General features: G+C 69.7%; 42 protein-coding genes (1 of these 42 running past the window's edge). 18 read left to right on the forward strand and 24 right to left on the reverse strand.

Features of this window, described 5'->3' with window-relative positions:
• Nucleotides 1–76 precede the first annotated feature (76 nt).
• From LCL61_RS04935 to LCL61_RS04960, 6 genes are all read right to left on the reverse strand, one after another.
• Nucleotides 77–865 (reverse strand): hypothetical protein, encoded by a 789-nt coding sequence (locus LCL61_RS04935; protein ID WP_340685738.1) that lies wholly within the window; start codon nt 863–865, stop codon nt 77–79.
• Nucleotides 862–1,521, reverse strand: coding sequence for an RNA polymerase sigma factor SigM (gene sigM / locus LCL61_RS04940; RefSeq protein ID WP_037333997.1), 660 nt, complete (start codon nt 1,519–1,521; stop codon nt 862–864). The genes LCL61_RS04935 and sigM overlap by 4 nt, the downstream gene beginning before the upstream one ends.
• 31 nt (nt 1,522–1,552) lie before the next feature.
• A complete protein-coding gene (locus tag LCL61_RS04945) occupies nt 1,553–3,112 on the reverse strand; it encodes a protein kinase family protein (protein WP_340688492.1) in 1,560 nt (519 codons plus the stop codon).
• A gap of 120 nt (nt 3,113–3,232) precedes the next feature.
• Entirely contained in the window at nt 3,233–5,338 is a 2,106-nt protein-coding gene (gene murJ / locus LCL61_RS04950; RefSeq protein ID WP_340688493.1) for a murein biosynthesis integral membrane protein MurJ, read from the reverse strand.
• 272 nt (nt 5,339–5,610) lie between these two features.
• On the reverse strand, nt 5,611–7,758 hold the full coding sequence (locus LCL61_RS04955; RefSeq protein ID WP_340685739.1) for a DUF6049 family protein: 2,148 nt from the start codon (nt 7,756–7,758) through the stop codon (nt 5,611–5,613).
• Nucleotides 7,755–8,279, reverse strand: a complete 525-nt coding sequence (locus tag LCL61_RS04960) for an NUDIX hydrolase (protein ID WP_126734742.1) — start codon at nt 8,277–8,279, stop codon at nt 7,755–7,757. Before LCL61_RS04960 ends, LCL61_RS04955 begins: the two co-directional genes overlap by 4 nt.
• Nucleotides 8,280–8,427: 148 nt before the next feature.
• Here LCL61_RS04960 and LCL61_RS04965 point away from each other — a divergent pair, with 148 nt between their 5' ends.
• The 3 genes from LCL61_RS04965 to LCL61_RS04975 all read left to right on the forward strand — a co-directional run bounded on the left by LCL61_RS04965 (nt 8,428) and on the right by LCL61_RS04975 (nt 12,101).
• Nucleotides 8,428–9,846 (forward strand): CCA tRNA nucleotidyltransferase, encoded by a 1,419-nt coding sequence (locus LCL61_RS04965; protein ID WP_340688494.1) that lies wholly within the window; start codon nt 8,428–8,430, stop codon nt 9,844–9,846.
• Between the two features lie 79 nt (nt 9,847–9,925).
• Entirely contained in the window at nt 9,926–11,233 is a 1,308-nt protein-coding gene (locus LCL61_RS04970) for a sensor histidine kinase (protein WP_340685740.1), read from the forward strand.
• 16 nt (nt 11,234–11,249) lie between these two features.
• On the forward strand, nt 11,250–12,101 hold the full coding sequence (locus LCL61_RS04975; protein WP_340685741.1) for a class I SAM-dependent methyltransferase: 852 nt from the start codon (nt 11,250–11,252) through the stop codon (nt 12,099–12,101).
• A gap of 47 nt (nt 12,102–12,148) precedes the next feature.
• Here LCL61_RS04975 and LCL61_RS04980 read toward each other — a convergent pair whose 3' ends face one another.
• Genes LCL61_RS04980 through LCL61_RS05025 form a run of 10 tightly spaced genes read right to left on the reverse strand, consistent with a single transcriptional unit; the run spans nt 12,149 to nt 30,909 of the window.
• Complete coding sequence (locus LCL61_RS04980; RefSeq protein WP_340685742.1) at nt 12,149–14,077, reverse strand: TNT domain-containing protein; 1,929 nt, start codon at nt 14,075–14,077, stop codon at nt 12,149–12,151.
• Between the two features lie 39 nt (nt 14,078–14,116).
• The gene (locus LCL61_RS04985) at nt 14,117–15,292 is read right to left on the reverse strand and encodes an ADP-ribosylglycohydrolase family protein (RefSeq protein ID WP_340685743.1); all 1,176 of its coding nucleotides are present in this window, start codon (nt 15,290–15,292) and stop codon (nt 14,117–14,119) included.
• A gap of 4 nt (nt 15,293–15,296) precedes the next feature.
• Nucleotides 15,297–17,312, reverse strand: a complete 2,016-nt coding sequence (locus tag LCL61_RS04990) for a YrhB domain-containing protein (protein WP_340685744.1) — start codon at nt 17,310–17,312, stop codon at nt 15,297–15,299.
• 14 nt (nt 17,313–17,326) lie between these two features.
• Nucleotides 17,327–19,573, reverse strand: coding sequence for an ADP-ribosylglycohydrolase family protein (locus tag LCL61_RS04995; RefSeq protein WP_340685745.1), 2,247 nt, complete (start codon nt 19,571–19,573; stop codon nt 17,327–17,329).
• Nucleotides 19,574–21,043 (reverse strand): TNT domain-containing protein, encoded by a 1,470-nt coding sequence (locus LCL61_RS05000; RefSeq protein WP_340685746.1) that lies wholly within the window; start codon nt 21,041–21,043, stop codon nt 19,574–19,576. It lies immediately after the preceding gene.
• 5 nt (nt 21,044–21,048) lie between these two features.
• Nucleotides 21,049–21,495, reverse strand: coding sequence for a hypothetical protein (locus LCL61_RS05005; RefSeq protein WP_340685747.1), 447 nt, complete (start codon nt 21,493–21,495; stop codon nt 21,049–21,051).
• Nucleotides 21,492–28,607 carry a toxin glutamine deamidase domain-containing protein gene (locus LCL61_RS05010; protein WP_340688495.1) on the reverse strand — a complete coding sequence of 2,372 codons (7,116 nt, stop codon included), beginning with the start codon at nt 28,605–28,607 and terminating at the stop codon, nt 21,492–21,494. The genes LCL61_RS05005 and LCL61_RS05010 overlap by 4 nt, the downstream gene beginning before the upstream one ends.
• A 10-nt stretch (nt 28,608–28,617) precedes the next feature.
• Complete coding sequence (locus tag LCL61_RS05015) at nt 28,618–28,947, reverse strand: WXG100 family type VII secretion target (RefSeq protein WP_340685748.1); 330 nt, start codon at nt 28,945–28,947, stop codon at nt 28,618–28,620.
• The gene (locus LCL61_RS05020; protein ID WP_340685749.1) at nt 28,947–29,564 is read right to left on the reverse strand and encodes a YbaB/EbfC family nucleoid-associated protein; all 618 of its coding nucleotides are present in this window, start codon (nt 29,562–29,564) and stop codon (nt 28,947–28,949) included. The genes LCL61_RS05015 and LCL61_RS05020 overlap by 1 nt, the downstream gene beginning before the upstream one ends.
• A 55-nt stretch (nt 29,565–29,619) precedes the next feature.
• The gene (locus LCL61_RS05025) at nt 29,620–30,909 is read right to left on the reverse strand and encodes an MFS transporter (RefSeq protein WP_340685750.1); all 1,290 of its coding nucleotides are present in this window, start codon (nt 30,907–30,909) and stop codon (nt 29,620–29,622) included.
• A 208-nt stretch (nt 30,910–31,117) separates the two neighbouring features.
• Here LCL61_RS05025 and LCL61_RS05030 point away from each other — a divergent pair, with 208 nt between their 5' ends.
• Complete coding sequence (locus tag LCL61_RS05030) at nt 31,118–31,699, forward strand: YqgE/AlgH family protein (RefSeq protein WP_340685751.1); 582 nt, start codon at nt 31,118–31,120, stop codon at nt 31,697–31,699.
• Here LCL61_RS05030 and LCL61_RS05035 read toward each other — a convergent pair.
• Nucleotides 31,696–32,118: an SdpI family protein gene (locus tag LCL61_RS05035; RefSeq protein ID WP_340685752.1), complete on the reverse strand. Its 423-nt coding sequence runs from the start codon at nt 32,116–32,118 to the stop codon at nt 31,696–31,698. The two genes, LCL61_RS05030 and LCL61_RS05035, sit on opposite strands and share 4 nt — an antisense overlap.
• Nucleotides 32,119–32,183: 65 nt before the next feature.
• Here LCL61_RS05035 and LCL61_RS05040 point away from each other — a divergent pair, with 65 nt between their 5' ends.
• From LCL61_RS05040 to LCL61_RS05050, 3 genes are all read left to right on the forward strand, one after another.
• Nucleotides 32,184–33,350 (forward strand): esterase-like activity of phytase family protein, encoded by a 1,167-nt coding sequence (locus tag LCL61_RS05040; protein WP_340685753.1) that lies wholly within the window; start codon nt 32,184–32,186, stop codon nt 33,348–33,350.
• Nucleotides 33,351–33,520: 170 nt separating this feature from the next.
• Nucleotides 33,521–36,367, forward strand: coding sequence for a leucine--tRNA ligase (gene leuS / locus LCL61_RS05045; RefSeq protein ID WP_340685754.1), 2,847 nt, complete (start codon nt 33,521–33,523; stop codon nt 36,365–36,367).
• A gap of 89 nt (nt 36,368–36,456) precedes the next feature.
• Complete coding sequence (locus LCL61_RS05050) at nt 36,457–37,194, forward strand: 3-oxoacyl-ACP reductase family protein (RefSeq protein ID WP_340685755.1); 738 nt, start codon at nt 36,457–36,459, stop codon at nt 37,192–37,194.
• A gap of 1 nt (nt 37,195) precedes the next feature.
• Here the strand turns inward: LCL61_RS05050 and LCL61_RS05055 are convergent, their stop codons facing one another.
• Nucleotides 37,196–37,915 carry a TetR/AcrR family transcriptional regulator gene (locus tag LCL61_RS05055; protein WP_340685756.1) on the reverse strand — a complete coding sequence of 240 codons (720 nt, stop codon included), beginning with the start codon at nt 37,913–37,915 and terminating at the stop codon, nt 37,196–37,198.
• Nucleotides 37,916–37,953: 38 nt separating this feature from the next.
• On the reverse strand, nt 37,954–38,325 hold the full coding sequence (locus tag LCL61_RS05060; RefSeq protein WP_340685757.1) for a hypothetical protein: 372 nt from the start codon (nt 38,323–38,325) through the stop codon (nt 37,954–37,956).
• Between the two features lie 190 nt (nt 38,326–38,515).
• Between LCL61_RS05060 and LCL61_RS05065 the strand changes: the two genes are divergently transcribed.
• From LCL61_RS05065 to LCL61_RS05095, 7 genes are all read left to right on the forward strand, one after another.
• Entirely contained in the window at nt 38,516–39,064 is a 549-nt protein-coding gene (locus tag LCL61_RS05065) for a YbaB/EbfC family nucleoid-associated protein (RefSeq protein ID WP_340685758.1), read from the forward strand.
• 22 nt (nt 39,065–39,086) lie between these two features.
• Entirely contained in the window at nt 39,087–39,404 is a 318-nt protein-coding gene (locus tag LCL61_RS05070; RefSeq protein WP_340685759.1) for a hypothetical protein, read from the forward strand.
• A gap of 3 nt (nt 39,405–39,407) precedes the next feature.
• Nucleotides 39,408–40,640 carry a hypothetical protein gene (locus LCL61_RS05075; protein ID WP_340685760.1) on the forward strand — a complete coding sequence of 411 codons (1,233 nt, stop codon included), beginning with the start codon at nt 39,408–39,410 and terminating at the stop codon, nt 40,638–40,640.
• A 28-nt stretch (nt 40,641–40,668) separates the two neighbouring features.
• On the forward strand, nt 40,669–41,814 hold the full coding sequence (locus tag LCL61_RS05080) for a hypothetical protein (RefSeq protein ID WP_340685761.1): 1,146 nt from the start codon (nt 40,669–40,671) through the stop codon (nt 41,812–41,814).
• A gap of 312 nt (nt 41,815–42,126) precedes the next feature.
• The gene (locus LCL61_RS05085; protein ID WP_340685762.1) at nt 42,127–42,987 is read left to right on the forward strand and encodes a ribokinase; all 861 of its coding nucleotides are present in this window, start codon (nt 42,127–42,129) and stop codon (nt 42,985–42,987) included.
• Nucleotides 42,988–43,055: 68 nt separating this feature from the next.
• Complete coding sequence (gene ptsP / locus LCL61_RS05090) at nt 43,056–44,690, forward strand: phosphoenolpyruvate--protein phosphotransferase (protein WP_340685763.1); 1,635 nt, start codon at nt 43,056–43,058, stop codon at nt 44,688–44,690.
• Nucleotides 44,691–44,799: 109 nt separating this feature from the next.
• Nucleotides 44,800–46,218, forward strand: a complete 1,419-nt coding sequence (locus LCL61_RS05095) for an MFS transporter (protein ID WP_340685764.1) — start codon at nt 44,800–44,802, stop codon at nt 46,216–46,218.
• On the opposite strand, the gene LCL61_RS05100 is transcribed toward LCL61_RS05095, so the two are convergent.
• Nucleotides 46,215–46,877 (reverse strand): DUF1707 domain-containing protein, encoded by a 663-nt coding sequence (locus LCL61_RS05100; RefSeq protein ID WP_340685765.1) that lies wholly within the window; start codon nt 46,875–46,877, stop codon nt 46,215–46,217. The two genes, LCL61_RS05095 and LCL61_RS05100, sit on opposite strands and share 4 nt — an antisense overlap.
• A 147-nt stretch (nt 46,878–47,024) precedes the next feature.
• Here LCL61_RS05100 and LCL61_RS05105 point away from each other — a divergent pair, with 147 nt between their 5' ends.
• Nucleotides 47,025–47,993 (forward strand): hypothetical protein, encoded by a 969-nt coding sequence (locus LCL61_RS05105; RefSeq protein ID WP_340685766.1) that lies wholly within the window; start codon nt 47,025–47,027, stop codon nt 47,991–47,993.
• Nucleotides 47,994–48,004: 11 nt separating this feature from the next.
• On the opposite strand, the gene LCL61_RS05110 is transcribed toward LCL61_RS05105, so the two are convergent.
• The 3 genes from LCL61_RS05110 to LCL61_RS05120 are packed head-to-tail and all read right to left on the reverse strand — an operon-like array spanning nt 48,005 to nt 51,020.
• Entirely contained in the window at nt 48,005–48,664 is a 660-nt protein-coding gene (locus LCL61_RS05110; RefSeq protein ID WP_340685767.1) for a response regulator transcription factor, read from the reverse strand.
• Nucleotides 48,661–49,827 carry a MacS family sensor histidine kinase gene (macS, locus tag LCL61_RS05115; protein ID WP_340685768.1) on the reverse strand — a complete coding sequence of 389 codons (1,167 nt, stop codon included), beginning with the start codon at nt 49,825–49,827 and terminating at the stop codon, nt 48,661–48,663. The genes LCL61_RS05110 and macS overlap by 4 nt, the downstream gene beginning before the upstream one ends.
• Entirely contained in the window at nt 49,824–51,020 is a 1,197-nt protein-coding gene (locus LCL61_RS05120) for an AI-2E family transporter (RefSeq protein ID WP_340685769.1), read from the reverse strand. Before LCL61_RS05120 ends, macS begins: the two co-directional genes overlap by 4 nt.
• Before the next feature lie 278 nt (nt 51,021–51,298).
• Here LCL61_RS05120 and LCL61_RS05125 point away from each other — a divergent pair, with 278 nt between their 5' ends.
• Together LCL61_RS05125 and LCL61_RS05130 are read left to right on the forward strand one after the other, a co-directional pair.
• Nucleotides 51,299–52,306: a hypothetical protein gene (locus LCL61_RS05125; RefSeq protein ID WP_340685770.1), complete on the forward strand. Its 1,008-nt coding sequence runs from the start codon at nt 51,299–51,301 to the stop codon at nt 52,304–52,306.
• Nucleotides 52,307–52,497: 191 nt separating this feature from the next.
• Nucleotides 52,498–55,695: a PE-PGRS family protein gene (locus LCL61_RS05130; protein WP_340685771.1), complete on the forward strand. Its 3,198-nt coding sequence runs from the start codon at nt 52,498–52,500 to the stop codon at nt 55,693–55,695.
• Between the two features lie 168 nt (nt 55,696–55,863).
• On the opposite strand, the gene LCL61_RS05135 is transcribed toward LCL61_RS05130, so the two are convergent.
• Nucleotides 55,864–57,078, reverse strand: a complete 1,215-nt coding sequence (locus tag LCL61_RS05135; protein ID WP_340685772.1) for an ROK family transcriptional regulator — start codon at nt 57,076–57,078, stop codon at nt 55,864–55,866.
• Nucleotides 57,079–57,169: 91 nt separating this feature from the next.
• On the opposite strand from LCL61_RS05135, the gene LCL61_RS05140 reads away from it, so the two are divergent.
• Nucleotides 57,170–57,671, forward strand: the start of a protein-coding gene (locus LCL61_RS05140) for an MFS transporter (protein WP_340685773.1). It continues 665 nt past the right edge of the window; 502 of the gene's 1,167 nt are visible here — the first part of the coding sequence; its start codon is at nt 57,170–57,172; its stop codon lies beyond the right edge, outside the window.

Genomic DNA, 57,671 nt, shown 5'->3' on the forward strand with positions numbered 1-57,671 from the left:
CCGCAGGGAAAGACCCTGCCTTGCTCCCCATCGGGAGAGCAAGGGACCTTTGCTACCACTTACCACGTCTCGTCTGCTACTTCGCTCCGATGATCTTGTCGAAGAGGACGGCCGGGTTGCCCGGGCCGCAGTCGGCACCGAAGGCGACGATGCGGAACTGGGCGAGTTTGCCTGTGGTGTAGATCACCATCACGCCGTCCTTGCCCGCGACGTTCACCGGACGGATGCCCTCCGGCCGCACGTCGGCGTCCATTCCGGCCGCGGCGACGCAGGCGTCGAGGCGTTCTTCGGTCTTCAGCGAGCCGAAGTCGCGGACGCCGATCGCCTTGCCGACGAGGGCTTCGGCACCTCCGCCGTCTCCGCCGACCGAAGGTCCGGAAGGAGCCGACGGCGCGGGCTGGGCGATACCGCCCGAATCCGGCTCCCGAGTGGTCGGGACGACGATCGCCACGGCGGCGATGGCCGCCGCCGCCACGGTCGCTATTCCGGCGCCCCAGCCGATCCGCTTGTTCCGCCGCCGCCGTGCGGCCGCGAGGTCCACCACCGGGGCGACCTGCTCCTGCGGCCGTTCAGATACGCCTTGAAACGCAGGCGACACTCGCATTTCGGCGGCCAGCGCGGCGTCGATCCGTGCCGCGTACTCCGCCGGCATCGGCGCGACCGGCTCGTTCGCGAGTTCCGCGAGGTCGGCCGTGGTCGCTTCGAGTGCTTCGATGATCGCCAGTGCTTCGGGGTCGGCGTTCACCAGCGGCCACAGCTTGGCCGCTTCTCGCTCGTCCAGCACACCTGCGTGCAGGTCGGCGAGCACATCGACAGACCACGGCGGACCGACGGTCCCACCGATCCCCCTGCTCTCGTCTGTCATCGTCCCTCCCCGTCACCCGGCGTGCCCTGAGGACGCCTGGCACCCCGTTGCGGGGTAGCGCGCTCTCGTTTGCTTTCGTGAGTTGGGACGTTCGCAATCGCATCGGGGTTCCGTAGATGTCCGAGAACCTTCGCGAGCTTTCCGCGACCTCGGGCACACCGGCTCTTGACCGTGCCCTCGGCGATGCCGAGCATCTTCGCCGTCTCGGCGACGGAGTATCCCTCGACGTCGACCAACACGATCGGGGCACGCTGCTCTTCGGGGAGCTGGTCGAGAGCTTCCTTGACGACCAGGCTCGTCTCGCGTTCCGACATCGAGTCACGCGGTGAAGCGGGCTCGTTGAACTGCCCGGTCTCGGGCAACGGAACGGTCGGCCTGGCCTTGCCCCGCCGGATGCGGTCGAGGCACGCGTTCACGACGATGCGGTGCAACCACGTCGTGACCTGCGATTCGGCTCTGAAGTTGCCCGCTGCTCGGAACGCGGAGATGAAGGCGTCCTGCAGGGCGTCCGCGGCTTCTTCCGGATCCCGCAAGGTGCGCAGGGCTACCGCCCACATGCGGTCTCGATGTCGCTGGACCAGTTCACTGAACGCGTGCGGGTCTCCAGCGGCATGCGCCGCTATGAGATCCGCGTCCGTGGGAGCTGCAGCTGTCACCCGGGAGAGCCTACTGACCCGGTGTCCGCCGTCACCCCGCAGGCAGGAAGGTCAGCTCTTTGAGTTCGGTGACGAACTTTCCTTCGTCATCTTCACCCAGCTGAGTGATCCAGAGGATGAAGTACTGACCCTGCTGTGGCTGCTGCAACGCGATGGTCGATTCGCCCGCCGCAAGGTCTCCGGTCCCGACGACCTTCGTCTCTTCGAGCTTCGGGTTCTTCTTGTCGGCGGAGCGGATCTCGACCTTCGAACCGGGGCTCGCCGCGTCGATCTTGACCTGGGTGAGGTTGATCGGGTCCTTGAAGGTCACGACCAGCCCGACGCCGTCCTTGAGCACCGGGAACTGCTTGTCGTACTGGTCGGTCTTCCAGGAGGTGACCGTGTCACCGTCGGTGGCGTTCCTGGCCTTGCCGGGGCTGTCGCCCTTGCTGCCCGGGTTGTAGACGGCCACTGCCGACGGCTTCACCGCGGCACCCACGGCGGGGGACGGCTTCTGCTGGGCGGGCGGCGGCTGCTCGCCCGAGGGCGGCGGCGCGACCTGCGAAGAGGACGCGGCGACGTTGATCTTCGGACCGCTGGACTTCGACTCGCCCTGGAACAGGTTGATCAACATCATCCCGCCCCAGGCGAGGATGACCACGGTCGCGACGACCAGCACGGTCACGCCGAACGCCAGCTTCTTGCGCCGCGCGACGTCCTTGACCGGCTTCTTCGTCGTCCAGACCGTGCCGTCCGATTCGGCCACGGCCTCTTCCTCGCCGACGGCCTTGATCAGCTGGGTGCGCTCTTCGGCTTCGGCGACCTGGTCCAGGACACGCAGGATGGCCGCGCTGGTGCGGATACCGCCGTGGCCGCCGTCCTCGATGGTGCGGACGGCGAGCGAGGACAGCTCGACCGGCACCGTCGGGACCAGTGAACGCGGCGGGATGACACGGCCGGTCGGCGCGTGCGGCGCCGCCGGGATCGCGGCCGGGCCGCCGGGAAGGGCCCACCGGCCGGTCAGCAGCAGATACAGGACGGCGCCGAGTGCTTTGACGTCGTCGCGAAGGGTCGCTTCGGGCAAGGGGCCCGGGAAGGCGAGCTTCAGCGCGCCGTCCGGGGTGAGCCGGAGACGCTGCGGGTGGTCGAGGCCGAGGACGAGACCGTTCTGATGGGCGTGGTCGACGGCTTCCGCCAGCGCCTGCACCATCCTGGCCGCCGCGGCGGGCGCCACCGGGCGCTGGGCCACCAGGTCGACCAGATCGCTGCCCTTGGTCCATTCCGCGACGACGACACCGAGCAGACCTTCGCTCGAAGTGACGCCGCTGCCGAGGCTGAGCACGTCGAGAACGCGCGCGACCCCGCCATGACCGAACTTGGAGGCGTGCGCGGCACGTTCCAGCGTCCGGCGCGCGAGCCGGGCGGCTTCCGCGTCCGCGGGGTCGCCGACCAGCAGGGTCAGCGCCACGTCCCGCTTCAGCTGCCCGTCGCGGGCACGCCAAAGATGCGCGGCGGCCCGCTCGTCCACCCCGAACTGTGCGAGCAGGCGATACCGGCCGTCACCGACGACCCGGCCAGGGGCCAGCGACCCGCCTTGGGCCCGGATGCCCATCTGGCCGACCTCCCCTGCCTGTTCGCTCCGTCTCGTATCCACCGCACTCTCCCGCGTAGCTCCCGCCCCGAGAGTACCCAGAATACGACCCGTGAACGCGCGCCATCCGTACGTGAATCGTTATCCGCGCTTGATCAACCGGGTGATCCTCGCCGTGGCGGGCTTCAATTCCTCGACCTTCAAGGCCATGAGCACGCCGAACGACACCACGATCCCGACCACCGTCTGGAGCAGAAGTTTCACCCAGGCATGGAAAGTAGGCCCGAACGAGTCGGGGACGATCTGCCCGGCGAGCCACGCCGCGCCGACCCCGAGCACACTCGCGACGACCGTGAAGAGGATCACCCCGAGAACCCGCTTGCTCCGGAGATTTCCGAGGGTCACCCACAGCCAGACCTGACCGAGGATCGCGCCGACGACGAACGTGAGGCCGTTGACCATCATCACGCCGAGCACGATGTTGTCCGGTGAGAGCAGCACGGGGCACAGGTACAGCAGCGGCACCTTCACCACGGTCATCACGATCATGATCAGCACCGGCGTCCGCGCGTCCTTCATCGAGTAGAACACCCGCATCTGAAGCATGACCAGCGCGTACGGCAGCAGCGCGAACGCCGAGATGGCCAGCGCCTCGCCCATCCGTGACGCGTCCTCGACCGTGCCCTTGCCCAAGGTGAACAGGGCGATACCGACCGAACCGCCCACGACGGTCATCACCGCGGAGATCGGCACGAGCATCACCGTCGAGATCCGCGACGCGTAGGAGAGATCGCCGATCAGCTTCTTGTGGTCGCCGTCCGCGGCCGCGCGGCTCATCCGCGGCATGATCGCGGTCAGCAGTGACACCCCGATGACGCCGTACGGCAGCTGGAAGAGCAGCCACGCGTTGCTGTACGCGGTCACACCGCCCTGCGAACCGCTGGTCAGCACCCTGGTGGTGATCGTGTAGCCGACCTGGCTGACCGCGACGTAGCCGACGGTCCACAGCGCCAGCCCGCCGAACTCCTTCATGCGCTTGTCGATGCCCCAGCGCCATTTGAACTTGAACCCCGACCGCAGCAGCGGCGGAATCAGCAGGATCGACTGCGCCACGATGCCCGAAGTCACGCCGATGCCCAGGGTCAGCACCTTCGGGTCGGTGATCGACACCGGATCTGTGGAGATGTTCCCCGGCATGATCCACACCACGAGGATGGTGAAGATGACGACGAGGTTGTTGATCACCGGCGCCCACGCTGTCGGGCCGAAGATGTGCTTCGCGTTCAGCACCGCCGAGAGCAGCGCGAACACGCCGTAGAAGAAGATCTGCGGCAGCAGCAGGTACGCGAACGCGGTGACCAGCTCGGGATTCGCCTGGCCCTTGTCGTCGACGTAGAGCTTGGTGATCAACGGCGCCGCGAAGACGGCGATCGTCGTCCCGACCACGAGCAGCGTGCCCGCCACCGTGACCAGCCGCTGGGTGTAGGCCTCGCCGCCGTCCTTGTCGTCCTGCGACCGCACGAGCAGCGGGACCACGAGGCTGGACAGCACCCCGCCCATCAGCAGCTCGAAGATGATGTTCGGCATCGTGTTGGCGACGTTGAACGAGTCGTTCTCCACCTGGGCGCCGATGGCCGCGACCAGCAGCAGCTTCCACGCGAAGCCGGTGATGCGGCTGATCAGCGAGGCGATCGCCATCCGGCCGCTCGACTTCGCGATCGACGGCGCCTTCGCCGGAGCGGCGACATCCTGCTCGCCCGTCTCCCCCGGACGCGGTTTGACCAGCGGCGCGTCCTTGATCGCCGGCATGACCTGCGTGGCGAGCTGGTCGTACGGGCGGAGGACGTCGGGGTCGGCGACCGGCCAGCGCGAGCCCATCGGGACGCCGGGGGTGCGCGGGATGAACCGCGTCGCGTCGGGTTCGTCGCGCCGGTCCACCTGCCACGGGCGGACCGGTGGCGGCTGGCGGCGCCCGCGATGCGGCGGAGGCGGGGTCTGATGGAGCGCCTGCGGAGGCGGCTGTGACACGGCCGGACGCCGCGGCGGCGGGTTCTGGGACGGCTGCGGCAGCGGCGGGCCCTGCGGCGGCGGAACCGGCTGACGACGGGTCGGCGGCGGAGGCGTCCCCTGAGCAGGGGGCACCTTCCGCGGCGGTGCCTGGGTCGGCGGCGGCGGGGTCTGCGGTGGCCTCAGCCGCCGTGTCTCGTCGTCGGGGCGGCCCGCCACCCGCTGGCGGCGGCCGTCCACCGGCTGCGGAGGAGGCGGCGGCGCGGCCCGCCGCGGGCGCTCACCGCGTTCGGGCGGGGGCTGCTGCGGGGGCGGCTGACGACGCTCCGGACGGCGTGCGGGTCCCTCGGTACGGCGGGGCGGTGGCGGAGTGCCTTCGCGCCGGGGACGGCCTGCACGCTCGGGCGGTACACCCGGCTCTCTTTCCAACGCGTGCCCAATCCTCGGTGCTCGGCTACGTGATGCCCGGCGGCATCGTTCGACCCAGGGTAATCGGCGACGCCCGGAAACACTTAAACCTGTGCGTCCTCGGTCACACGCGGGGCGGTTTCGTTCGCCCGATCGGCTCGTGAGTCCTTGATCCTCCGGTAGATCCGGCGGGACGACAGGAGCAGCAGCGCACCCGCCGCGGTGACGGTGATGATGATGGTGATCGCGCCGTACTCCGTGGACGTCAGCTCGAACCGCGCGGCCGAACCGAGCGGGGTCCCGTCGGGCGTGGTCAGCGACACGTCGACGCTGAACCGGCCGGCCCGCAGGGCCTCGACCGGGAGCAGCCGGTTACGGGCGCTGTTGGCCGGGACCATCTGAGCCTGCAACTGGGTGTCGTCGGTCGGCCGCAGACCCACGTTGTTCTTCAAGGCGACCTGGACGGCGACGCCGACCGGCAGGTTGTTGGTGATGAACACCGGCAGCGGCGCCGCGCCGGAAGCCAGCGCGATCGTCTGCTTCGGCCGCTCGACGGTGACCTGGCTGCGGATCGCCTCCAGATCGCCGCGGGCGTTGCCGGTGACGGTCGCGGCGTCCGCGCCGCGCCACGACGTCGACGCGGCCCGGATGAGGGCGAGCCGGACCGGGGCGATCACGTCGGCCGGCCGCACCCGTTTGGTGGCGTCCATCGTCATCGCGGACGACAGGCCCAGCGTCTCGTTGTCGAGCTGGGACATCTTCGCGGTGACGTCGCCGCTGGTCGCGGCCGTCAGATCCTGCGGGTCGTAGTTGACCGAGGCCGTCCCGGACGGGCCTTCGCCGAGCAGCTCGGGCAGCGGCGCCGACTTGAGGAGACCGGCGGCGTAGAAGTCGCCCATCCGCTCCAGGAACGTGGTGAGTTCGGTGCCGGTCGCGGCCCAGTGCCGCGGCGGCGCGATCAGCAGGCGCGAGCGCTCCGGCCCCTCGTTCTGCCCGCCGAGCCCGGCACGGAAGGCGATGGCGCCGAGCCCGTTCTGGGTCGACCCAGGGCCGTTCAGCGCGGACGAGATCAGCGCGTCGATCGGCTGCGCGCGCAGGTCCGTCCCTTCGATCGACACCCCGCTCGAAAGCGGTGTGCGGGACTGGAGCTTGCCCGAATCGGTCAGCACGGTCTTGACGCCCGCCTTGCCGATCGCTTCGACGGTCTGCGAGTCGAGGGCGCCGCCGGGCCAGAGCACGCCGTCCTGCGGCTGGATGCCGAGCAGGTTCTTGATCGTCCCCGCGCCGCCGAGCGCGGTGGTCATGAGCGCGGTGTCGGTGGCGTCACCGGCGCGGACCTTCGTCAGCGCGGTGAGGTCGGCGTCGGCGAACGGGAGGGTGACCACGCACCGGCCCGCGACCAGCGCCTTCAGCCTGCCGAGCCAGTTCTTCGCGGTCTCGACGCCCTTGCCGGGAGCGCCGCCCGCGACCTGATAGCCACGGGTCATCGCGTCGACGGTCGCGACCAGGTCGGGGTCGATGGCCAGGCACAACGACGACGAGACCTTCGTGTCGGCCTCGGCCGCGCGCGCCGCCTCGACCAGCGAGTCCAGCCGTCCGCCGGCGGCCAGTTCGTCCGCCAGCCGCTCGTCCGCGAGGGTCAGCGGCCCGCCGAGTGGGGCGGAGACGACGTGCACGACGCTGTTCGCGATCGGCCACAGCAGGCTCGTCGACGGCGCCGACGGCGGACGCGACGCGGGTGCCTTGCCGGGGACACCGAGCACCGGCATCAGCAGGGTGACCGCCGCCAGCCGTTCCGGACCGCCGAAATCCGGGGTCCCGTTGACGTTGACCAGCAGCGGGTACACGCCGGGCCTCGGGAACTGCAGCTTGGCGGACTGACCGAGCGGGACGGCCAGGTTCAGCGCGGCGCTCTGGCCGGGCTCCAGCTCGTCCGGTTCGAGATCGACGAACTCCGTCGCCGCGAGATCCTTGAACTTGTCGCCGGCGAGGACGTCACCGATCTGCTGCTCGCTCTGCAGCCGCGTGCCCAGTTGCAGCCGGACACCCAGCTTGCTGATCCGCCGGTCGCCGATGTTGGTGACGCGGCCGGTCACGGTGAGCGAAGCCGAGGCCGAGGTGATCACGCGGGGGTTGAGCTGGTCGAGGTCCACGCGCAGCCGGGGCTGTTCCTGGGCCTGCGCGACCGCGACGGGCAACGCGGTGAAGGCCAGGAACAGGATCGACAGGACAGTGGCGGCAAGCCGCTTCACTCAGGTGCTCCCTCGGCGGTGTGCTGTTGCTGCGCGAAGAGTTCTTTGGCCTTCCGGACCAGCTTGCGCTCGTCGGAGTAGGCGAGTTTGGTCTCCAGGTCGGCGAGCGGCACCCAGGCGACCTCGGTCACCTCGACATCCTCGTCCGAAAGTTCGCCGCCGGTGGATTCCAGGATGAAATGGTGCACCGTCTTGTGCACGCGCCGTCGCTCGGCCACGAACCAGTAGTCGATGGTGCCGAGGGGCTGCAGGACCTGCGCGGAGATGCCGGTCTCCTCCTTCACCTCGCGCACAGCTGTCTGCTCCACCGTCTCACCGTCCTCGATGTGGCCCTTCGGCAGCGACCACAGCAGTCTGCCGTGCCGGTCGAGCCGCCCGATCAGCGCGGCGTTCGCCCGTTCGGCGTCGACGACGAGTCCGCCGGCCGAGGTTTCGTCGACCGTGGTCAGCCGCCTTCCCCGCCTGCGCCTCCGCCGGCGGCCCGGCTTCGAGGCGCCGGAGCGCCCGGCTGATCCAGACATGCTGCGATGCTAGAGCAAACGGCGGTACAGGTACGCTGGCTCTCCGTGCCCATGGTGGGCCGGGCCGTAGTAAGTACATCCAAATCGTGGTGGGATTGTCGTGAACAAGGTGGTCGCCGGGCAGGCGATTGCGGGGAAGAGCACTGCGATGCAGAACGCCGTGACCGAGCTGATGCGCATCTCCCCGCTGGCGGACGAGCTCGCGAAGCTCTTCGCGAAGGCGGGGCACAGCCTGTACCTGGTCGGCGGCAGCGTCCGCGACATGATGCTCCGCCGGCTGTCGAACGACCTCGACTTCACCACCGACGCCCGCCCGGACCAGGTGCTCAAGATCGTCAGCGCCTGGGGCGACGCGGTGTGGGACGTCGGTATCGCGTTCGGCACCGTCGGCGTGACCAAACAGGGCATGACCCTGGAGATCACGACGTTCCGCGCCGACAGCTACGACCGTGTCGGCCGCAACCCCGAGGTCACCTTCGGTGACAGCATCGAGGGAGATCTGCTCCGCCGCGACTTCACGGTCAACGCGATGGCGATCGACCTCGCGAACAAGACCTTCGTCGACCCGCACGACGGGCTCCAGGCACTGCAGGACAAGGTGCTCGACACGCCCGCGACCCCGCAGGAGTCCTTCGCCGACGACCCGCTGCGCATGCTGCGGGCCGCTCGGTTCTCCGCGCAGCTCGGGTTCACCGCGGCGCCGCGGGTGGTCGACGCGATGTCGTCGATGGCCGAGGAGATCGACCGGATCACCGCCGAGCGCGTGCAGGCCGAGCTGTCGAAGCTGCTGCTGGCGGACGACCCCCGGCCCGGTATCGAGCTGCTGGTCGACACCCGCCTCGCCGATCGCGTGCTGCCCGAGGTGCCGGGGATGCGGCTGGCGATCGACGAGCACCACCAGCACAAGGACGTCTACCAGCACTCGCTGACCGTGCTCGCGCAGGCGATCGACCTGGAGAAGACGCACGAACCGACCTCCGAGCCGGATCTGATCCTGCGGCTCGCGGCGCTCCTGCACGACGTCGGCAAGCCCGCGACGCGCGAGTTCCAGCCCGGTGGCGGCGTGAGCTTCCACCACCACGAGGTCGTCGGCGCGAAGATGGCGCGCAAGCGTTTGCGCGCGCTGAAGTTCTCGAAGGAGATCGTCCAGGACGTCAGCCAGCTCGTGTTCCTCCACCTGCGGTTCCACGGCTACGGCAAGGGCGAGTGGACGGATTCGGCGGTGCGGCGCTACGTCACCGACGCCGGCGACCTGCTGCCCCGGCTGCACAAGCTGGTGCGCGCCGACTGCACCACGCGCAACCGCAAGAAGGCGGCCGCGCTGCAGGCGACCTACGACGATCTCGAGCGGAGGATCGAAGCGATCCAGGCGCAGGAGGATCTCGACAAGGTCCGGCCGGACCTCAACGGCGACGAGATCATGCGGATCCTCGGCCTCAAGCCAGGGCCGGACGTCGGCAAGGCGTGGAAGCACCTGAAGGAACTGCGGCTCGACCGCGGTCCGCTGGAGCACGACGAGGCGGTCGCCGAGCTGAAGAAGTGGGCCGCCGAGAACGGCATAGGCTGAGATAAACCCCCTTGGTCTCTGGATCCACGTGGCGTAACCGGAGATACTCCTGCCGGTGCTCCGGGCAGGGGGAAAATCCATGGCGAAGCGGCCGCCCAGTTTTCTGGTGACGTTGCTGCGTCGTGGCGCGCCGGCGCTGGCGACGGCGACGAGCGAGCTGTCGGACGAGGTCGGCGACCCGACACCGATGCGCGCGCTCCGGCGGATCCAGCACATGTCGGGGCCCATCGACACGGCCCATCGCGACAATCTGCTGCTCAGAGCAGCCCGCTACGTCGCCCTCGTCCCGCTGGTCTACCGGCTCTTCGCGGTGCCCGGCGCGTTCGGCGTCTACGTCTCCACGCACGGCATGATCGGGATCGGACCGGTCGGGCTGGTGGCCCTCGGCTCGGTCGGGCTCTCCCTGTACGGCATCCGGTGGATGCTGCGCTCGGCGCCGTTCCGCCCGCAGTACGCGGCCCGGCTGCTGGCGATCGACCTCGTGTTCACGCTGCTCGCGCCGCTCGCGGTCGGGGCGCTGGTGCCGGCTTCCGTCTTCACCGAGGCGATGGCGATCCCCGGCAAGCACCTGCTCGGCGAGGTCGCTCTGCTGGCGCTCGCGCTGGGTATGCCCGCGGCGGCGGCGCTTGCCGTCGGCAGCTTCCCGGTGCGGATGCTCGCGTCCCTGCTCGGCACCGGCCAAGCGGCGCCCGGCGACGCCATGGCCACTTTCCCGTCGATCCTCGGCGTCCTCTTCACCGCGAGCGGCGCCCTCGTCCTGATCGGGCTCGGCACGCGGCTCGCCCTCGCGTACGGCATCCGCAACGGCCGCATCGCCGAACGCGCCCGCCAGCACCGGATGCTGCACGACTCCGTGCTGCAGACCCTCGAAGCGATCGCGCTGGCCAACAAGGGCGACCCGGTCGCGCGGCTCGCCGAGGTGCAGCGGCTGGCGCGGGCGCAGTCGATGGAACTGCGCCGGACGATCGAGAGTGAGGCTTCGGAACGGTCGGAAGCCGGTTCACGGCCGCTGGGCGAGAAGCTCGCTTCGCTGGCGGCGGAGATGGCGCGGGACGGGCTGCGCGCCCAGCTCGTGATCGCCGAGCTCGACGACGACACGCTTTCGGAGGTGCGGCAGATCGCCATCCGCGACGCCGTCCGAGAGTCCCTGCGCAACACCCTCAAACACGCCGGGACGGACAAGGTCGTCGTCCGGGTCGAGGAGCAGGAGGGCGGCGTCGCGGTGATCACCCGCGATCACGGTGCCGGGTTCAGTACCGACTCCCGGCCCGCCGGTTTCGGGATCAGCGAGTCCATCACCGCCCGGCTGAACGAGGTCGGCGGGACCGCCAGGGTGGAGTCGGCTCCGGGCAATGGCACCAGAGTCACCCTTTGGGTGCCTTTCTGACGGTAAACAGGAGAACATGAAGAAATCGGACCTCCTGGCCGAAGCGCTCACCGCGTACCGCGACGGTGACCGGGCCACGGCAGCGGACCTCGCCGAGCGTGCCGGATCCACGCTCGGCCGCGAGCTGCACCGGTACCTGACCGAAGGCGGGGGCGGAGATGTGTACGACCAGCCCGCCGCGTTCACGGCGTTCATCCGCGGTGGCGGGAACGTCAACCTCTATCGGCGGCTCAGCGCCATGCTCGCCCGGCGCTACGGCAGTGTCGGTTCGCTGCTCGACCTCGGCTGCGGCGACGGGCTCGCCGTCGTTCCCGCCCTCGAACAGGCGGACCGGCAGCCGGGCCGGATCGACCTGGTCGAGCCGTCGAGCGCGTTGCTCGCGGAAACGCGGAAGCATCTCGACGGCACTCACGGCCTGCACACCTGGGACGCCACCGCGCAGGAGTTCCTGGCCCGCGACGACGACCGGCAGTGGCAGCTGACGCAGTCGACCTTCGCGCTCCAGTCGATCCCGACCGGCGAGCGCACCGAGGTCCTGCGGGCGCTCCGGCCGCGCACGTCGTGTCTGGTTCTCGCCGAGTTCGACGTGCCCGAGTACGACGAAGACTCCCCCGAGTACCTGCTTTCCCTGGTCACCCGCTACGAACGCGGGATCTCGGAGTACGGCAAGGAGGCGTCGCTGGTGGCACAGGGGTTCCTGCTGCCGATCCTGCTCGGCCTGGTCAAACCCGGGGCGGACCGCACGAACTGGGAGCAGCCCGCCACCGATTGGGCTTCGCAGCTGAAGGAAGCGGGTTTCACCGGCATCCGGATCGAGCCGCTCGCGGACTACTGGTGGTCGCCCGCGGTGCTCATCACGGCCTCGTGAGTGGTAAGGACGGTTAGAACCGTCCTTACCACTCACGAGCCCACGCCCTACTGCACGCGGGAAATTGCCCCTGCCTCCAGATGCTGGGCGATCGGCCGGGGCAGCACGTAGGCCACGGCCCCGCCCGGGGTCCCGTTCCACGGCGCGGTGATGCCCGTGACCACGCGCAGCGGCCGCACGACGCGGTAGAGCCTGCGCTCCCGTTCGCGGTCCGCGGCCAGCGACGTCTCGATGAACCGCGCCGATTCGGCGTGCACGAGGTTGCCGGTCTCGTTGCCGAACCGCTGCACCGTGGTGCCCGACGGCAGGACGACGATCCGCTTGCGACGGAAGAAGTTCAGCGGCGGTTCGCCCCGCAGCGGCAGGATCGGCCAGTCGGCCGGGTTGTCGGACTCCTCGTTCGCGCCCACCGCGGCTCGCGCCGGGTACAGGAGCAGGGTGCCGAGGAAGAAGCGTGCCGCCTCTTCGAGTTTGGCGAACGCCACCGGCTCGTCCGTCGGCGGACGGGAGACCTCCCAGCCGGTCTCGGTGCGGCGCAGGGTCCAGAGCCCCGGCTCCGGCACCGCGTTCGCGCCGATCCGGTAGGACGTCGGCGCCACCCCGTGCTCGGCCAGCCGCTGGTACAGGACGTCCAGTACCTCGACGGCGCGGATGTCGCGGCCGGGTTCGCCGTCGCGTTCGACGCGGGTGCGGGCGCTTTCGTCCGGCAGGTCCGCGGCGCTCTGCGGCGGCCGCGGCTTGCCGACGATCTCCGCCTCCGCGGTCGCCCGCACCAGCTCGCCGACCAGCGGCGGCCGGAAGCCGGCGGCCCGGATGTGCTCGATCAGCTCCGGCTCCGGCGGTACCCCGTACTTGCGCAGGTAGTGCGGGACGGCCGCGGGCCAGATCCACACGCCGTCGGTGTGGAAGGCGTTCGGCACGTCCGGCGGGCCGTTCGGGGTGAAGATGTCGGACTGCGGACCCGGCCTGGTCAGGGCCACCGGCGAGCGGAAGAGGTAGTCCAGGACGCCGCGCATCAGGTCCGGCGGCACCGGCGGCCGGTTGACGATCGGTCGTTCGCCCTCGTTGTGCGCGTCGACGACCTTCGCGTGCCGGAACACGATGTCCAGCGGCAGTCCCGCCTTGGCCGAAAGCCAGGCCGGGACGTGCTTGGTGTCGCGCGGGAAGATCGCGAGCTCGGTCGCGTACGCGCGCGGCGACGGCTTCCCGCCCTCGTTCGGCGCCAGCCGCCAGGTCGGTTCCTGCTCGGCGTCGAAGTCGAAGTCGAAATGCGATTCCGCGTCGAGGGTGAACGTGCCCTGGAACCAGGTGCCGGTCTCGGGCTGGTGCATCGCCGCGCGCAACCGCGCGAAGAGCGAACCGAGCTCCGGCGGAGCCGCGATCGACACCGACACCGGGCCGTTGCCCTCGTCGCCGACCGAGCGGACCTCGAGTTCGGAGTAGTCGCCGACCTGCCGGAACTGGGCGCCGACGCGCTGCCAGCCCGGCGGCAGCACCCGCAGCAGGGTCCGGCCGATGGCCCGCAGCAGCGCGCCCTGGTCACCCGTGCCGATCTCCGGCCGGGCTTCCGGCGTCTCGACGAAGTCGTGCCGGGTCTGCCACAACGCCGTCAGCCGCGACGGCGAGGCGGTGGTCGAGAAGTCCGTCAGGCCGAGTTCGGCCGCGCGGGCCGCGTCCTCGCCGGCCCAGCGCAAGGTCAGGTCGCCGCCGCCGGTGTTCGGCGCGATCTGGAAGTGCTCGTCGTCGAACCGGCCGTACGACTGGAGGCTGAAGGTCGCGCCGACCTCGCCGTTCAGCACGACACGGGCCGGGCGGCCGTTCCAGTCGCGATCGAAACCCTCGGGCGCCGCTTCCCCCGGCGGCGCGATGAGCAGCAGCGTGCCGTCTTCGGTCGACCGCTGGGCCGCGAAGACGGTGTCCCCCCAGACGGCGTACAGGCCATCCGGCCGCTCCGCCGCTTGAACCCGGTAACGCACTATGTGTCCCTCCCCAAGTTCCCCAAACCGGGGGTAAATCTAGTGGGCCGGATAGCGGACGTACCACCGGTCGTCACCCGGGGCGTTCCCGCCGAACTCCGCGAGCGCATCGTCCGCCAGCTGTCCGATCACTTCGCTCAGTTCCAGCTTCTCGAGCCAGTCCGTCCGCAAGGCCTGTTCGCCGTACATCGCGCCGACGAGGTTCCCGCAGATCGAACCCGTCGAGTCGCTGTCGCCGCTGTGGTTCACCGACGCGAGCAGGGCGGTGTTCGCGTCCGTAGTGGTCAGTGCGACGTAAACGGACATGGAGAGCGCGGTTTCGCCGATGTTCCCCTGCCCGAGCGTCTCGAGCTTCTCCGGCGTCGGGGCGCCTTCCTCGGCCAGGGCGAGCGCCTGGTCGAGCGCGACGCTCTGCTCTTCGTGCCCCCGGTACTTCTCCAGCTCGGCACGGGCGGTCGTGATGGCGTCGAGAAGCGGTTTCCCGACCAGCAGTTCGCGCACGATCACGGCGAAAGCACCCGACGAGAGATACCCGCTCGGGTGACCGTGCGTCAGGGCCGCGCTCTCGGCGCCGAGCCGGAACACCTCGGCCAGGTCGTCCGACCACAACGCGACCGGCGCGGCGCGCATGATCCCGCCGCAGCCCTTCGAGTTGTTCACCGGCTTGTCCATGCCGGCGCGTACGCCGGTCCTGCCGTAGGCCTCCAGCTCGCCGAAGCAGGTGAGGCCGGGCGCGCGGCGGCTGAACAGCTCACGGTTCGTGATCAGCCAGCCGTCCGGCTCCGCGCTCGTGTCGTGCGGGCCGCGGGCGCGCTCCCACGAGACGCCCTGGGTATGCAGCCAGCGCTGGTAGGCCAGCTGCAAGGACTGCTCGACGGGCTCGGTTCCGTGCGCGGTAGCAGCGGTAGCAGCGGTAGCAAAGGTCCCCTGCTGCCTCCGGCCGTGAGCAAAGGTCCCCTGCTGCCTCCGGCCGGAGAAATGGGCTCTGATCAGGCCTTCCAGGGTGAACAGCGTCATCTGGGTGTCGTCGGTGATCCGCCCGACGCCGCCGTACGCCGGGATGAGGTCGGTGATCCCGGCGGGTCCGGCGATCTCCCGGATGCGGTCGATCGAGTCGAACTCGGTCTTCGCACCGAGCGCGTCGCCGATCGCCCCGGCGAAGAGGCTGCCGCGCAGCCGCGACCTGGTCGCCGGATGTTGAAGCCACTCGCGCATTTCTCTACTGATCTCCTCGTGGATACCGTTTCGCGTCCCAGCGCCGCCGCTCTTCGGGCTCGCGGGGCAGGCCGAAGCGGTTGAAGTAGTAATACGCGTCGCCCGCCATGGCGTCGACGACGCCGAGGTCGGCGTACGCGGCGAGCCAGGACTCCGGCAGACCCGGCACGGTGAGCCTGGCGCCCACCATCGCTCCGGTCAGCGCCGCGGTCACCGTGCCGCCGCGAGCGGCCAGCGCCAGCGCAGCTTCGGCGTCGTAGCCGCGTTTCGCGGCGGCGAACAGCGCCCGGCCGAGCACCGAAAGCGGCGTCCGGCCGTCCCCGATGCTGTCGAACTGCTCGACGTCGTCCCCGCCGATGTCGTTCCTGAGGTCGAGCACGGTCTTGACCAGCTCGCCGACCTCACCGCTGTACTCGTCGAAGCCTTCGAGGAAGTTCGCGACCGCCGGTTCGCCGTTCCGGGCGGCGAGCTGGGCGCGGAACACGTTCACCAGCAGTTCGGCGCCGTGGACGACCTCGTGTCCCGCCGCGGATCCGACCAGTTCGCGGACGACCTTCATCGCGTAGAACGTGCTGTCGGCGGGGCCTTGCACCCCGCCGGTCACCGTCGCGGCGAGCGCGGTCACCAGCATGGCCGAGAACTCCGCGGGGGGTGGACCCGCGCCTTCGGTGGCCTTGGCGACCCAGCCGTCCGGTCGTCCGCCCGCGGGCAGCGACGCCGGGATCTCGGGCTTGTCCGGGGTCGGGTCCAGGCCGCGGATCACCGATTCGGTGTGGAACAGCAGTTGCCGGGTCAGCCCGCCGAGCGGCAAGCCGTCGGCGGGATCGGCGCCCGAGCCCAGTGCGTCTCCGAGCGCGAAGCCGACGTACGCGCCGAGAAGCCGCGGGTACGCGAAGCTGCCGACGGGAAGCGTCGGGTCGTAGAACTTCCCGAACGTCCAAGCGCTCGGGCGCGGTTCGCCGTTGTCGTAGAAGTGCGTCACGAGGCCGTTGGCGAACAGGTCTTCGGGCAGTTCCGGCAGCGGGCGGCCGTCGTACTTCGCCCGGGAGCGCTCGAACGACAGCGTCGCGGCGTGGACGTAGCGGGTGAGCTCTTCGCTGCTCAGGGGGTAGCCGTTGTCCCTGGCCTGGTCGACGAGGCTCCGCAGGTTCGCGACGGCGGCGCCTTCGTACTCCCCGCTGAAGTACGCGGGGCGCCCGACGGACTCGGGACGCTCGGTGCCTGCCGGGAGGTCGAGGTCGGCGACCTGTCGCAGCGTCTCCGGGTAGACGTTGAAGGTCTCCGGACGGCCGGGGTTGACCAGCAGGCCGACTCCGGGGTTGTCCTTGGCCCGCCGCAGGAGCACGCGGGGCTGGACCCGCTGCCACACCGTGTACTCCGACGGGATCTGGGCCTCGGAGGTGTAGACGACGAAGCGCACGCCCGCGTCACCGAAGTCGCGGACCTGCAGGTGGCCGTCCTTCGCCGGGGCAAGCACCTCGAGGTCGAGCATCCAGTGGACGAACTCCTCCGGCGTGATCCACTCGACGCGGAGGTAACCGAGCAGCGTCTCGACCGGGCTTTCCGGTGCCGGGCGGCCGGAGAACCGCGGCCCAGGGCGGTGCTCGGGGTTCGCGCGGACCGCGCCGGTCGGCTCGCCGAACAGCGTGTGCTGCTCCCAGCGCAGGATCGCCGCCTTCGGCACGGGCAGACCGGGGACCGCGTCCGGATCGAACTCGGGATCGACGACCTCGGCCCACCGGGTGAAGGCGTCACTGTCGCCGCCGGCCGCCGAGACGGCCATCAGCTCCAGGTCGAGGCGGATTTCGCCGCCGTCGTCCGGGACGAAGGCGACCGGGCTGGGGAACAGGCCGGCGCCGGGGTCGGTCCCGTCGAGCCAGCCGACGGTGTTGTAGGTGACGTTCCAGCCGTCGGTCGCGCGCACGACGTAGTCGCGGCGGACCCGCAACGCGCCGGTGCCCTCCCCGCCTCGGCCCGCCAGCCATTCCTCGACGCGGCTGACGGCTTCCTCTTCGTTCATCGTCCCCATTCCGTTCACCAGCGCGGATACCGCTGGGCCCAGCCGTCGACCTCGTGCAGCGCCGAGTGGCGGTCGAAGTGCCAGAACGCGTCCGTGGCGATGTTCTCCACCAGGTAGCGCAGTTCCAGCTGCTCGACCCACTTCTGCGGCAGCCCCGGGATGCCGGTGCGGGCGCCGAGCAGGGCGCCCGCGATGGCACCGGTGATCGCGCTGCGGCCCGAGTGGTTGACCGCCCGCAGCAGCGCCTGCTCCGGGTAGTTCTCGAAGCCGGACAGCGCCGCGAACGCGCGGCCCAGCACCGAAAGCGTGCCCTTGCCGTCGCCGATCAGCTCCGGGACCCGCAGGTCAGGCAGGCCGTGCTTGCCGAAGAACGGCACCGATTCCGCGACCATCGCCTTGAGATCCGCCCAGACCGGTCCCCGCTGGTGCGGGTTCTGGTCGCTGAAGATCTCCCGGGAGGTGTTCCAGACCGGGTAGCTGAACGCCTCCGAGGTCAGCGCGGGTTCGAACAGCCAGGTCAGGTAGGTCGCCGCTTCGACGTCGACCTCGCCCGGATGGGTCACCGCGACGAGGTCGCGCACCGCCTGGCGGACGCCGCCGCTCATCGCGCTTCCCGGCCCGGCCGCGGTCATCGCCGCCGGCAGCGCCGCGACCAGCGCGTCCGGGCCGCTCATGGGCATCGCCGTCGGCGAGATGGTCGCCAGCGCGTGATAGGCGTTCAGTTCGGCGTCGTCCGGGGTGCGGCGGACACGGAGTTCCGGCACCTTGACGAGCCAGCCGTCGGCGTTGTCCAGCGGCGCGCCCTGGGTGTGCAGCCAGCGCATCAGCGAATTGCGCGCGACCGTCCCGAGCGCCTTCTCGGCGTCGCGGTTCTCCGGCTGCTCGCGATGCGGGCTGCGGATCACGGCCTCGGTGTAGAACAGCAGCCGCTGGGTGAGCGGCCCGATCCGGCCGGGCAGGTCGAACGCGATCGGCAGATCGGTGACCCCGTCGGGGCCGTAGGTGTTGTGGATCTCGTCGAGCCGCATCCGGTCGACGGCCGCGCCGAGCGCCTCACCGAGCGCGAAGCCGACGTACGCTCCCGTGACGCGCTGCCAGCCGTAACGCGCGCTGGAACGGTCTCGCTCGAAGTACTTGCCGAAGGTGTCCAGGCGAGGCTCGATCTGCCCCTCGTTGTCGTAGGCGGGCGCCAGCCCGTTGGCCCGCAGGTCGTTCGGACGGCCGCGAGGTGGTTCCGGTTGCCGGAGCCGCGCCAGCCACGACTGACCGAGGACGGTCTTCTGGCACTCTTCGGCACTCAGCTCGAACCCGCGGCGGCGTGCCCGTTCGGCGGCGGCCAGCGGCGGCTTCACCGGTTCGGACAGGCCCATCTTCGCGGCGGTGTCGGCGGCGAGCGCCTCCAGCTCCGGGTCCGCCTCCGGGCAGCGCTCGTTGACGTCGACGCCGGGGCCCCGGCGCGGGAACCGGAGCGCGGTCTCGGCGAGCTCGGCGCCGCTGACGTCCTCGAACGTCGCGGGACCACCGTTGATCACCAGGTTCGGCGGGCTCTCGTAACCGGCGAGGGTGGCGATGTCGACCTTCCAGTACCCGTGTTCCCGGGACGGGAGGTTCCTGGTCGAGCTGAACACCCTCAGCTCGGCGCGTTCCTCGTTGAAATAGAACCGCTCCGTCTTGCCCGACGCCAGGTCGAGCGGGACGTAGACCTCACAGCGCAGCAGCCCGACGAGCAGCTGTTCCCTGGTCAGCCAGCCGACGCTGGCGAACGACAGCAGCGTTTCGAGCTTGTTCTCCGGCTTCGGGTAGCCGCGGCGGACCGGACCGGCCTTGTACTCCGGGTTCTCCCGTTCTTCCCCGGTCTGCACGCCTTCCGCGTTGACCTTGACCCAGCCCGCGACGACCGGTGGCGGGACACCGAGGTCACCGAGCCCTGCCTTGGCGTACTCCGGGTCGACGACCTCGCGCCAGGCCTCCTGGCCCGGGAACGCGACCGGGACGCTGAGCCCGCCGGGCTGCGGATGCGCCTGGCGCAGCTCGCCGTCCGGTTCGCGGACGATCACCGACGGCGGCGGGAAGATCTCCTTCTCGGCATGACCCTCGTCGAGGAAGGCGATCGTGTTGTAGGGGACAGACCAGCCCTCGGGGATGCGCAGGACCTTCTCGTGGTTCACGCGCAGGCCGGCGCCGCCCGGTTCGGACACGTCCGGACCGTGGACCGCGCGCAGCCACTCTTCGACCTTGGCTACCGCTTCCGCCGATTCCACCTACTCGATCCTCTCCAGGCTGCCGTCGGACACGTGCTCGGCGATGGTCCTCGGGAGCACGTAGGCCACCGCCCCGCCGGGCATGTTCGCCCACGGGACGGTGACACCGATGATCACGTGGAGCGGGCGTCGCAGCCGGTAGGTCCCACCGACACGCTCCCGTTCCAGCGGCAGGGACGTCGTGGCGAACCGTACCCCTCCGTGGTGAACCAGATTGCCGGTTTCCTCACCGAACCGCAGTACGACCGTACCGGCGACCATCCGGCTCACGCGCTTGTTGCGGAGCAAGGTGAGGGGAGGCTCACCCGGCGCCGCCTGCACCGGCCAGTCGGCGAGTTCCTTCGCCGTCTCCAGTGGCGTCTCGTGTCCGGCGGTCATCCTCGCCGGATGCAGCAGAACCGCGCCGAGGAGCTGATGCGACGCGTCTTCGAGCTTGTCGAAGTACTTCGGCGACACGGGGGCGCCGCCCGAGTAGGCCGCGACCTCCCAGCCCTTCTCGGTGAAGTTGAGGCACCAGGCGCCGTCCGCGCGGTCGCCGATGCGGTAGGCCTCCGGCCAGACGGCGTGCTCGCCGAGCCTGCTGACCAGCACGACCAGGAGCTCTTCGTCGGTCAGTGCCGGATTCGGCGACGTCTCCAGCTCCGCGGCGATGTCGCCCTCGGTCTTCTTGACGTCGGAGCGGCCCGGTCTCGGCCGCGGTTTGCCGAGCAGATCCGCTTCGGCCGTCCGCCGCACGAGGTGCTCGACGTACGGCGGCTGGAACCGCTGGCCCCGGATGTGCTCGACCAGGTCCGGCTCCGGCGGTATCCCGTATTTCCGCAGGTAGTGCGGCACGGACGCGTGCCAGATCCAGGTGCCGTCGGTGTGGTAGCTCTCCGGGACGTCGCCGTCGGCCTCGGGATCGAAGACGTCCTTGCCGAGCCCGCTGCCGGAGAGGATCGCCGGCTCACGCTCGAGATACTGCGCGACCAGCGGCGCTTCGGACTCGTCGAGCTCCGGTCTGTCCACCACGGGCGGCTCGCCCTCGGTGTACGCGTCGACGATCCGGGCGTGCCGGAACTCGACGCGCAACGGAAGCTGCGCGCGCAGCCGCCACCAGTCCGGGACGTGCTCGTCCTCGCGCGGGAACGCGGCCAGCTCGTCCGGGTACACCGAAGTCCCCGGTGGCTCGATCCACGCCGGCTCGTCGTCGAGGGTGAAGTCGAAGTCGAAGGTGCCGTCGGGTTTCAGCGTGAAACGCGACTGCAACCAGGTCCCCCGGCCGGTCGTGTACATGCCGGTGCGAAGCCTGCCGAAGAGATCGTTCAGCTCGGGCGCGGGCGCGCAGTTGTGGCCCTCGAGTTCGGTGTGCTCCCCGGCCTGCCGGAAATCGGCGACAGCCGGATGCGCCGCGTCGGCGACACCCGAGCGGATGAGCTTGCCGATTTCGATCAGCAGCCCGCGTTGTTGTTCGGGGGTGAGTTGTTCCACGTGAATCATCGCGCCCGGTTCGGGAAACGTGGTTCCGCCCGGAACGACGGCGGCTCACCGGCGGCGCGGCGGGCCAGCTCGTCCTCCCACATCTTGAAGGTGCGTTGGCGCAGCGACTTGATCAAGGCCGATTCCTGCGGTTCCACGCGACGGTTTTCGCGCTTGGCCTGCGCGTACAGGCCGTCGATGGTCTCGTAGAGCGCGAAGATCGGACCGCCGCCCTTGAGCTCGTACGCACGGGCGCGCTCGGTCTCCTGGACGAACTTCTCTTCGGACACCTTGCTGATGTCCGAACTCGCCATCGCCCACATGACCTCACGCACGTGCTCCGGCTTTTCGTCGAACTCGCCGGTGCGTGGATTGAGGAGAAAGCCGGTCAGGCCTCCGTCCGGGGTCGACTCGACGCGGTAGGTCTTCCCGAAGTACGTGTAGAAGGACGGCGTCTGGATCACGTGTTCTCCTCAGGAGGCAGGCCCTTGCGGAGACCGGCCATGAACTTCTCCCGGACCCGGTCCATCAACGCGGCTTCCAGCAGGGCCTGTTCCGGGGACAACCTCTTCTTGTTGTTCTCGTCCAGTGTCCGGTTGTACGTCGGGAAGTCGCGGCGGACCTCGTACAAGGCGTGCTCGTAGGCCGACACGGTGTCGATGTGCTTCAGGTGCAGCCGCAGTTCGGCGACGTGCCCGTTCGGCAGCCGGACGTTCATCTGCAGATCGCGGTATCCGCTGTCCTGCGGATTCGCGAACCGGTCGTCGAAGCTGACGATCCGGAGGTCCGGATCGTCCATCACCGCGCTCAGCGCGTTGTAGACGTCGGCCAGCGTGTCGAACTGGATTTTCACGCCCACCAGGTCGGTCAGTTTCGACGCGTCTCCGTCGTAGCCCGCGATCTTCGCCTTCGCGCGGTCGTCGTCCTTCGGACCGGGCCTGCCCGACGCGTCACCGTTGTTCTCCTCCGCGATCCGTTCGGCGATCCGGTTGAGGTCGCCCTGATTCCGCGGCCATGCCTCCCGCTCGGCGTCCAGGAATTCCTGGATCTTCCCGGGATCGCCCTTGTCCGCGCGATCGAAGCCGGCGTGGTACTGATCGCCGGGCTCCACGTCGGCGGCGATATCCGCCGCCGCGTTCGCGAGGTCCCGCTGCTCCTGGGTCAGCGGAGTGTCGCCGGGACCGTCCTCACGGACGTCGTCGATCATCTGGTAGCCGCGTTCCTCGACGTCACGCAGGGCGTCTTCGAGGATCGGGATGGCCTCCGGGTGCAGCAGCAGGCTGCCGATGGTCATCGGGTTGTTCAGCAGCGAAGCCCGCAGGTACGCGTTGTCCGGATGCTCCATCAGCCGGACGAGCTCCGGATGCGCGGGCAGATGCTCGCGGATTAAGTCCCGCATCGGCCCGACGTCGTGCTTGACCCCGTTTTCGTCCTCGTGGACGGCCCGCTTCTTGTCCGGGTCCAGCCCGTCCACCGCGGCCGCGACCTCGGGATCGTTCAGGAACCGCTCGGCCTCGGCCCGGTCGCCCGGTGGCTGCTCGTCGTGCGCCATGCCGTAGCCCGCGTCGAGCGGCGGTGTCACGATCGGACGGCCGTCCGGCCCGATCCTCGACGGCGGCACGTCGGGCGTGTCATCCCTGGCGAACGCGATCCGCGGGTCGACGGGCTGCGCGGCCGGGCCTTCCGGGACGCCGACGTGCATCAGCTTCACGCCCAGCGGCGGCTGCGGCAGGTTCATCAGCGCGCCGGACTGCGGGTCGATGAACGCGACGCCGTCCCGCGTATTCGCCACCATCGCGACGTGCCCGCGCTCGACGCCGTTCTCGTCGAGGTACTTCACCGCCACGACCGCGTGGTGATCGGTCGGCATGTCCCGCATCTCGCGGATGACGGTGTCGTAGTCGGCGCGGTCGGAGAACTCCCCGCCGAACCGCTCTTCGACGTGCTCCAGCGTGCCCCGGCTGTCCATCTCGTGGACGAGCAGCGGTTCGGCGGTCGAGTCGATGCCGTTCAGCCGGTCCATGTACGCGCCCGGCGTGCGGGTGCAGTTGGAGCGGTAGCCGTTCGCCAACGCGTCGGGGTCGTTGAAATGCGGGTTGACCTCGCCGAGCCGCGGGTGCCGGTCGGCGAGGTACGCGGCCTGCTGCGCGGGGCTCGCCGAGCCGGCGTGGATCGCCGGTTCGCTCGGCGGGTTCGTCGCGACCGCCATCGACGAGTAGTCCCGCTCGGGGGCAGGCAGTTCGAGCGTGTCGTCGGTGGCCGAGTGGTCTTGAGCTGGCTGGTCGCCGTACTCGGGCCCCTTTTCGACGTCCGCGACGCCGTGGTCCGCCGGGTTCTCCGTGGAGAAGTGCGGAGTCTGCGGCTCGTCGAAGCCGCCGAGGCGCGCCATCGACTGCGCCTGGGCCAGACGCGCGAGTTCCGGCGCCTCCGCGGCGTGCCGGGCCCGCCGCTCGTCCATCTTCTGCTTGGCGGTCTCGGGGTCGAGGTAGCGCGGGTCGCCGGGCGTGACCTCTTCGGCGTGGATGACCCACTTCGGCCGGTCGACCAGCGGCGGAGTCTTGAACTCCTTGCTGTGCACGTAAAGCTGCGTGGCCGGCTTGTTGATGGCCTCGTTCTCGCGCGGGTTTTCGGCGAGCGACGAGACGTCCTTGCCCGTCTTCGAGACGATGTGGATCTCGACGTCTTCGCCGAACTTCGACTTCGTGTCCGACGAAGTCTTGATGGTCGAGCTGGTCATCGTCGGCTCGGGGACGGTCTGGCCGGGTTCGTAGTGCGCCGCCATGATCGCGGCGGCCCGCATGTCACCCTTGGTGTCGATGCCGCGGATGGCCTCGCCGTGGAAGTCCGGCAGCTCGTTGAGCGCGCCGACGATCGCCCTGGTGCTGCGCTGGGCGTTCTCGAAGTCGGGGTGCGCTTCACCCCGGCGGTTCGCGTCGTTGATCGCGTACGCGTGTTCGCGCGAGTAGGAGTAGATCGCTTCGGCGGCCTCAGGGGAGACGCGGTCCTTCAGCGGGCTGGCTTCGAGCCGCTTGAGCGCCTTTTCGCGAGCCTGTTCGGCGAGTTCGGCGCTGTCGTAACGGTCACGGAGGCTCTTGTGATCCTCCGGCGTGCCACGGAAGCCGTCGTCGGAGAGGTAGCTCTCGTCGACTCGCGTGGGAGTTTCTTCCGGGCCCTTGAGCCGCTCGGCGATGTCGAGTTCGGTCTTGGGCGCCTGCTCCTGGACGGGGGTTTCGGAGTCGGCGGACCTGTCGGTGTGCGGCGTTTCCGGCGTGTGCGGGGCGTCGCCGCCGCCCATCGGCATCGCCTTGATCGACGTCGGATCGTCGGGCAGCGTCGCGAGCCGCCCGGTCATCGGGTCGGCGAAGACCACGCCGTGCGGCGTGTTCACCGCGGCGACGATCCGGGTCTCGATCCGGTCCTTGGACCGCGGCGAGCCCTCCGGCGCGTTCGGATCGGCGGCGGCGTGATGCTCGAACGCCACCGCGGTCCGCGCGCCGACCGGACGTTCGCCCAGCTCACGTGCGATATCGGCGAAACCGTTCCGATCCGACCACTGCCCGCCGAGCCGGTCGCTGACGTGCTGCAGCGGTGAACCGCCGGTCGACGGCGCGGCGACCGAGTCGCCGCCGTTCATCCGGTCTTCGAACGCGACCAGCGCCTCGGCCGAGTTCGTCTGGTAGCCGTCCTTCCACGACTCGGGCGCGTAGTAGTTGCGCGTGTTGGCCTCGCCGATCGCGGGGATCTCGTCCATGACCAGCCGGACCTGCTGGTGCGGCGTCTCGGTCGAACCGGCGTGGATGACCGGCGTCCCGCCCTCTTCGAGCGGCTTCGCCAGCTCGGACCAGCCGCCGTCGGGAGCGTGCTCCTTCGGCGGCTCGGGGGCGTCCCGGACCGGGGCGTCGGTGGCGTCGATCCAGCCGCCCTTGCCGTCGGCCAGCTTGGTTTCGAGCCCCGCGAGGCCCTGGCCCTGGAACAGCTCCGGGTGCTCGCGACGCAGCTGGGCTTCCTGGTCGGCGGCTTCCTGCGCCAACCGTTCCTGCACGGCGTTGTTGTAGTCGCGCCGCTCGGCGACCTTCTGGTGGACCTCGTCCGGGCTCAGATGGCCGTCGTCACCGGCGACGACCTCTTCGCATTCGACGATCCACTTCGGCAGTTCGTTGGGCGATCCGTCATCGAGGCGCTTCTTGTAGTCCGGGTGCTCGGGATGCCCCGGGCCCATCTTGACGTCGGTGACGCGCAGCTGCGTCGCCGACTTCATCAGGACTTCGCGTTCTTCCTTCTTCGAGGCGAGGTCCTCGATGTGGCGCCCGGTCTTCGACTGGATGCGCATCTCGACTTCGCCGGGGAAGTTGCTGTGCGGATGTTCGGGGGTGACCCGCGACGTGCTCAGCATCTGCGGGTCGACGATGACCTGGCCCTTGGCGTGCGCTTCGAGGAAGGCCCGGATCGCGCTCTCGTTGCCGTTGAAGTTCACCCGCCGCGAGACGAGCCCCTCGTAGGCGGGCATCTCGTTGAGACCGGACGTGATCGCCTCGATATGCGGACGCAGCGCTTCCAGCTCCGCGCCGCCGTGCCGCTGGGCATGCGTGATCCGCTCGGCCATGTCGGTGCGCGTGTAGCTGTGCACCGCGTAGGCGCCCTGATCCGACATCTCCTTGACGCGCGGATCTTCGTGGGCGTCGCGTTTGGCTAGACCTTCGCGGCGGACCTGTTCGCTCCGCGCTTCCCCGGTGTCCTTGTCGAAACCGCGCTTGTCGATCTGCGTCTCGGCGAGCGCGCGGTAGGCGGCGGGATCGTCCGTGTGGAAGTCCGGATCCGTCAGGTACGGCTCGTCGACCGTGGTCCTGTCGTCGGGAGTGACGTCCTGGGGCGCCTCAGTGTCCTTCGGGGACTCGACGTCCTTCGGGAGCTCGGTGTCCTTCGGGACGTTCGTGTCCTTGGGAGCCTCGGTGTCCTTCGGAAGCTCGGTGTCCTTGGGCAGGACGTTCCCGCCGCGGTCCTGAGGTGCCTGCTGCGGCGCGTGCTCCACCGGCCGCACCGGAGGCTGCTGCTGCGGACGCTGCGGCTGCTGGGGGCCCGCGTTCCCGTCGTGGCCGGGGCGCGGTGCCGGGACCTGCGGCGGACGCTGCGGACCACCGAAACGTGGCGGCTCGGCGCCGGGCGGCATCGGCCTGCCGGGCTGCTGTCCCGGATGCCCCGGCCGGCCGGGGTGGTGACCGGACTGGTGACCGGGTGGCGGCGGCACGGGACCGCGGTTGCCGGGGAACGGACCGTTGCCCGGCTGCTGGGGCCGCGGCGGAGGCGGCTGATAGCCCGCCGGGCCGCGGTTGCCCGGAGGCGGACCGGGCGGAGGTGTCTGCGGACGCGGCGGGACCCCGCCGTTCGGGCCCGGACCAGGTCCGGGCCTGCCCTGATACCCCTGGGGCGGCCGAGGCGGACCCTGCGGACCAGGGGGCTGCGGCGGTTGCTGAGGACGCTGACGCGGCCCGCGGTCCTGCGGATATCCACCCTGACCGGGATGTTGCTGCGGCGGACGCGGGCCCATCGGACCGGGCTGCCCCTGCGGTCCTCGCGGCGGCATGGCGCCACCACCACCGGGAGGCGGTGGCGGAGGCGGCGCGAAACCACCCGGAGGCGGCGGCTGCATCGGCTGCTGGCCCTGGAAGGGCATCGGGGCGGGCGGCTGGTCGAAACGCGGCTGCTGCGGTCCGCCGTTGCCCGCGAAACCCGCTGCCTGGACGCTGTCGTTCGGCCGGACGGGCCGGGACGGATCGTGCCCGGGAGGCGGGAAACCACCGCCGGGGGTGGGCCCGTTGCCGCCGGGCGCCATGCCGTAGCCACCCGACGGAGCGGGCGAGGTCGAACCCGGGTTCGACGCCATGCCGTACCCGCCCGAACTCGACGGCGCACCCGTCGAAGAGGAAGCAGCGGGCGGCATCGCGCTGGACTGCGAAGGATTGTGAGACGGGCTCGGCGCCGGACTGGCCGCGGGTCCCTGTGACGGGCTCGGCGCAGGGCTGGCCGCGGGTGTCTGTGCCGGCGCCTGCGACTGGGCGGCGGGTGCCTGCTGCTGATTACCCGCCGCGGCCTGCTGCTGCTGACCGGATCCGTTGTCGGCGGCGGCCGCCGGGGCGTTCTGGTGGGTCTGCGCCGGACGCTGACCGTCACCGGTGTTCGCCGGGGCGTCGGCCGGACGTTCCGGGGCCTGCGTCGAGGACTGGCTGATCCGGTCGTTGTCCGCCGTCCGCTGCGGACCGCTCTCGGAGCGCGGCTGCGGATCAGCGGAGCCGTCCGAACCGCGGCTCGAAGCCGCCTGACTGTCCGAAGTGGACCGTGGTGCCGGGTCCGAGGAAGAGTCCGACCGCGAAGAGGTTCCGGAATCCGAAGAAGAACGCGAGTCCGATGAAGTGCTCGAGTCCGAAGAGCCCGAGTCCGACGAAGAACGCGAGTCCGACGAAGTGCCTGAGTCCGAGGAGGAGCCCGAGTTCGACGAAGAGCGTGACTCCGACGAAGTGCCCGAGTCCGAAGACCCCGGAGTACGCGAAGGCGTCCCCGAATCCCCGGAATCCACATCGGGCGTGGAAGGACCGTCGCCCGCCGAGGCGCCTGGCGTGTTCGCGGCCTTGATGTCGCCGATCTGGCTCTTCGCCCCGTCGACACCACCGCCGACCGCTCCACCGGAAGCGCCCATCAGGACGTCCTTGGCCGAAAGCTTGTCCAGGTCACCGGTGACGGCGGCCTGCCCGACCGTGCTGGCGACCCCTTCGGCCGCGCCGCGCACGGCACCGCGCGCCGCGCTGTCGACGATCTGGCCGCCGACGCTGTCGGAAAGCCCCTTGGTGGCGCCCTTGCCGATACTGCTGCTGCCCGCGCCGACCACGCCGTCGACGGCGCCGCTGATCGCGGAATCCTTGGTCTTGCTGAAGTCCCAGCTGTCGCGGTCGCCCTTGGCCATCTGGAGGCCCTGGATGCCCGCGTCCATGGCGAGGTTCATCGCCGTGTTCTGCAGGACCTCCTTGCCGATCTTCTTCAGGCCCTCCTTGAGAAGCTTCTCCAGGAGTTCCTTCGCGACCTTCTTGAAGCCTTCCTGCGCGAGCTTCTGCATCAGCTGCCGGAAGATCATCTGGACGGTCATGCGGGTGGCGATCTGGGCCGGCGCGATCCCGGCCGTCGACCCGCCGAACGTCACCGCCGCGGCCGCGATCATCGCGACGATCTGCGCGGCCAGGATCACCAGCGAGATGATGATCATGTACTTCGTGTACTCGACGTCCAGCGCGGTCGCGTTGCACGAGTCGCCGAGTGCCTTCGAGGAATCGGCCAGCGACTTGAAGTACGCCTCGTCGCCCTCGACGAACTTCTTCCAGGCCTCGGCGAACTTCTCCGCACCCTGTCCGCTCCAGCCGCCCAGGACCTCGGTGGCGCCCTTGGTCGCGGTGTCGGCGATCGGCTGAATCGCCTTCGAAGCGTTGTGCCAGGCGTCGCGTAGTTCGCGGAGCTTGTCCTCGTCGCCTTCGGGCCAGCTTTCCCCGACGACGATCGGCAAGAGCCACTTGACCGCGTCGGGCATCTCCATACCCACGGCGCTAGACCTTCTTGTCCAGCGTCGACTTGATCTCTTCCTCGGCGTTCGTGAACGCGGTCATCGACCGTTCGACGTTGTGCTGCATGCCCCGCAGCGCCTCGACGACGTTCGCGAACCCTTCGGACGATCCCTGCGCGCCGGGCTCGTAGTCCTTCGCGAACTCCTTGCCCGCGTCGTCGTTGCCCCAGCACTGGCCCAGCGAGTTCATCGCGGCCAGCAGTTCCTTGCCCGCTTCGTCCAGCTGGTCCGCCGCGATCCCCAGTTTGGCAGCGGCCGTCTTCACCGCTTCCGGATCCGCGGTGAACCCGGCTCCACCCCCACCGTTCGGCATCAGACCCCCCTGGTCAGCCAGCTCGAGGGCGGCTCTTCCTCATCGTCGTCCTGCTGACGCACCCGTTTCGGAACCGGTTTCGGCGTCGGCGGCGCGGGAGGGGCGGACGGAGGAGGCGGCGGGGCGTCGTCCTTGATCATCAGCGGGGCGTCGAAGTCTTCGTCGGACTTCGCGGGCGCGGCCGTCTCCTCCTCTTCCGCGAGGAAGTCGGGGATCGCCGGCATCAGCCCCTGGAGTGAAGGCGCGCCTTCGATGAGGTCCGACAGGTCCGGCAGCCCTTCGGTGATCGGGGCCATCAGGTCGGCGACCTGCTGCTTGACCTGCAACGATCCCTGACGGACCAGCGTCAGCACCGTGTTGGCCAGCTGCGCGGGATTGGTGCGCTCGAAAGCGTTCGGCTGGATCTCCAGCTTGGCGAGCGTGCCGGTCGCGTCGATGGTGGCGCGGACGAGGCCGTCCTGCGAGACCACCGTCGCCGACGTCTGCGAAGCGGCTTCCTGCGCGTCCCGGAGCTGGGCCGTCTGCCGCTCGAACTGTTCGAGCAGCGTGTCGACCTGGTCCTTCATGGCGGCATTGCGCGCTTCGAGGCGTGCGCTGTCGTCGCCGGCCGTCGTCACTTGAGCCCCCGCGAGTGCTTGATCCCGGGCATACGCCACCCGGTGTCGGTAAGCGTCACCCTAATGCCAAGGGCGGAGCCTTATCAGCAGTTCTCCCTTTTCGCGCCGCGAGCAGGTATCCGGCGGCGCCCACGAGGTAGAGGACGGCCGCCGTGATCAGGAGTCCCGGCGAGCGGCCGTCGGCCGGGATCACCGTCGCGGCCAGCGAGACCGCGACGACCTGGGTGATGTTGAAAAGCGTGTCGTAGAGCGCGAAGACCCGTCCTCTCGCTTCGTCTGCGACGTCGAGCTGGACCGAGGAATCGACGCAGAGTTTCAGCACCTGCCCGGCCCCGGTCACCAGGAACGCCGCGAGCAACGCGGTGGGGATCGTCATCGGCAGGCCGAGCGCGGACTGCGCGACCGCTGCCAGCACCAGCGCCCCCACCACGACGCGGACCCTGCCGAACAGCTTGATCAGCCGGGCGGTCAGCAGTCCGGCGACGAGGATCCCCGCGCCGGCGAACGCCGCCATCTGGCCCAGCCCCGTCATCCCGGCGGCGAAGTGGTTGCGCATCAACAGCACGGTCACCAGCAGCGAGATGCCGTACGACGCGCGATGAGCGAACAGCGCGACGAACCCGGCCGTCACGCTGGGCGTCCGCCAGGCCGCCTTCGCGCCGTCCGCCAGGCCTCGGGCGACGGCGAGCGCCGGGTTCGCCGGTTCGTCGACCACCGACGGCCCGAGCAGCCCGCGCGCGAACCCCGAGGCCAGGACGGCGGCGCCGATCCCGCCCAGCGCGGCGACGGCGGTGACCCACGCGGAGCCGGCGTCGTCGGCGCCGGTCAGCGTCCGGAGGCCGATCGCGCAGCCACCGCCGACCACGGCGAGCACCGAACCCCAGGTCGCGGCGAAGGCGTTCGCGGCGACCACGGACTTCTCTTCGACGACGTGCGGAAGCGACGCCGACAGCCCCGAGCCGATGAACCGCGAGATGCCTTCGGACGCCAGGGCCAGGGAGAACAGCCCGATCCCCGCCGCTCCCGCGCCCACGGCGACGGCCGTCGCGATGATGGTGAAGGAGCGCAGAAGGCTCGCGAAGATCAGGACCTTCCGGCGGTCCCAACGGTCGAGCAGCGCACCCGCGAACGGGCCGACGATCGAATAGGGCAGCAGCAACGCCGCGAACCCGCCCGCCATGGCGAGCGCGTCGGCGGCGCGTTCGGGGTTGAAGAGGACGGCTCCGGCCAGGCCCGCCTGGTACATGCCGTTGCCCCAGTGCGCGGAGAACCGCGTGAACAGCAGACGGCGGAAGTCACGGTCGCGAACGTACGCCCTGGTGGGCGCCGTGGCGGTGGTCGTCACGGCGCCAGCCTATAAAGGTGGCCGATGCGCTTTGAGGTCGCCTCTCGGCGGCTATGCGCAGTGTGGCTCCAGCCGGACGGTATTCCACAAAGGCGGTTCTTCAGTGAGCCCGGGGGACACGGAAAGCGCATCGACCGTTGTGTCCAACGGTGCTCGTGATGCTGTTGTTCCCAGAGCCGGACGATTTGTCTCCGCTCGAAGTGGGATCATGGCGGACGTGCCAGCGGACGCCGAGGTCGAACCGGGAACGCTCCTGGTCGCCGCCCCCACGATGTTCGATCCGAATTTCCGGCGGACCGTCGTGTTCGTCATCGATCACCGGGACGAGGGAACGCTCGGCGTCGTGCTCAACCGGCCGAGTGACGTCCCGGTGTACGACGTGCTGCCCAACTGGGGCGGGCACGTCGCCGAACCGCAGTCGGTGTTCGTCGGCGGTCCGGTGGAGAAGAAGACGGCGTTGTGCCTGGCCGCGCTGCGGACCGGTGAGACGGCGGCCAGCGTGCCCGGCGTGATCGCCGTCCGCGGCCCGGTCGCGCTGGTCGACCTCGACACCGATCCCGAGATCCTGGTGCCGAAGGTCCGCGGGGTGCGGGTCTTCGCCGGATACGCGGGCTGGGACTCCGGCCAGCTGGCGAGCGAGATCGAACGCGACGACTGGGTGATCGTCCCGGCGCTGCCCAGCGACGTCCTCGCTTCGCCGCACCACGACCTGTGGGGTCAGGTGCTGCGGCGTCAGGGCATTCCGCTGGCGCTGCTGGCCACCCACCCGGGAGACCTTCAGCGGAACTAGGCGGTGGCGGTGTCGGCCTTCTTGAAGACGCCGCAGGTGCCGCAGGCGCAGCCACTGCATCCGGCGGGCCGCTCCGGCTCGGGCTCCGGCACCGTCGCGGCCGCACGGTTGCCGAGCACTCCCCCGGCCGCGACCAGCGCGATCATCCCGGCCACGCCCACGAACGAGGCGAGCAGCAGCCCGAACGTCGTCGGCATGACCAGCGCGGCGATCCCCGCGAGCACGGCGATCACGCCGCCGGCCAGCGTCGGGACCCCGGCGACCTTGTTGCCGAGCCGGAAGGCGTCCTCACTGCGCATCGTGGCGGCGGTGCGCACGCCGGCGCCGCGGTCACGCGGCAGCTTCTCGCGCAGGCCGAGGAACCCACCCCAGCCGACGAGGACACCCAGCACGATCGGGACCAGCGCTATGACGAACACTCCACGAGGATAAGCGTGACGTCCCGGCAACCTGCCGGATACCCTGATCGACTGTGCTACAGGCCATGTCCAGCCGCGTCTTGAAATGGCGGAGTATCGCCACCGCCCTGATCGGGGCCGTTCCCCTCACCCTGATGGCCGCACCCGCCGCCGAAGCGGGTCACCGTCCGCTTCGCCTGATCGGGGAACAGATCGTCCCGAACGCCCTGCCCTACGAGGGCACCGTCGTCGGCGGCCTGTCCAGCATCGATTTCGACCCCCGCACCGGCGAGTACGCGCTGATCTGCGACGACCGGTCCGCCCTCAACCCGGCGCGCTTCTACACGGCGAAGTTCTCCCTCGACGCCAAGGGCCTCGGCCCGGTCACCTTCACCGGCACCAAGCCGCTCCTGCGTCCCGACGGCACGCCGTACCCGCCGCTCGCCAAGAACGACCCCGCGCAGCCGCCGAACATGCAGACCATCGACCCCGAAGAACTGCGTGTCGACCCCTGGACCGGCCGTTACGTCTGGTCCCAGGAGGGCGAGCGGTCGGCGGCGGCGCGGATCGACCCGTCCATCCGCGAGGCGGAGCGCGACGGCTCCTACGTCCGTGACCTGCCGATCCCCGCCAACGAGAAGATGACCGAGACGACGGGACCGCGGCAGAACCTCGCTCTCGAAGGCCTCACGTACGCGGGCTTCGGGTCGTTGCTCGCCAGCTCGGCCGAGGGCCCGCTGCTGCAGGACGGCCCGGAGGCGAACACCACATCGGGCGCCCTTTCGCGCATCACCGTGCAGTCCCGGTTCGGACCGGTCCTCGCGCAGTACGCGTACCCGCAGGAGAAGGTCTTCGCGTCGCCGAATCCGCCCGGCGCGTTCGCGACCACCGGCATCTCGTCGCTGCTGGCCGTCGACCAGGCCGATCCCACGCGCTACCTGGTGATGGAGCGGTCGTTCGTCACCGGCGTCGGCAACAAAATCCGCATCTACGAGATCGACACCAAGGGCGCCACGAACATCCTGAACACGCCCTCACTCGCCGACGCGAAGAAGGTCAAGCCGGTCAAGAAGCGCCTTCTCGCGGACCTCGCGGACTTCAAGCTGTCCGCGGTGGACAACGTCGAAGGGATGACCTGGGGGCCGCGGCTCCCGAACGGCGAGCGCAGTCTGGTGCTGGTCAGTGACAACAACTTCTCCGCGACACAGGTGACCCAGTTCATCGCTCTGGCGGTCCCCTCGGAACGGCTTTGACCAGCGCGTTAAACTGGCCATATGGACACGGCTCGGCTGCTCCTTAGCCTGCCGCGCTGAACTCGGCCGAACGGCCGGGACCAGCGCGGCGACCCCTCATGCCCTCCGGGCTGAGGGGTCGAGTTGTTTCTGGAGTGGCTTGACGTGGATGAGCACGGAGGATTTCGGCGATGAACCAGGCGAGCGAAGGCGCCGACGCGGCACCTCAGCACCGCTACACCGCGGAGCTGGCGGGCCAGATCGAGCAGCGCTGGCAGGACTACTGGTCCGACCACGGCACCTACCACGCGCCGAACCCGGTGGGCCCGCTCGCGGACGAGAGCGGAGAGGTCCCGTCGGACAAGCTGTTCGTCCAGGACATGTTCCCGTACCCGTCGGGCGCGGGCCTGCATGTCGGACATCCGCTGGGCTTCATCGCGACCGACGTCTTCGCGCGGTATCACCGCATGATCGGCCGCAACGTGCTGCACACGATGGGCTTCGACGCCTTCGGCCTGCCCGCCGAGCAGTACGCGGTGCAGACCGGGCAGCACCCGCGCAAGACGACCGAAGAGAACATGGAGACCTACCTGCGCCAGATCCGGCGCCTGGGCCTGGGGCACGACGAGCGTCGCCGGATCTCGACGATCGACCCGGACTACTACAAGTGGACCCAGTGGATCTTCCTGCAGATCTACAACTCCTGGTACGACGAGAAGGCGGGCAAGGCCCGGCCGATCGTCGAGCTGGAGACCGAGTACGCGCAGGACAAGCGTCCTACGCCCGATGGCCGCAACTGGTGCGAGCTGACCCGCGCCGAGCAGCTGAAGATCATCGACTCGCATCGCCTGGTCTACCTGTCCGAGGCGCCGGTGAACTGGTGCCCCGGCCTGGGCACGGTGCTGTCGAACGAAGAGGTCACCTCCGAGGGCCGCAGTGAGCGCGGCAACTTCCCGGTCTTCCGCCGCAACCTGCGGCAGTGGATGATGCGGATCACCGCCTACGCCGACCGGCTGGTCGACGACCTGGACCTGCTGGACTGGCCCGAGAAGGTCAAGTCCATGCAGCGCAACTGGATCGGCCGCTCGCACGGCGCGCGCGTGTCGTTCGAGGCGGGCGAGCAGAAGATCGAGGTCTTCACCACCCGCCCCGACACCCTGTTCGGCGCCACGTATCTGGTGGTCGCGCCCGAGCATCCGCTGGTCGACGAACTGACCGCCGCCACCTGGCCGGAAGGTGTCGACGCCCGCTGGACCGGTGACGCGGCGACGCCCGCCGAAGCGATCGCCGCCTACCGTGCGGCAGCGGCGCGGAAGTCCGAATTGGACCGTCAGGAGAACAAGGAGAAGACCGGCGTCTTCACCGGCTCCTACGCGGTGAATCCGGCCGACGGCAAGGACATCCCGGTCTTCGTCGCCGACTACGTCCTGATGGGCTACGGCACCGGCGCGATCATGGCGGTCCCCGGCCAGGACACTCGCGACTGGGAGTTCGCCGAGAAGTTCGGCCTGGAGATCATCCGTACCGTCCAGCCGACGGAAGGCTTCGACGGCAAGGCGTTCACCGGCGACGGGCCCGCGATCAATTCGGGGTTCCTGGACGGCATGGGCGTCGACGAGGCCAAGAAGACGATGATCGGCTGGCTGGAGGAGAACGGCCACGGTCGCGGCACCGTCCAGTACAAGCTGCGCGATTGGCTGTTCTCGCGCCAGCGCTACTGGGGCGAGCCGTTCCCGGTCGTCTACGACGAGGACGGCCAGGTCCATCCGCTGCCGGACAGCATGCTGCCGGTCGAACTGCCCGAGGTCGCCGACTACTCGCCGGTGACCTTCGACCCGGAGGACCGGGACAGCACGCCGTCCTCGCCGCTGGCGCGCGCGACCGACTGGGTCGAGGTCGAGCTGGACCTGGGGCAAGGCAAGAAGACCTACCGCCGCGACATCAACACCATGCCGAACTGGGCGGGTTCCTGCTGGTACCAGCTGCGGTACCTGGACCCGACCAATCCGGACGTGTTCGTCGCGCCGGAGAACGAGTCCTACTGGGTCGGCCCGCGCCCCGCCGAACACGGCGTCGACGACCCCGGCGGCACGGACCTGTACGTCGGCGGGGTCGAGCACGCGGTGCTGCACCTGCTGTACTCGCGGTTCTGGCACAAGGTGCTGTTCGACCTTGGCCACGTGTCGTCCAAGGAGCCGTACCGGAAACTGTTCAACCAGGGCTACGTCCAGGCCTACGCCTACACGGACGCACGCGGCGTCTACGTCCAGGCCGACCAGGTCGAGGAGCGGGACGGCAAGTTCTTCTTCGGCGACGAAGAGGTCAAGCAGGAATACGGCAAGATGGGCAAGAGCCTGAAGAATGTCGTGACGCCTGACCAGATGTCCACCGACTACGGCGCCGACACCTTCCGCTTCTACGAGATGTCGATGGGCCCGCTGGACGTCTCGCGGCCGTGGGCGACCAAGGATGTCGTCGGCGCGCAACGGTTCCTGCAGCGGCTGTGGCGCCTGGTCGTCAACGAGGAGACCGGCGAACTGCGTGTGTCCACTGTGGACGCTACGGATGACGACCGCAAGCAGCTGCACAAGGCGATCGCCGGAGTCCGTGAGGACTACGCGGAGATGCGGTTCAACACGGCCGGCGCGAAGCTGATCGAGCTGAACAACTACGTCACCAAGACCTACGGCGGCACCGAGGCGACACCGCGCGAACTGGTGGAGCCGCTGGTGCTGATGCTGGCGCCGCTGGCCCCGCACCTGGCCGAGGAGCTGTGGAAGCGGCTGGGCCACGCGGATTCCCTGGTGCACGGGCCGTTCCCGGTCGTCGACGAGAAGTACCTGGTCGAGGACTCCGTGGAGTACCCGATCCAGGTCAACGGCAAGGTGCGCTCGCGGGTCACCGTGCCCGCCGACGCGGGCAAGGACGCCGTGCAGGCGGCCGCGCTGGCCGACGAGAAGGTCGCCGCGCTGGTCGGCGACGGCACGCCCCGCAAGGTGATCGTCGTGCCCGGACGGTTGGTCAACATCGTGCTGTAACGCCGTGGCGGAAAGGCGCCAGCGTCGAGGGTCGTGAGGCGATTCGATGGAGTTGTTCAAGGACAACGAAATCGAACGGAGAACACCCCATGACCCTCGACGGCAAGGTGGCTTTGGTGACCGGCGGCAGCCGCGGGATCGGTGCCGCCACGGCGATCCGGCTCGCCGAGGACGGTGCCGACATCGCGCTCACCTATCAGAGCAATGCCGAGCTCGCGGCCGGTGTCGTGGACCGGATCAAGGCGCTCGGCCGCCGCGCGCTGGCGATCCAGGCCGACAGCGCCGACGCGACGGCCGTGGTTTCCGCGGTCGACACGGCGGTCGCCGAATTCGGCAGGCTCGACGTGCTGGTCAACAACGGAGGCATCGGCTTCGTCGGCCCGCTCGACCAGACGAGCCTGGAGGACATCGACCGCGTGCTCGCGATCAACGTCCGCGGTGTCTACGTGGCCACGCAGGCCGCGGCCAAGCACCTCGGCGAAGGCGGGCGCGTGATCACCATCGGCAGCTGTGTCTCGGACCGCGTGCCCGGCCCCGGGATGTCGCTGTACGCGGTGAGCAAGACCGCGCTGCTGGGCATGACCAAGGGACTGGCCAGGGAACTCGGGCCCCGCGGCATCACCGTGAACATCGTCCACCCCGGACCGACCGACACCGACATGAACCCGGCCGACGGCCCGTACGCCGCCGACCAGCGGAGCCTGACGGCGTTCGACCGCTACGGCTCGCCGTCGGAGGTGGCCGCCACGGTGTCGTTCCTGGCACGGCCGGAAAGCAAGTACGTGACCGGCTCGACCGTCTCGGTCGACGGCGGGCACGCGGCGTAGCTCAATCCGCGGTGAGGCCGATCTCCCGCGCGAGATCGGCCAGCATCGCGTCGAAGAGGACGTCCGGTTTCGAGAACGGGATCGGATAGTTGCCGAAGACCTCGAGCGTGACGTGCCCGTAGAGCCGGGCCCAGAACTGGATCATCAGGTACGTCACGCCGAGGTCGAGCTTTTCGAGCGGGAACGTCGCGCCGGACTCCTTCAGCACGGCGAGCAGTTCTTCTTGGAAGGACGTGAGATCGTCGCGCAGCTCGACGGGGACCACGTCGTTCGACGGCGTGACCAGGTCGTGCATCGCGAGCACCCGCCCCGCCGCCGCGAGGAAGATCCGCCCGAACGGCTCGCCCAGCCTGCTCAACGTGTCGTCGCCCGCGGGCGACGCGAAGACCAGCGTGAACTCCTTCGTATGCGCGAGCGCCCAGCGCCGGAATCCCTTGCAGATGGCGAAAAGCTGCAGCGCGCCCTCATCCGGCAGCTGCGCGATGTCCTCGGCGAGCCCGGCAGCCAGATCCGCGACGACGTCCGCGCGAAGATGCTCGACCAGATCGTCACGGGAACCGTAGTAGCGGTACAGCGCCGGCGCCGTGATGCCGAGCTCGCGCGCGATCGCCCGCAGGGTCACGGCCTCCGGGCCCCGCTCGACCAGGAGCGCCCGCGCCGTCCGGCGGATGTCCTGGTCGGTCGCCGCCCGCTCGCGGCCCCTGCGGCTGGGGTTGGTCATCCGGGCATTCTAGGTGGTCAGTACGGCATTGCCGGGGATCAACCCAGAAGGCGAGCCTGGAGCCTGGTGAGTGGCCGGAGCACGAGGAAGATCGGAACGGCCATCCCGGCGGCGATGAGGAAGTGCACGATCCACGCGCCCGCCAGCGTCGGCCCGCCCCACGTCCCCTCGGGGTCGCTCCCGGTCCAGAAGAGCCCGTAGGTCGCGATGCGCCCGACGAGATAGAAGAGCAGCAACGCGAGCAAGAACGCGACCGCGCTCGGACCGAAGGCCGCCACGAACCGCGGCCGGGACCCGCCCTCCCACCCGAGCCAGCGCCGCGCGAGCCCGCGCTGGACCTTCGCGCCGCCGATGTACCCCGGCAGCACGAGAAGCGCGTAGACCGCGCGTTTCCAGTCCGAAATCGTCATAACGGGCACGCTAGGTGCTGCTGACCTGCGGGAACATCGGGTAAGCCGCCGGATCCGGTAGGGAAAACCGGAGGTCGCTGTGGTGATCCACACGACCGGGCCGCGGATGTGCGCCAAACGTTCCCCGATGTCAGACGGGTATGCCACACTCGGTCGCCGAACGGCTACGACGTGAACAGGGGAGGTTCGCGTGTCGAACCCTGAGCAGCTCTTCGCTGATTTCGAGGCCAAACTGGCCGACGCCCAGCGAAAGGCGAATCAGATGCGCACCGAGATCGAAAGCGTCTCGGTGTCCGAACGCAGCAAGGACGGCCAGATCTCGGTCAAGGTCAACCACGCGGGGAACCTCGTCGGCCTGGAGATCGGTCCGTCCGTGCGGGACGACCCGGCGCTCGCGCAGGAGATCCTCCGCGTCGTCCAGAGCGCGCAGAGCAAACTCGCGGGCGCGATGCAGGCCGGCGTGCCGTCCATCGCGGGCACCGAAACGATGAACGAGCTGGTCAACCAGCTGCACAACGAGTACCCGGAACCCGAACCGACGGGCTACGTCGAGGGCGGTCACCAAGAGGCGGACGAGGACGACCGCTTCGTCGCCGAAGACGAGTTCGACGCTCCTCCGCCGCCTCCTGCTCCGAAGCCGCCCGCCCCTCCGGCCCCGCCCGCGCCACCGCGCGCCGCGCGCAGGCAGCAGACGGACCACGAGGACGACTACTTCACCGGCGGCGACTTCCTGCGCTGAGCGGGTTCATGAGGGAGGAAAAATGGGGCAGCCACAAGGAACTGAAGACTTCAAGGTCGATCCCGCGGAGCTCGCCGCCCATCGCAATACGATCGACTATCTGGGGCAACGAGTCGCGATGGCCGGGTCTGCGGCGGACGCGGCCATGGGCGACGAAGCGTTCGGACTGGTCGGAATACCCCTCGCCGCGATTTGCGCCACCGTCCAGAGCCTGGCGAAGAGCGCGATTGAGTCGGCTGTCGACGCCTCGGCGGACCACGCCGACCGTGTGCACACCTGGCAACAGAGGAAGCAAATGCAGGAGGACGAGTTCAAGAGCCTCTTCAAGGTGGAGGACTGACCGATGGCAGAGACCCCCATCGCAGTCCAGGGCCCCAATCCGTTGATCAAGACGGACGCCGCTCAAGACGAGAGTTCGCTCGAAGGCGCCGGAATCCTCCAAGATTTCTGGGACACCGGAGCCAAGATCGCAAGTGGCGACTGGGCGGAAGGGTTGGCGAACTTCGCCAACGGCGTGACCGGGCTTGCCGACCTCGTAGCCGATCCGATCGGGACTCTGGCGGCGTCGGCGTTCGGTTGGATCATCGAGCACGTGCCGTTCCTCCGTGAACCCCTCGATTGGCTCGTAGGCGACCAGGTTGCCCTGGACAACATGATCGGGACCTGGGAGAACATAGGCAAAGAACTCGAGTCCGTCAGCGACGACCTGGGTAAAGCCGTCGAGCGCGAAAGCGCGAATTGGACCGGTGAAGCCGCGGACGCCTATCGGGCCTTCGCGAAGAATCGGGCCGACCTGTACGCAGGTATTGCCTCGGGCGCGAGTTCCATCGGGACGTTGGTCAGCGTCTGCAAAATGATCCTTGCGGTCGTACGGACCATCGTGCGCGACTTGATCTCGGAGTGTCTCGGGAAACTTGTGAGCATCGCGATGCGCTACCCCGGGCCGGCGATGCCTGCCGGCATCGCTGCGGAGGGAACCCCGAAGGCCATCAGCTACGCCCAGAGGTGCCTCGGCTGGATCAAGAAGCTGACCAAGGCATTTGACAAGGCTAAGGGGCTATTTAAGCGGCTCACCGATGGCTTCGACAAGATCAAGGACGCCTTGACTCCGAAGGCGCTGAAGAAGTTCATGGGCAGCGGGAAGAAAGCGACCGACGGTGCCGGTGACACGACCTTCGCGTCGAAGGTCGCTGAGGCGAGAAAGGATCTGCCGGAATCTCGCAAGCACATCTTTGGCTTGGAAGGCACGGCGAAGGACAAGAGTCTCGCCGAGAACCTGGCGCAGGTGAAGGAAAACATGGCCGGTCGCCTCAAGGAAAACTACGGCCAAGACTTCCAGGCGAACCTCACCAAGGAGAAACGCAAGGCTATCGGGAAAAAGATCGACGAGACGGCAGGCGATGTTCTCGGCGAGGAAGAGGAACCGCCTAGCAAGAAGGCACCGTCTCCAGCTGGGGTCATGGGTCCGTACAGCGCGGCAGGCGCACCGAAGAACTCTTCTGATCCAGAAAACCAAGCAGCGGAGCCACCGATCTTCGACCAACAGGGTGGGCAGCGGATCTCCGGTTCCCTGTAGGACCTCGATGACGTGAAAGGAACGCCAAGTGACCGATCATCGGTTGGTGGTCTCGCGAACGCCCGGAGTCATCGGCCATCTGGTGCTGGTCATCTTGTTCGGCACTCTGACCGTGGTCATGGCGATCGCCGTGGTCAGTGACTACCAGTTGGCGGTGCGCATCGTCGCGGGTGTGCTCTGTGCCGTGTTCATCTACTGCGGAACCATCGAGTTTCGTAACTACCGGACTTGTCCTCCGGCCGACGAGCTGATCTTCGAGCCGACCGGAATCAGGCGCATCAAAGGTGGCGTTGTGGCCTGGAGCGCTCTCTGGGACGACATCACCAAAGTCATCCTGAGCCTCGAGTTCCGCGAGTACTCCCCGCACCGTTCCGGATCTGATGAGTTCAAACTCGTCATTCGTCCGGGATCGGGTTTCGACGCTCTGGCGGCGGGCTTCGCCCGCGAACCCGATGGTGACCTTCAAGTGGCGGACATCGACCTCAGGCCTCGTGAGGTGGAGCGGATGTTGCCCTTCCTCGTGAAGTACGTCGATGTCGCGATCGAGGACGACAACACTGCTGTGCGGACTGTGCCGGACGAACCGGTGGTGAAGACGGCTCGCGAGGAAGATCTCGACGTCGTGGACGACATGGTGAAGATCCACGTGAACGGATGGGACAAGCGCAAACTGTGGGTCTTCCGGTTCGCCTCCCTGATGGTCGAGGTCACGGCCTTGGTGGTCGCTGCCGCTACCGAAGGCGCGGTGCGAATCTGCGCGCTTGTGGTGCTTTTCGCGCTCTTCGCGGTGACGATGGTGATCGAAGGGTTCGAAGGAGCGACGCACGACAAAAAGCGGAAAGTAGTGCTTGAGCTCGGCCCACAGGGCTTCTACTTCCGGACGTACGGCACCTTCGTCGGGGTCTGGTGGCACGAAATCGACGCGGTCCGGTGGGGAGTCGGCCACGGTTCCACCTACCTGGACTTCCTGCCGAGTTCGGCCATGTTCGCCGTTCGGCATCCCCGGTTGGCGGAATTGACCAGAAGCGATCCGTACAACACCGAGTCCGAAGGCCTCGCCGGTGGCTGGTATCGGCTGGGGAGACCGTTCAGCGTGAACGCCCGACGTGAGTTCGAGAGCGCCATGCGGACGTCCGGCCGGGTGGAATTCCAGGAGACGGCGGCGTCGCGCTGAAAGCTAAGCCGGGGCGCCGCCGGCGCCGATCACTCGGGGGGCTACGTGATCGACGCCGGCGACCCGATGCCCTCTTCCCGGCACCGGCCGGGATCGGGGCAACGTCACCGCTTGGAAGCGGCAACGCATCTCAAGAGCGGGCGTGATCGCCGAAGTGACGTCCGAGGGAAGGTTATCCCCCGAAAGAGTGACGGCGTTCCGCTGCTCGCCTGATTGTCGCACTACGCGCCGAGAAAGTTACAAAGTTCTTCACATCTTCGCCCGGAGAAGGGCCATGACCGGACAACTGCTGGTCATGGCATCGTTTCCTCCATGACTTCTCAGGTGCTGGTCATCGGGTCCGCCAATGCCGATCTCGTCGTCCCGGTCGACCGGCGGCCGGGTGGTGGCGAAACCGTACTGGGTGGCGACACGGTCTTGTCGCCGGGTGGCAAAGGCGCCAACACCGCGGTCGCCGCGGCCAGGCTCGGCGCCGACGTCGCGTTGCTCGGGGCGGTCGGCGACGACCCGTACGGCGAGCTGCTCAAGCGGTCGCTGGCCGAGTCCGGGGTGAACACTGGCTGCCTGCGCACGAGCGAGCGTCCGACGGGGATCGCGTACATCACGGTCACGCCCGACGGTGAGAACTCGATTCTCGTTTCGCCTGGCGCCAATTCGGCCCTGCGGCCCGAGGACGTCGACCTCGACGGCGCCGAGGTCGTGGTGTTGTCGCTGGAGATCCCGCTCGAAACCGTCGAGCACGCCGTCGCGAAGGCCGTCGAGAGCGGCGCGAAAACCCTGCTGAACCTGTCGCCGGCGGCCGAGCTTTCCGCGAAGACGCTTCAGGGGCTCGACGTGCTGTTGGTCAACGAGCACGAGGCGGCCTTCCTTCTCGGTGGCGAGGCCGACTTCCCCAAGCTGCTCGACCTCGGTCCGAAGGCCGCTGTCGTGACGCTCGGCGCGAAGGGGGCGGCGGTGGTGACCGCGGACGGGGTGACGGAGGTGCCGTCGCCGAAGGTGGAGGCCGTCGACACGACGGGCGCCGGTGACGCTTTCGCCGGGGCGCTCGCCACCTCGCTCGCGAAGGGCGACGAGCTGGCCGAGGCGGCGCGCAAGGCGGTGAAGGTGGCGGCGATCACCGTGACCCGCCAGGGGGCGCAGCCTTCGTATCCGACGGCTTCCGAACTGGAATGATGCCTTCGTCTGTGTTCTGCTGGTGGCTATGAGCCAGGTCACGCCGCCTATGAGATATGGTCTAGACCATGCCGTCTGAGTCACTGTCCGGGGTCGCCGTCAGTCCCGGCCGCGCGAGCGGTCCTGTCGTCCGGGTCGCCGAGCCGCTCGGCGAACCCGCGAGCACGCCGGCACCGGCCGATCCCGCCGCCGAGGCCGCCCGGATCGCCCCGGCCGCGCAGATCGTGGCAGGCAGGCTCGAGAAGCTCGCCGAGACGGCGACGGGTGAGGCCGCGACGATCCTCATCACCACCGCGGCGATGGCGGCCGACCCGGCGCTCGTCTCCTCGGCGGAGCAGCTGGTCAAGGACAAGAACCTGCCCGCGCCGCGTGCGGTGCACGAGGCGGCGGGCAAGTTCGCCGACGCGCTCGCGGCCGCGGGCGGCTACATGGCCGAGCGCGCCCGCGACGTCCTCGACGTGCGAGACAGGCTCATCGCCGAACTGCTCGGCATCGCGCCTCCCGGCGTTCCCGACCTGGACTCGCCGAGCGTGCTCGTCGCCCGCGACCTCGCGCCCGCCGACACCGCCGGCCTCGACCCGGACAAGGTGCTCGCGCTCGTCACCGAAGAGGGCGGCCCCACCAGTCACACCGCGATCCTCGCCCGCGCGCTCGGCATTCCCGCCGTCGTCGCGGTCCGCGGCGTCCTCGCGCTCGACGCGCAAGCGCTTGCGGTGGACGGCGACACCGGGGTCGTCGAGGTCGCGGACCCGGACGCGGAGGTCGTCACGGCCGCCAAGACCGGCGCGATCGAGTGGGACGGCACCGGCGCGACGTCCGACGGCCACCGGGTGAAGGTGCTCGGCAACGTCGGATCCGCCACCGACGCCCGGGCCGCGGCCGAAGCGGGCGCGGAAGGCGTCGGCCTCTTCCGGACCGAGTTCTGCTATCTCGACGCGTCCGCCGAGCCGAGCGTCGAAGAGCAGCGCAAGGCCTACACCGCCGTGCTCACGCCGTTCCGCGGCAAGCCGGTCATCGTCCGTACGCTCGACGCGGGCGCCGACAAGCCTCTCGCGTTCCTGAAGCCCGAGGTCGAGCCCAATCCGGCGCTCGGCGTACGCGGGCTTCGCGTCGCCTTCGACCAGCCCGAGATCCTCGACCGCCAGCTCGAGGCCATCGCGGGTGCCGCGCAAGACTCCGGAGCCGAGGTTTCGGTGATGGCTCCGATGGTCGCCACCGCCGCCGAGGCCGCCTGGTTCGCCGAGCGCGCCCGCGCCGCCGGAATCGCCCGCGTGGGCGTGATGATCGAGATCCCGGCCGCCGCGCTGACCGCCCGCGAAATCCTCGACGCGGTCGACTTCGTCTCCGTCGGCACCAACGACCTCGCGCAGTACACCTTCGCCGCGGATCGCCAGCTCGGCGCGGTCGCCAAGCTCAACGACCCGTGGCAGCCAGGGCTGCTGCGCCTGCTGAAGGTCATCGGGCAGGCCGCGAAGGACACCGGCAAGCCCGCCGGGGTCTGCGGTGAAGCCGCCGCCGACCCGAGGCTCGCGCTGGTGCTGGCCGGGCTCGGCCTCACCAGCCTTTCGATGAACGCGCCCGCCGTGCGCGCGGTCGGCGCGAGCCTGGCGGCCACGACGCTGGCCGAATGCGAGTCGCTGGCCGAGGCCGTTTTGGCCACGTCGGACCCGGTCGCCGCGAGGCAGGCCGCCGCGAAGCGATAGCAAAGGTCCCTTGCTCTCCCGATCGGAAAGGATCGGGAGAGCGTGTCGAAATCCGGCCCACCGCTTCGACGCCTAGGTGAAGACACCGAAGCGACGAAAGGACCGGACCATGACGACCACCATGACCCCGACGCAGGCGGGACGCCGGGAATGGGTCGGGCTGGCCGTGCTGGCCCTCCCCACCTTCCTGGTCTCCCTCGACGTCTTCGTGCTGATCCTCGCGCTGCCGAAGCTCAGCCAGAGCCTCGGCGCCGACAGCGTCCAGCAGCTGTGGATCATGGACGTCTACGGCTTCATGATCGCCGGGTTCATGGTCACCATGGGCACCCTCGGCGACCGCATCGGCCGCCGCAAACTGCTGCTCATCGGCGCCACGGCGTTCGGGCTCGCCTCCGTGCTGGCCGCGTTCTCGACCAGCGCGCTGATGCTCATCGCCGCCCGCGCGCTCCTCGGGATCGCCGGCGCGACGCTGGCGCCGTCGACGCTCGCCCTGATCAGCAACCTGTTCTCCGACAGCCGCCAGCGTTCGCTCGCGATCGGCATCTGGGCGGGCTGCTTCACCGTCGGCGCGATCGTCGGGCCGATGGTCGGCGGAGTGCTGCTGGAGCACTTCTGGTGGGGTTCGGTGTTCCTGCTCGGCGTCCCCGCGATGGTCCTGCTGCTCGTCGTCGGCCCGAAGCTCCTGCCCGAGTACCGCAACGAGAACGCCGGCCGCCTCGACCTGGCGAGCGTCGCGCTTTCACTGGTCACGATCCTGCCCGCAGTCTACGGCATCAAGGAACTCGCCCGCGAGGGTGTCCACGTGGTCCCGGTGACCTCGCTCCTGATCGGCCTGGCCTTCGGCGCGGTGTTCGTGCGGCGCCAGCGAACCCTCCGGGATCCGCTGATCGACCTGACGCTGTTCCGCGGTCGTGCGTTCTCGACGGCACTGGGCGGGATGTGCGCGTTCTCGATGCTCGGCGGGACGACCATGCTCTTCGTCGCCCAGTTCTTCCAGATCGTGCTGGAGCTTTCCCCGGTCGGTGCCGCGCTGGCGCTGCTGCCCGGGATGCTGGCTTCGACCGTCAGCTTTCTCACCGCCCCGATCCTCGCCCGACGTGTCCGCCCCGCGACGCTGATCGCCGCCGGACTGGCGGGCGCGATCGCCGGATTCCTGCTGCTGACGCAGGTCGAGCCCGGAGCCGGTCCGGTGATCCCGTCGATCGCCTTCGCCATCACCTGCCTGTGCGGCGGCCCGCTGATCACCCTGGGCACGGATCTGGTCGTCAGCTCGGTGCCGCCGGAGAAGGCAGGCTCGGCGGCCTCGCTTTCGCAGACCGGCAACGAGTTCGGGTACGCGCTGGGCATCGCGACCGTCGGGACCCTGGGCAACGCGGTCACCCGGTCCCGGCTCGCCGACGCCGTCCCCGCGCACGACGCGTTCGCCAGCGGGATGCACGCGGTGTCCGGACTGGCCGCGCTGGTGCTGGCCGCGGTCGCGTACTTCGTACTCCGGCACCTCCGCCACGTGCGTCCGGTCGGCGCCTAACCGAAGAAGCCCCGCCGCGGGTACTTGATGATCAGCGAACCCCCGTGCACGCGCCCGGTGATGACGAACCGGGGCGTGCCGGGGCGGCCGTTCGACCGCGTCCGGTCGTCGAGGTTGCCGAACTTGATGTCGGTGATCGAGTTGGTGTCGACGGCGCCGTTCTCGGGGATGGTGATCTCCACAGGACCCCATTTGGCCTGCAGTTCGATATGCACCACCGGGTGCCGGATCTCGGCCTGGGAGAAGTCCAGTTTCGTGGCGCCGTACTTGTTCCGGATCACCATCGACTCGGGGACCAGCCAGTTCCCGTTGCGCTGCAACGCCGAGTACTTGCCGTTGAGCTCCATGACCTGCCCGGACGGCTGCGCGTAGGCATGCTGCCTCGGCGGTGCCCACGGGTTCTGCTGCTGCCGCGGCACCATTCCCGCCTCGGGGTGCACCAGGCCGGGCAGATCCGTGAGCACCGCGTTCAGCTCACCGCGGGTCTTCGAGGCGAGGGCGCGGTCGGTCCGTTCGGTGAACTCGTCGAGGTTCAGCATCCCGAGGCCGATCGCCTTCTGCAGGACCTCGACGACGTGTTCCCGTTCCGCGTCGGAGACCCGGATGTCCCGTCCGGTCAACGGCTTGGTTTCGGTCGCCGGCTGCTCTTCCTCGCCCATGTCAGGAATGGTAGAACCGATTCTCACGCGCGAGATCGGGGAAATACCCTGAACAGACCCGCATTTCTCCCCTGTGCCGCCCTGCTGGCGGCTGTCCTGCTGCTGGTCGGATGCACCGTCGAAGCAGACCCGCCGGAGGCCGTCCCGGTGCCGACGGCCCCACCGGCGTCGAAGCTCGAAGGCGAATCGGTGGACTACAGCGGTTTCCGCCTGGTCATGACGACGTCGCCGCCATCGGTACTCGATCCCGCCACCGGCGCCACCACTCCGCTTCCGGGCGCTCCGGCCGGCGACCGGGTCAACGACGTCCTCCGCGTCGGCAAGTTCCCGGTCGTGCTGTCGGCCGCGCGCTGCGGGCCGTCGTGCCTGGAGCCGTCCGAAGTGCTCGTCTACGGCGACCCCAAGCACCAGCCGTGGAAGCTGGGCAAGGCCCGCAGCGTCGCGCCGTCGGCCGACGAGAGCGGGGTCTGGCTGATCCGCGACGACGGCAACGACCTCTGCCGCCTCCAGTACGTCTCCCTGCTCGGCGCGGAACGCGATCGCGGCCGTCCGGCGAGCTGCACGACGGCCGTGCGCCAAGAGGTGCCGAAGGGGCTGCTGATCACGGTGAACAGCGGGACGGCGAGCGCCGAGGACGTGCTGATCGATCCCGCCACCGGCCGCGCCGTGCACCAGTTCCCCCGCGTGCTGGCGATCACCAAGGAGCGGATGCTGCTCGCCGAACTGACCGAGTTCTCCGTGCTCGACCTGCGCGACGATCAACGGACCCGGGTCCCCCGGCCGGTGGCCGACGGCACGCCCGGCATGGTGGTGCCGAGCCGCGACGGCTACAAGGTCGCCGTGATGTTCGGCAACCCCGCCTGGGCGGGGACGGCGACGCAGACGGCCGACGTCTGGGTGCTCGCCCTCGACACGCTGACCTGGACGCACGCGCCCGCGATGCCGATCGCGACCGAGCTCAAGCGGGTCGCGATCGAGTGGACCGAGAACGACGACCTGGTGATCGCGACCGACGTCGTCGCGAACTGGCGCCTCGACCGGCCGCGCTGGACGGTCGTCAAGACCCCGTTGCCCGCCGAGCGGAACCAGCGGGTGGTGGCCGTCGCCCAGGGCTGAGCTACTCGGTGCTATTCAGCGTCCAGCCCGTGCTCGATGGCGTACCGGGCGAGTTCGACACGGTTGTGCAGCTGGAGTTTCCGCAGCGTCGACTGGACGTGGTTCTCCACCGTCCGATGCGACAGCACGAGCTTCTCGGCGATCTGCCGCGCCGTCATCCCCTTCGCGACCAGGCGCAGGACGTCGGTCTCGCGTTCCGTCAGCCGCGGCGGCGCGGGCCCGTCGTCCGGCGCGTCGGCCATGCGGCGGTACTCGCCGAGGACGAGCCCGGCGAGTCCGGCGGTGAACACCGGGTCGCCCGCGGCGGTCCGCCTGACCGCGTCCACCAGCTCGCTCGCCGAAGCCGATTTCACCAGGTAGCCGGACGCCCCGGCCTTGACCGCCTCGAGGACGTCGCTGTGCTCGCCGCTCGCGGACAGCACCAGGACCTTGGTCGACGGCAGTTCCGAGGTGATCTCGCGGGTGGCGTCGACGCCCGAGGTCTCGCCGAGGTTGAGGTCCATCAGCACGACGTCGGGCCGGACCGTGCGCGCGATCCGCACCGCCGCGGGCGCGTCCGGCGCGGTGGCCCGCACGTCGAAACCGTGCTCGGCCAGGTCGCGCGCGACCCCGTCCCGCCACATCGGATGGTCGTCGACCACCATCACCGAGACCCGAGCCTCACCGGTCATCGCTTTCCCCTCGCCGCGACTGGAACCTTGACTTCCCATTCCGTGCCCTGGCCGGGCGCGGTGTCCAGGGCGGCACTTCCGCCCAGATCCCGCACGCGTCCCTTGATGGACTCCGCGATACCTAGATGTCCCTCGGCCGCCGCGCGTTCCAAAACGCCGGGTGCGATTCCCGGCCCGTCGTCGCGAACGCTGACGACGACCTCGGTGCCGAGGTCTTCCAGCAACACCCAGGCGTGCGCGTCTTCCCCCGCGTGTTTCTCGACGTTCGACAGCGCCTCGCGCGCCACGGCCACCAGCTCCGAGGTCACGTGCTCGGGCAGCTGGACCTCGCCCGCGGGCGTCGAGACCTGCACCGACGGCGTCGCGAGCAGCTGCAGCGCGGCACGGAGGTCGGTGGTCCCGTTCTCGCTCGGATGCGTCGGCTCGGTGGTGACCAGCGCGCGCAGTGCGATCTCCTGCTCACCGGCCAGTTTCGCCAGCTCGGCGGCCTCTCCGCCGAATTCGGCGCCGCGTTTGCGCACCCTGGCGAGGACCTGGAGGACGCTGTCGTGGATCGAGCGGGCGAGCCGCTCGCGTTCGGCCGTCGCGGCTTCCATCCGCAACGCCCTGGTCAGCGCGTCCGCCGACCGGCGAGCCATCGTGGCGGCCAGCCCGATCACGAACCCGCTCGCGGTCAGCAGGAAGCCGTCCCTGGCGACGTCGACGTCGAACCGCCAGCGCACCAGCCCGGTGACCACCGAGACCACCAGCCCGGCGAGCACCCCGCCGACCGCGCCGAACCGCGTGCCGGCGGCCGCGGGCGGGACCGCCGCCCACACCGTCGTGATGAGCGGGATGTTGGCGTCGAACTGCGCGGTGGTCAGGATCCACGCCGACGTGAACATGAGGGCGACGGTGAGCGCGAGATCGACGCCAACCAGCCACGGCCAGCGGCTCGACGGCCGCGCGTAGAACACGCTGCTGACGATCGTCCACACCGTCATCAAGCCGAACGACGTCCACGCCAGCCACTTGTTCGCGTAGCCGTCGTAATGGACGATGAAGGAGCCGAGCGCGAAGAGCAGCGTCGTCACGCGAAGCACGATCACCCCGCGCCACAGCGGAGTGGCCGGGTCCCGCGTGCCGAGTGCCGAGACGGCGCGCCAGAGCGGGGTCTCGGTCATGACTTGGCTTCGGACTCTTCCCCGGGATCATTCGGTTGCGCCGCCTGATCCCGCAGGACGTCGATCTCGGCCGGATCGGGATCGTGTTCGTGCAGCAGCGACCGGATCCCCGCGTTGAGCACCGCGAGCAGCGGCACCGAGAGCAGCGCGCCGGCGATCCCGGCGGCGACGAGACCGGCGGTGATCGCGAGCACCACGGCGAGCGGGTGCAGCTTCACCGCGCGGCCGAGCAGGATCGGCTGCAGCACGTGGCTTTCCAGCTGCATGACGCCGATGACGATGGCCAGCACGATCAGCGCGCCGACGATGCCCTTCGTCACCAGCGCGATCAGCACCGCGACCGCGCCCGCGATCACGGCGCCGATGATCGGGATGAAGGCGCCGAGGAACACCAGCGTCGCCAGCGGGATCACCAGCGGCACACCGACGATCGCCAGCCCGATGCCGATGCCGACCGCGTCGACCACGGCCACCGCCGCCGTCGCGCGCACGTAGCTGACCAGCGACGCGAAACCGCGCCGCCCGGCGACGTCGACCCGGTTCCGCACGCGGCCCGGCACACCGCGGACCAGGAACTTCCAGATCTGGTCGCCGCCGGAGAGGAAGAAGATGAGGATGAACAGCGTCAGGATGAAGCCGGTGACGATCTCGCCGACCGTGCCCGCGGTGGTGAGCGCGGTCGTGGTGATCGACGCCTGGTTGTTCTGCAGGAAGCTGATCGCCTGGTTGATGAACTCCTGGATCTGCTCCTGGCGCAGGTGCAGCGGCCCGTCGATGAGCCAGACCTTGATCTGGTTGAGGCTCTCCGTCAGCTGCTTCTGCAGTTCGGGCAGGCCGGAGGAAAACTGCGCGACGACGAACGTCAGCAACCCGCCGAGGACCGCGAGCCCGGCGATCAGCACTATCCCGGCCGCGAGCCCGCGAGGGAATCTCAACATCGTCAGCTTGGAGACCGCCGGCGCGAGCAGCGCCGCGAGCAGCAGCGCGATCGACAACGGGATCACGACCACCGACAGATAGCCGATGAGGAACACGATGACGTAGAGCGCGGCGATCACCACGATGAAACGCCACGACAACGCCGCACCGATCCGCAGGCCGCGGGGCACCAGGTTGGTGACGTCTTCGGTCGACTCGGAGAGGAACGGGTTCGCCTGGTCGAATTCCGGCTGTTTGCGCTGGGGCTCGCTCACGCGCTCACCGTATCGGTCCGAGGCGACGTTTCCCGACCATTCCGGGCGACGCGCACGGGGCGAATTCGCCCGATGCGACGCTTGACACACCACCTGCGGATCAACTCTGGAGTAACCGCGCCCCGCCAGCCTTGATCACACATCGTGATTTCGGGCTACACCGTGTGTTCTTCACACGATCGTGCCATCAAGGTGGTTCAAAGTCGCGCGGGCCTTCCGCACTTTGCTTACCTCGGTCCCGCAACCACGAACGGCATACCGATGCGACAGGAGACCGAGTGACGAACGCGGCGAAGAACGAGGGGCGGGGCGCGGCGCGCTTCGGCCGTCTCGCTTCGCGTGCGCTGTTCGTGCTCGGCGGCGCCGTCGCCGGTTCCGCCGTCGCGTGGGTCGTTTCGGGCGCCTCCGCTTCCGCGGACATCACCCCGGTGGTCTCCACTCCCGAAACCAGCGTCACCCCGGTCACCGACGCCACCGCGGCGGGTTTGACCGACGTCTCCCAAGGCGCGTCGAAGTTCGCGGGTGACGTCGCCGGTGCGATGTGCGGCGACAGCCAGCAGGACGCCACCACGTGGTCGATGCCCGCCGAGAACGAGTCCGCTTCCGCGAAGCACCACTGCGGCGACATCCGCGCCGACCGGCACGAGGTCTCGACGCGCGTCAGCGACGCGGTCACCGACTTCGCGGACAACTCGGTGGTCACCCCGGTCAAGCGGACCCTCGGCGCGGTCGAGCACATCGTGCGCAAGCCCCAGGACACCCGCCAGGTGCTGGACGAGACGTTCACCCCGTCGCCCGACTTCGGCCGCGGGGTCTGGGACCTCCTCGACCCGAACGGACACGGCGACCTCGTCCCGCGGCTTCCGGTCGACGGCGGTCCGGTCGACCCGAACTCGCCGCTCGACACCATCGGCGCCGGTGAGCAGGTCACCGACTTCGCGCAGCTGGCGACGACCCAGTTCCCCGCTTCCCTCGAAACCGTCCTCCCGATGCCGGCCCTCGTGCAGCAGCACGGTGCCTTCGATCAGGTCGAGGACGCCCCGGCACGTGACGGTCACCGCGGTGACTTCCCGCGTCCGATCACCCCGGCGCCGCTTCCCGCCGCGCCTTCCTTCCCGACTGTCCCCGGCGGCTCCGCCCCCGGTGGTCACCTCGACGGCCTGACCCACGGCGTTCCCGCCTGGGTCGCCGCTGCCGTCGAGCGTTCCCTGACCGGCTACGCGCTGGCAGGCACGCGGTACATGCCGCTCACCCCGGGCTCGCAGCCCGGCGTCACTCCCGACTGAACACCTCCCTCCGCGGGGTAGCCGACGCGCCTCACGCCTCCCGATTCCGGGCTTGGCTTCGCGTCCGCTCCTGATCCCCGCGAAACGGCGGTGCGCTTTGTCGCGCCCGCAATCGCTCCACCCCCCTCTGGTGCCTTTCCACGGCACCCCCTGAACCCGAAAGGGAACCCGAAATGAAGGAGAAAAACCCCATGCAATCCTGGGCAAAGCGCGGACTCCAGACCGCGTTGGTCACGGGTGGGTTGTTGATGCTGGGCACCGGCATCGCCTCGGCTGACGAACACGTCAACCCCGACACCCCGGCCTCCCCGCTCGACGCGAACGTCACCGTTCCGGTCGAGATCGACAACAACGCCGTTGGCACGCCCCTCGGCCAGGCCGACCTCCCCGGCTACAAGGGCGAGATCAGCACCAAGGCCGTCACCAAGCCCGTCTCGGACGCGCTGGACTCGGCTTCGTCGCCCGGCGGCAGCACCGACGGCATCGGCGGAGGGCTCCCCAGCCTTTCCGGCAAGAACGCCGTCCCGGCGCCGCTGGCCGCCAAGGACTCCCGCCAGATCAGCGGCGGGGTGACCGGCGGTGGGTTCACCACCACGGACGACATCCTCAAGGGCAACAAGGTCGTCGGCGACGTCGTCGTCCCGATCCAGATCGTCGACAACGCCATCGGCGTGATCGGCGACGCCGAGGTCGAGGGTGGCACCCACGACCAGACCTGGTCGCACAACCAGGACGTCGAGACCACCGGTGCGGACTCCAGCCTCGCCGGGAACGTCGTGTCCCTCGACTGGGCACTGCCCGTGCAGATCGCCGGCAACGCCGGTGGGCTCGCCGGTGGCACCGGCCGCGTGGTCGGCGGTTCCGCCAGCCAGAGCGCCACCGAGACCGGCAACATCACCACCGACGGCGAGGGCTCCGCCCTGTCCGGCAACGTGCTGGCCGGTCAGTTCGCCACCCCGGTCCAGGTCACCGGCAACGCCGCCTCCTGGATCATCGGCAACGCCAACAGTTCCGGCTACGAGGCCGAGACCGAGGCCACCTCCGGCGGCTGGGTCGAGACCGACGGTGACGACTCCGCCCTCGGCGGCAACGTCGGCGCGGTGCCGATCGCCTTGCCGGTGAAGTTCAACGACAACGCTGCCGCCGCGTGGGGTTCGCTCGCGAACTCCAACAGCAGCTCGTCCGCGGACGCCACCGCCGGTGACACCACCCCGGGCTGGAGCAACGTCCCCAGCTACGTGCAGACCTCCGGCGAGGACTCGGCCGTCGCGGGTAACGCGATCGTGCCGCAGACCGCGGACGTCGCGAACGTCGGCGGCGTGGCCGCCAGCTGGATCGGGCTCGCGAACACCGGCACCGAAGGCGGGACCAGCCAGTCCAGCGCCGTCGACGCCGGTGGGTTCGTCAGCACCGAGGGCGAAGGCTCCGCCGGTGGCGGCAACATCGTCGACCCGGCACTGGCCGCCCCGGTCGAGGTGACCTGCATCGCGGGCACCTACATCGGCAGCGCCAACGTCGCGTCGTGCGAGAACACCGTCGACGCGAACGCCGGCAACGGCAGCCACACCACGGGTGACGACTCCACCCTCGCGGGCAACATCGTCAACACCCAGGCCGCGCTGGCCCCCGAGGTGTTCGGCGTCGCCGGTTCGCACATCGGACAGGCGACCGCCGAGGCGTCCGAGACGAAGACCGTGACCGCGGGTGCGTACGACGGCACCACGGGCAACGACTCGTCCGGCTCGGGCAACATCGTCCAGGTCCCGGCCGCCGTTCCGGCCGAGGTCTTCGGCGTGGGTGGCTCGTTCATCGGTCAGAGCACCGCCTCGGCCGAGGAGACCAAGGTCGTCTCCGGTGGCGGCGGCGGGAACACCGCCGACGACAACGGCTTCCTCAGCTCCAACCTGGGCACCGTGCCGGTTTCGCTGCCGGTGCAGGCGTTCGGGATCGGTGGCGCGTTCATCGGCCAGGGCCACGGTGGCGCCGACGGCGACACCACCTCCAACGCGGGCGGCGACGTCCACGCGACCGGTGACGGTGGCGCGGGCTCGGGCAACCTGGTCTACGGCCCGGTCTCCCTGCCGGTCCAGGCGCACAACTTCGCCGGCGTGCTCGGCGGGATCGCCTCGGGCAAGGGCACGAACCTCACCGACTCGAGCGCGGGCGGCGACGCCACCGCCAACGGTGAAGAAGGCGCCCTGGCGGGCAACATCGTCCAGACGCCGATCGGTGGCGCGGTCCCGGTGACCGGGCACGGCATCGCCGGTGCGGGCATCGCCGAGGGCGACAGCGTCAGCGACGTCCTGTCGGAGGCCGGCGGCGACGCCACCACCACCGGTGACGAGGGCGCGGTCTCGGGCAACATCATCGGCGCGCAGGCGCTGCCGATCGTGCCGGTCACCCACGACGCGATCGCGGCCGCGGGTATCGCCGACGCCGAGGGCGCCAACACCGTCGACGCGCTTTCGGGCGGCGACGTGGAGACCTCGGGCCTCGACGGATCGCTGTCGGGCAACATCCTCGACATCCCGGCCGCGGCCGACCCCGAGGTGTTCGGCAACGCCATCGCGGCGGTCGGCGGCGTGTCCGAGACCGAGGCGACCAGCATGATCACCGGCCAGGCCGGTGGCGACAGCATCACCGACGGCAGCGGAGAGGCCCTCTCGGGCTTCAACTTCCACCACCCGTTCGTCTTCGTGGTGCCGCTGAACGAGTTCGAGATCCCGGTCCTCGCGATCGCGGACGAGAACTCGGAGGACTTCACCGAGATCAACGGTGAGGAGTTCTCCCGCGCCTTCACCGACTCGGTCGGTTCGGAGATGCCGATCGACGCGCTCCCCGCGCTGCCCTTCGGTGCTCCCGCCCTGCCGTCGATGAACGGTGCCGGCGCTCTGCCGACCACCCCGGCGATCGGTGGCGCCCGCGCCGACGGTCCCCAGGTGGCCACCCTGCCCGTGCAGGTGGCGGGCCTGACCGCGCTGAAGCAGCTGACCGCCGTCCCGACGGCGCTGCCGAAGTCGGACCTGCCCGAGCTGCCCGGCACCCCGGCCCTGCCCGGTGTCCCGGCCCTGCCGAAGACCCCGGGTCTGCCCGGTGACGCCGCTCGTGCGGACGCCCCGAAGGTCGCGCAGCTGCCGGCCCTCCCGGCGCTGAACGGGCTGCCCACCGCCGGCAACCTGCCGGTGCAGCTCCCCACGGCCGGCGCCCTGCCGACCGCGGGCGCGCTGCCGGTGCAGCTGCCCACCACGGGCACCCTGCCCGCGGTGAACAACACCCCGGCGATGCCGACCGCGCAGGTCCCGGCTCTGGCGGGCGTCGACTCGTCGCCGCTGAGCATGTTCCAGCGTTTCCTCGGCACCCTGACCGGCAAGAAGTTCCACACCATGTGAACCTGCCAGTCGGCTAGCGCCACTGAATGAACCGAAGCGGGCCCACCTCACCGTCGGCGGCTCCCGGCGGGGCGTCCACGCGCTCGAGCCCNCCAGGTGCTCGCCGGGGACGGCCCGCTGCGGATCGTGCACGCCCTCGCATGTGATGCGGTGAAAGCGCCCTTCGCCTCATCGCATGCGGGGAAAGTCCCCTTCAGCCCCCGGGGTGAAGAGCACGTCCTGGGCGGCGCCCACCGCGGTCAGCACCGCACCCTCCAGTACCGCGCTCCCGCCGACGGTGCCCGCCCGCACCTCGGTCCGCAGCGGTGAGATCTCCGAGAGCCGACGGCTCACCCTGGCCGCCAGCGCGTCGCCGCCGGCGCGCCCGATCTCCCCGCCCAGCACGAGACAGCCCGGGTCCAGGACCGCGGTGACCGCGGCGGCACCGATCGCGATCCGCTCCGCGACGATCTTCAGGAATTCGTCGGCGTTCGCGTCGATCGCGTATCCGACGGCCGCCTCGGCCGCTTCGGCGTTGTCGGCCGATGAAGCCGGGATGCCGTGCGCGCGGGCGAGTTCACAGATCGCGGCGCTGCCCGCGAGGGTGTGGAAGCCGCCGTCGCAGTCGGTCGCCGTCGGCAGCCGTCCGGGGCCCAGCATCGGCAGGAACCCGATCTCCCCCGCGCCGCCCGACGCACCCCGCCGCAGCGAACCGTCGAGGACGACCGCCGCGCCGACGCCGAAACCCAGCCACAGCAGGACGAACGTGTCCCGGTCGCGGGCGGCGCCGAGCCGCTGTTCGGCGGCGGCCGCGAGGTTGACCTCGTTCTCCAGCAGCACCGGGACAGCGAGCCGTCGCCTGAGTTCGTCGACGAGTTTCCCGTGCCACGCGGGCAATCCCCCGGCGTGCCGCAGGCCGCCGGTCGCCGGGTCTACCAGGCCGGGAGCGCCGACGGCGATCGTGTGCAGCTCGGCCGCGCCCGCCTCGGCGGTGGTGGCCTCCAACAGGGCGATCGCCCGCTCGACGGCTACGTCGGTGTCGACGTCCAGGTCGAACGGCAGCGAGGCCTCCGCTCGGGGCCGGCCGAGCAGGTCCGCGACCGAGACGGCCACGCCGTGGGTGCGGACGTCGAGACCGGCGAGGTACGCGCGGCCGGCGACGATGCCGTACAGCTTCGCGTTCGGGCCGCGGCGTTCCGCGCCCGCCTCGCCGACGACCTCGATCAGCCCGGCGTCCCGCAGGCGTTCGACGAGGTCCGCGACCGTCGGCCGCGACAGCCCGGTCAACGTCTTGAGCTGGGCGGCCGTCAGTGAGCCTTCGCGGTGAAGCAGATCGAGGGCGAGGCGGTCGTTGATGGCACGTGCCGTGCTCGGGGAGGCGGACGGCATCCGGATGACACTCACCGGCAGATCCTCCCAGAATTAATTATCAGGTTCCCTTCCTGATAGTTTACGCTGACGCCCATCGAGTCGTCTCATGGACCTTGGGGGCCCAGTGACCAACACAGTGGAAACCGTCGGCGGGCCGACGCGGCGGGTGCGGCAGGCGCGGATCGCCATCGCCGCCGTCTTCGCCGTGCACGGCGCGGTGACCGGCAGTTTCGCCACCCGGATCCCGTGGATCCAGGAACACGCGGGGATCAGCGCGGGCCAGCTCGGCCTCGCGCTCGCCTTCCCCGCCATCGGGGCTTCGCTCACCATGCCGCTCGCCGCGCGGATCGGGCACCGGCTCGGCGGCAGGCTGGGGCTCCGGCTGCTGCTCGCGTACTGGACGCTGGCGCTGATCCTCCCCGCCCTGGCGGGAGACCTGGTCACCCTGTGTCTCGCGCTGTTCGTCATGGGCACCGCGGCGGGCACGTCGGACGTGCTGATGAACGCCCTCGGCGTCGACGTCGAGGAGCGGATGGGCAAGTCGGTCATGTCGGGGCTGCACGGCATGTGGACCACGGGTGCGCTCGTCGGCTCCGCCGCGGGCACGCTCGCCGCGCATGCCGGCA

It is taken from the genome of Amycolatopsis coloradensis (genome assembly GCF_037997115.1).
Classification (GTDB): Bacteria; Actinomycetota; Actinomycetes; order Mycobacteriales; family Pseudonocardiaceae; genus Amycolatopsis; species Amycolatopsis coloradensis_A.

Coding starts and splice junctions, on each gene's coding strand:
- LCL61_RS04935 (WP_340685738.1), bottom strand. CDS start 865: ATGACAGACGAGAGCAGGGGGATCGGTGGGACCGTCGGTCCGCCGTGG.
- LCL61_RS04945 (WP_340688492.1), bottom strand. CDS start 3,112: ATGGGCATCCGGGCCCAAGGCGGGTCGCTGGCCCCTGGCCGGGTCGTC.
- LCL61_RS04960 (WP_126734742.1), bottom strand. CDS start 8,279: ATGTCTGGATCAGCCGGGCGCTCCGGCGCCTCGAAGCCGGGCCGCCGG.
- LCL61_RS04965 (WP_340688494.1), top strand. CDS start 8,428: ATGCAGAACGCCGTGACCGAGCTGATGCGCATCTCCCCGCTGGCGGAC.
- LCL61_RS04970 (WP_340685740.1), top strand. CDS start 9,926: ATGGCGAAGCGGCCGCCCAGTTTTCTGGTGACGTTGCTGCGTCGTGGC.
- LCL61_RS04975 (WP_340685741.1), top strand. CDS start 11,250: ATGAAGAAATCGGACCTCCTGGCCGAAGCGCTCACCGCGTACCGCGAC.
- LCL61_RS04985 (WP_340685743.1), bottom strand. CDS start 15,292: ATGCGCGAGTGGCTTCAACATCCGGCGACCAGGTCGCGGCTGCGCGGC.
- LCL61_RS04990 (WP_340685744.1), bottom strand. CDS start 17,312: ATGAACGAAGAGGAAGCCGTCAGCCGCGTCGAGGAATGGCTGGCGGGC.
- LCL61_RS05010 (WP_340688495.1), bottom strand. CDS start 28,607: ATGGAGATGCCCGACGCGGTCAAGTGGCTCTTGCCGATCGTCGTCGGG.
- LCL61_RS05015 (WP_340685748.1), bottom strand. CDS start 28,947: ATGCCGAACGGTGGGGGTGGAGCCGGGTTCACCGCGGATCCGGAAGCG.
- LCL61_RS05030 (WP_340685751.1), top strand. CDS start 31,118: ATGGCGGACGTGCCAGCGGACGCCGAGGTCGAACCGGGAACGCTCCTG.
- LCL61_RS05040 (WP_340685753.1), top strand. CDS start 32,184: ATGTCCAGCCGCGTCTTGAAATGGCGGAGTATCGCCACCGCCCTGATC.
- leuS (WP_340685754.1), top strand. CDS start 33,521: ATGAACCAGGCGAGCGAAGGCGCCGACGCGGCACCTCAGCACCGCTAC.
- LCL61_RS05050 (WP_340685755.1), top strand. CDS start 36,457: ATGACCCTCGACGGCAAGGTGGCTTTGGTGACCGGCGGCAGCCGCGGG.
- LCL61_RS05055 (WP_340685756.1), bottom strand. CDS start 37,915: ATGACCAACCCCAGCCGCAGGGGCCGCGAGCGGGCGGCGACCGACCAG.
- LCL61_RS05060 (WP_340685757.1), bottom strand. CDS start 38,325: ATGACGATTTCGGACTGGAAACGCGCGGTCTACGCGCTTCTCGTGCTG.
- LCL61_RS05070 (WP_340685759.1), top strand. CDS start 39,087: ATGGGGCAGCCACAAGGAACTGAAGACTTCAAGGTCGATCCCGCGGAG.
- LCL61_RS05075 (WP_340685760.1), top strand. CDS start 39,408: ATGGCAGAGACCCCCATCGCAGTCCAGGGCCCCAATCCGTTGATCAAG.
- LCL61_RS05085 (WP_340685762.1), top strand. CDS start 42,127: ATGACTTCTCAGGTGCTGGTCATCGGGTCCGCCAATGCCGATCTCGTC.
- ptsP (WP_340685763.1), top strand. CDS start 43,056: ATGCCGTCTGAGTCACTGTCCGGGGTCGCCGTCAGTCCCGGCCGCGCG.
- LCL61_RS05095 (WP_340685764.1), top strand. CDS start 44,800: ATGACGACCACCATGACCCCGACGCAGGCGGGACGCCGGGAATGGGTC.
- LCL61_RS05100 (WP_340685765.1), bottom strand. CDS start 46,877: ATGGGCGAGGAAGAGCAGCCGGCGACCGAAACCAAGCCGTTGACCGGA.
- LCL61_RS05110 (WP_340685767.1), bottom strand. CDS start 48,664: ATGACCGGTGAGGCTCGGGTCTCGGTGATGGTGGTCGACGACCATCCG.
- macS (WP_340685768.1), bottom strand. CDS start 49,827: ATGACCGAGACCCCGCTCTGGCGCGCCGTCTCGGCACTCGGCACGCGG.
- LCL61_RS05130 (WP_340685771.1), top strand. CDS start 52,498: ATGCAATCCTGGGCAAAGCGCGGACTCCAGACCGCGTTGGTCACGGGT.